Source organism: Pseudidiomarina gelatinasegens (assembly GCF_004025325.1).
GTDB lineage: Bacteria > Pseudomonadota > Gammaproteobacteria > Enterobacterales > Alteromonadaceae > Pseudidiomarina > Pseudidiomarina gelatinasegens.
The window spans coordinates 1-57506 of the sequence record NZ_RSFE01000008.1 but is presented as its reverse complement, the minus strand read 5'-3'; the positions used below and the strand labels follow the sequence as shown (position 1 = coordinate 57506).

Genomic DNA, 57506 nt, shown 5'->3' with positions numbered 1-57506 from the left:
ATCGGACATAGTAATTACTGATGACATAACTGTGCCTCATTAATGAATTTCATTTTACTGCGCCAACATCACTTGGGCAGTGTCTAACATTCGGTTTGCAAAGCCCCATTCGTTATCGCACCAACACAGCACTTTAATTAAGCGCTTGTCAGCAACACGGGTTTGCGTGCCATCGACAATGCTTGAACGCGGATCATGATTAAAATCAATCGACACCAGCGGTTCATCGACAAAGCCGAGAATTTTTGCCAAAGGCCCTCGAGCTGCATCGGACAATACTTCATTAACGCGGGTCACGTTCACGGCAGTATTGACCGTTACGCTTAAGTCCATAGCCGTTACATTGGTGGTTGGAACGCGCACTTGAATGGCCTCAAAGCGACCTGCAAACTTAGGCAGGATTCGCTCAATGCCTCGCGCTAAACGCGTATCGACTGGGATAATTGAACGCCCCGCTGCACGCGCCAAGCGCAAATCGGTATGGTACGCATCAATAACTTGCTGATCATGCATCGCTGCATGAATCGTCGTTATCGCGCCACTATCAATACCGAATGCTTCGTCTAAAACTTTAATGACCGGGATAATACAATTGGTTGTGCACGAGCCATTCGATACCCACCGATGCTGCGGTGTCATATCGTCACTGTTCACGCCATAAATGGCGGTGAAATCCAAATCGGCGCTGCCCGGTTGCGAAAACAAGACCTGTTTAATGCCAATTTTGTCGTAGGCTGCGCCATGCTCTCGTGTTCCATGCACACCGGTGCAATCGAGCACCAAATCGACGCCTAGTTCGTGCCAATTTAGGTTTTCAATTTCACTATTTGCGGAAACAGCGATTGAATCACCAGCTACCTGTAACTGCTGTTCATTCAATACCACCACAGGACTTTGAAAGCGCCCGTGGCTGGTGTCGTATTTGAGCAAGTGCGCCATGGACTCAACTGGTGCCAATTCGTTAATTGCTACCACTTCTATATGATGTCGGTAGCCACGCTCGTAGAGCGCCCGCAAAACACTGCGACCGATACGGCCAAATCCATTTATCGCGATGCGTGCGGGCTTGGTGCTCATGCGTTTAATAATTCCTTTGCGGTTGTCACAACATTTTCTACGGTAAATCCAAAGTGTTTAAACAGTTCACCGGCAGGGGCTGACTCGCCGAAACTTGTCATGCCGATAATACGCCCTTGCAAACCAACATATTTAAACCAGTAATCTGCAATACCCGCTTCAATCGCGATACGATTCGTTTGGGTACTTGGTAATACCTGCTCGCGGTAGGCGCTATCTTGCTGATCAAATACATCGGTTGCCGGCATCGACACAACACGTACCTGATGGCCTTCAGCCTGTAAGGTTTTTGCTGCGCTTACTGCCAAGGCAACTTCAGAGCCTGTCGCAATCAGGATTAAATCTGGGGTACCGTTGCTATCAAGCAGCACATAACCACCGCGCTCAATATTAGCAACTTGGTCATGGCTACGTTCTTGCTGTGCTAGATTTTGACGGCTAAAAATCAACGAGGTTGGTCCGTCTTTGCGCAACAATGCGTACTTCCATGCCACGGCTGATTCAACCTGATCACATGGGCGCCACGTGCTCATATTTGGCGTCATCCGCAAGCTCGCGATTTGCTCTACCGGCTGGTGCGTTGGGCCATCTTCGCCCAAACCAATCGAGTCATGTGTGTATACAAAAATGCTTTGTTGCTTCATGAGTGCAGCCATACGAACCGCGTTGCGTGCATATTCCATGAACATTAAAAAGGTTGCGCCGTACGGTGTAAAACCACCATGCAACGCAATGCCGTTCATGATTGCTGACATCGCAAACTCGCGCACGCCGTAAAAGATGTAGTTACCGCTGGCGTCAGTTTTAGTAATACCTTTCGAGCCACTCCAGATGGTGAGGTTGGAACCCGCCAAATCGGCAGAACCACCCAATAACTCCGGCAATAACGGGCCATAAGTATTTAACGCATTTTGTGACGCTTTACGGCTGGCAATATCGGCTGGCTCCGACTGCAACTTAGCAATATACGCATCGGCTTGTGCAGCAAAATCTGCTGGTAAATCGCCATCTAATCGACGTTTGAGCTCCGCAGCAAGTTCTGGGTAAGCTTGCGCGTAATCATTAAAGCGCTTATTCCATGCTGCTTCAGCTTGCGCACCTTGCTGCTTGGCTGACCATGCTGCATAAACGTCCGTTGGAATTTCAAACGGCCCATGCTCCCAGCCCAGCTGTGCACGTGCTGCAACAATTTCATCGGCACCCAATGGTGCGCCGTGGCAACTTTCAGAGCCTTGTTTGTTCGGTGCGCCAAAACCGATAATGGTTTTACAAATAATCAGCGTTGGTTTGTCTGACCGCGCACGCGCAGCTTCAACAGCCGCTTTAATCGCTTCAGCGTCATGACCGTCAACATCGGCAATCACGTGCCAGTTATAGGCTTCAAAACGCTTTTGCGTATCGTCAGTAAACCAGCCTTCAACTTCACCATCAATCGAAATGCCGTTGTCGTCATAAAATGCGATCAGTTTGCCCAACCCTAGCGTACCGGCCAGTGAGCAGGCTTCATGCGAAATACCTTCCATTAAACAACCATCGCCTAAAAACGTGTAGGTGTAATGGTCAATAATGTCATGCGCGGGTTGGTTAAATTGTGCTGCGAGTACTTTCTCGGCAAGTGCCATGCCCACCGCGTTGGTTACGCCTTGTCCAAGCGGACCTGTGGTTGTTTCGATACCTGGCGCATAACCGTACTCTGGGTGACCTGGGGTTTTTGAATGAAGCTGTCGGAAATTCTTTATTTCATTAATATCGAGGTCATAACCGGTAAGGTGCAACAGTGAATAAATCAGCATTGAACCGTGTCCGTTTGATAAAACAAAACGATCGCGGTTCGCCCAGTCAGGGTTTGCAGGGTTGTGATTAAGGTAGTCACGCCACAGAACTTCGGCAATATCAGCCATGCCCATTGGCGCTCCTGGATGGCCAGAGTTAGCCTGTTGAACCGCATCCATGCTGAGTGCACGAATGGCATTGGCGAGATATTTTCGCTCCGATACTGCTGCTGTCATAACAAACCCCGAAATTTAGCGTGTGGAAAAATGCACAAATGGTGCGCGTATTCTCCACATTTCGGGGCTTTGACGCAAATTAGATATCAGCGCGAAGTGCTTCTACCTTGTCTGTTTTTTCCCATGGGAACTCATTACGCCCGAAGTGGCCATAAGCTGCTGTGGCTTGATAAATCGGCTGCTCAAGGTCAAGCATTTGAATTAAGCCATAAGGGCGCAAGTCAAAATGCTTGCGTACCAGTGCAATCAATTTTTCTTCGCTATGCGGGCTGGTTCCGAACGTTTCGATGCTAATCGAGGTTGGTTCGGCAACACCAATCGCATAAGAAATTTGCAGCTCAACACGGTCCGCTAAGCCTGCTGCAACCAAATTTTTCGCGACATAACGCGCAGCATATGCTGCACTGCGGTCAACCTTGGAAGGGTCTTTACCCGAGAATGCACCACCACCGTGACGCGCCATACCACCGTATGTGTCGACAATGATTTTGCGACCGGTTAAACCACAGTCACCCATTGGCCCACCAATCACGAACTTACCGGTTGGGTTAATAAAAATGCGTTCTTGATTTTTCGGGAACCATGCCTCCGGCAGAACCGGTTTAATGATGGTCTCAATAACCGCTTCACGGAGGTCTTTTTGGCTAATATCTTGATGATGCTGCGTTGACAAAACCACCGCATCAATACCTACCGGCCGGCCATCTTCATAAATAAAAGTTAATTGTGACTTCGCGTCAGGACGCAACCACGGCAAGGTACCGTTTTTACGTACTTCAGCCTGACGTTGCACCAAACGATGCGCATAAGTGATTGGCGCAGGCATCAGCACATCAGTTTCGTTTGACGCATAGCCAAACATAAGGCCTTGGTCACCGGCGCCCTGTTCTTCTGGGCTTGCACGATCAACACCTTGATTAATATCTGGTGATTGCTTGCCAATGGCATTGAGTACAGCACATGAATCAGCATCAAAACCCATATCGGAATGAACATAACCAATATTACGTACGGTATTGCGCGTGATTTCTTCAATATCAACCCATGCATTGGTGTTTATTTCACCACCAACGAGCACCATGCCCGTTTTTACATAGGTTTCACAGGCAACCCGTGCACGCGGATCTTGCTTAAGAATTGCGTCGAGTACCGCGTCCGAAATTTGGTCGGCGATTTTGTCTGGATGCCCTTCTGATACTGACTCAGAAGTAAATAAATGCTGTGCCATGCTTTGCGATCTCTAGTCAAAGTTAGGAATAAAAAAGTGGGCGTAGTTTAACTGAACCATGCCCACTTTTCTACATTTAGACGTCTAAAAGTCTTTATTTCTGTTTTAGTGTTGCCATATCAATCACAAAGCGATATTTCACGTCGCTTTTCAGCATACGTTCATAGGCTTCGTTGATTTCGTCCATGGCAATCATCTCGATATCTGAGGTGATACCGTGCTCGGCACAGAAATCGAGCATTTCTTGTGTTTCGGCAATACCGCCAATTAACGAGCCAGCCAAGCTGCGGCGTTTCGCGATTAAATTAAATACTGCCGGTGACGGGTGCGACTCAGCCGGAACACCGACTAAGGTCATGGTGCCATCAAGACGCAGCAAGGTTAAGTAAGCATCCAAGTCATGCGGTGCAGCAACCGTGTTTAAAATAAAATCAAGGCTATTGCGCCATGCCTTCATTTGCTCTTCGTCTTTAGAGATCACCACGTGATCAGCACCTAAGCGCTTCGCATCGTCGACTTTGTTCGGCGAGGTGGTAAATAGTACCACTTCGGCACCCATCGCTTTTGCGATTTTGACCGCCATGTGGCCTAAACCACCGAGACCAACCACCCCAACTTTATGCCCTTTGGTAACGCCCCAGTGGCGCAGTGGCGAATAAGTGGTGATGCCAGCGCACAGCAAGGGTGCAACACCGGCCAGGTCCAATTTGTCAGAAACTTTCAATACGAAGTCTTGAGCAACCGTGATGCGGTTTGAGTAGCCACCAAAGGTAACGCCACCCATGTGCTTGTCTTCGCCATTGTAAGTACCAACAAACCCGTTATCACAATACTGTTCATAACCGTCTTCGCAATTTGCACAGGTACGGCATGAGTCCACCATGCAACCGACGCCAACGGTGTCACCAACTTTATATTTACTGACTTTGCTACCTACGCGGGTCACTTTACCTACAATTTCGTGGCCAGGTACGCACGGGAAAACGGTGCCGCCCCATTCATTACGGGCTTGGTGCAAATCTGAGTGGCACACACCACAGTATTCGATTTCAATCTCAACGTCGTCAGCGGTTGGATCGCGACGCTCAAACTCAAAATATTCGAGCGCTTGGTCGGCTGCTTGGGCAGCAAATCCGATTGCCTTTGGCATGTTTTACTCCTTAGTTTTTGTCGTACAACAAAGCCTCGTTGACCGTTTGAGTAAGCGGGTGATATCCCGGTTTTGCCTGCTCGTAAACTTCTCGAGCCCATTTCAGGTTATCGGGTGTCTTCGCTAACTCTCGGTACAGCGGGCTTACCAACTTATTGCGACCAATAGTTAGCAAGTAACTACGTAAACGCTCGCGCGCTGGTTCATATTTTTTCACAATAGATAACTTCAGCCAGGCGTGCGCAATTTCACTATTTTGAATCTCGGTAAGATTAAACACCCGATCCAAACGCGCCATGTTTTCGGCCGAAATATCGAGTGGCAGATTATTAATGAAGTGCAACCATTCGTGCGTTGTCCACTTTTCAATTTGTAACTGACCACCTTTAAGCCAGCGCTGCATCTGCTTTTCGACATTTGCAAAAGCATCCGATGTAGGTTTTGGAGCGTCGGCAGGTAGGCCCGGTTCGTGCAACCATTCATTTACTTTACTGGTGCTTACCGCGTCCGGGTTTTTAGCCAAGAGCTCACGCTGCAAATAGGTTTTAAATTGCGCGGTTGAAATACTTTGGAAAGCAAAATCATCAAAATATTTACGCAAAAATTTATCAAAGGTTTCACGACCAAACTTTTCTTCTAAGTACACTAAAAATAATTGGCCTTTCACGTAAGGTACTTGCGAGAAAACATCGTCTGGATGGCGTGTTCCCAAGTCAATGTTTAACACCGTGTCTTTTGGCTCCAGACGTTCGATATTCGCTAAGAGGTCCTGATAACCGAGTGCGAGTTCCATTTGTGCGCGTCGTTTGCCAAACAACGATTCCATGATGCGGTTTTCAACGTAACTGGTGAAGCCTTCATTAATCCATAGATCGCGCCAGCTTGCGTTGGTTACCAAATTGCCTGACCAAGAATGAGCCAATTCATGGGCGATTAAGTTGATTAAGCTACGATCGCCTGACACCACGGTTGGCGTGATAAACGACAACCGTGGGTTTTCCATGCCACCGAAAGGAAAGCTTGGTGGTAAAATCAATAAATCATAGCGGTCCCAACGATAAGGACCATACATTGCCTCGGTCGCTTCAATCATTGCCGGCGTATCTGCAAATTCCCACGCAGCGTCATCGAGAATGTACTGCTCAGCAAATACTGCAACGTTGTCGCTGATAGACTTCACTGCTAAATCGCCAGCAGCAATTGCAATCAGGTATGGTGGTATCGGCTGTGGCATGGTGAAGTGATATTCGCCCCCACGCTCTTCACTCAGGCTATTGTCGGCACTCATAACTGCGAGTAGCCCTTCTGGTGTCGTTACCGTTGCGTTGTACGTTAATCGCAATGCCGGTGAGTCTTGAATTGGTATCCAACTGCGCGCATGGATTGGCTGCGACTGACTAAACATAAATGGGTGCTTTTTACCGGCAGTTTGTGCGGGCGTCAGCCATTGCAAGCCGCTTGCGCTAGGAATGGTTTCATAATGAATACGAACCTTGTCCGCAATACCACCAATATCAACAATCAGCTCTTGCCCTAAGCTAGGATGAATGTCGCCTAAGGTAAATTTAGTTGGCAGCCATTGATCATTCACGCGTATTTCGGTGCGCTTAATCACGAGTTCACTGCTGTCTAAATAAATCTGATTGGTGTCATCATGCCGTTGTAAGGTATAAGTGGCATGCCCTTTTAACTTGCGTGCTTCAAAGTCAACGGTTAAAACTAAATCCAGATGCGGCGTCGACACTTGGTCCAAACGCGCATAACTGTGCACATCCTCAGCCTTCACCACGCTGCTGGAAAGTACCGCAGCCAAACTAAAACACCAAATAACTAAAGCTCGCGAGAGATGCATTTATTTTTCTCCTTAATGATCACGCTGCAGCCATGATCGGTCGGATATCTGACAAAATCAAATCTTTTCAAGCTGCCAAAGATTTCCACGCGGTGTTAAGATGTTCGCATATGCATTATTGATGAAAGGTTTAACACGGCATGCGCATTCCTCGCATTTATGAGCCAAGCTCATGCATTTGGGCTGTGGGTAGCACGGTGACACTCTCTGAAGATGCAGCCAACCACGTTGGTCGTGTATTACGGATGTCAGCTGGCCAATCCCTTGAGCTATTTAATGGTGATGGCAACAATTATCAGGCAACGATTACTGAGGTTCACAAGCGCTCTGTTACGGTCTCTCTGACGGCAGTCGCACCGAACACCTCAGAATCGTTTGTACATGTGCACCTCGCACAGGGTATATCGCGCGGTGATAGAATGGACTTCGTACTGCAAAAGTCTGTTGAACTTGGAGTAACCGAAATTACACCTTTGTTCACCGAACGCTGTGGCGTTAAGTTAACCGGCGAACGCTTGGCAAAGAAACAACAACAATGGCAAAAAATAGTTATTGCCGCTTGTGAACAAAGTGGCCGCAGTTACGTACCTAAAGTACATGCGCCAATAACGTTTCAGCAGTGGTTAACGCAATTGCCCGAAGGCATGCGACTAACCTTAGACCCCTATGCCGCAAAACCATTGCGAGAACTTGCGGTCGAACCTAAACAGCTTACGTTATTAATTGGCCCTGAAGGTGGGCTAACCGACCTTGAGGTGCAAAGCGCCAGCGACCATGAATTTTTGCCGGTTCGTCTCGGCCCTCGAATTTTGCGCACTGAAACCGCCGCGTTAACGGCGCTGAGCGTAATACAATATCAATTTGGCGATCTTGCCTAAGGACATTTGATGAAACTTGCGATGATCATGGACCCAATTGAGTCGGTCAAAACATACAAAGACACCAGTTTTCGTCTATTGCTTGAAGCTCAAGCGCGAAATTACGAACTCTATTATTTGACCATGGATGACCTTTCTATTGCAGCGAGTGAACCAATGGGTCGAGCGCGCAGCGTTACAGTGGTGGATCAGCCAACCGATTTTTACACTTTGGGTGAGCCTACTGAAATGAACCTGGGCAGCTTTGACGTGATTTTAATGCGTAAAGATCCGCCGTTTGATACCGAGTTCGTGTACGCCACGTATATATTAGAATTAGCTGAACGCCGCGGTGCGCTTGTAGTAAACCGCCCGCAAAGCCTTCGTGATTGCAACGAAAAGCTGTTTACTGCATGGTTCCCCGAGCTGACGCCGCCCACTATCGTGACACGTCGTGCTGAGCAAATACGCGCATTTCATAAAGAGCACCGCGACATCATATTGAAACCTCTCGATGGTATGGGTGGTGCATCAATTTTCCGCGTTCGTGAAGATGGCACAAACTTAGGTGTCATCATCGAAACGCTCACCAATCACGGGCATCAATTTGCAATGATTCAGCGCTATCTACCAGAAATTAGTGACGGGGATAAGCGCATTTTAATCATTGATGGTGAGCCTATGCCTTATGCGCTAGCGCGGGTTCCTTCTGCCGGAGAAACACGTGGTAACTTAGCTGCAGGTGGCAGTGGACGCCCCCAACCACTGAGCGATAGCGATTGGGAATTAGCACGAAAAGTTGGGCCTGAATTAAAACGTCGTGGGCTAACTATTGTGGGCCTCGACGTAATTGGTGACCGCGTGACTGAAATAAATGTCACCAGCCCCACTTGCATGCGCGAAATTGAATCCGCATATGATATCAATATCGCCGCGAAAGTATTTGAAGCTATCGAGCGGCAGTTGGGTTTGTGCTAACGGGGTAAAAACCGGCGTTTTCTCATTGGAGTTGTAACAGTCATGGAAACATTAAATAGCCTACAGAATCATTTCTTGATTGCCATGCCCAGCATGGACGATCCGTATTTTGCACGCACGGTAACATATATTTGTGAGCACAATGCGGAAGGGGCTATGGGGTTAATTATCAATCAACCGGTGGAATTAAGCGTCGAAGATCTACTCGAGAAACTGGAAATTATAGTACCCGATAATTCCGTTGGCCTTGACGGCCCTGTGTACTCGGGCGGCCCCTTGGCACGCGATCGCGGCTTTGTTTTACATTCTACCGACCATAGCTGGCGCAGCTCTGTACAGCTTAGCGATGATATTGTCATCACCACGTCAAAAGATATTTTGGAAGCCATGGGCAAAGGAAACTTGCCGGATGACTACCTGCTGACTCTTGGTTATGCAGGCTGGGAAGCAGGTCAACTTGAACGTGAGCTGGCAGAAAATAGTTGGTTAACCATTCCAGCGGATAGTGACATTTTATTTCATACCCCAAGCAAAGAGCGTTGGCAGCGTGCTGTTAAAAAGCTCGGCATTCAAACTTGGCAGCTTGGTCCAGACGTAGGACACGCATGAGCCAGGTTATCGGGTTTGATTTTGGTACACATAGCATTGGCGTCGCAGTCGGCCAAACCGTTACTGGCACCGCTTCGCCGCTAACCGCACTTAAAGCAAAAGATGGTCAACCCAATTGGGATGCAGTTGCAAAGTTACTCTCTGATTGGCAGCCGGAACTGCTGGTGGTTGGCTTGCCGCTGAATATGGATGGCACGGAGCAACCGCTGACTGATCTTGCCCGCAAATTCGCAAATCGGCTGCATGGCCGATTTGGGATTAAAGTGGCATTGCAAGATGAGCGCTTAACAACCGTTGCGGCAAAAGAAGATTTGTTTGGCCGCGGCGGCTACAAACAATTGCAAAAAGGCAAAGTTGATAGTGCCGCGGCGCAATTAATACTCGAAGACTTTTTGAGTCAAAACTCTTAGTTAAAGGTTCTCTTCTGCGTACTGCGCCAATGAACTGCGCACCACCCCATTTAAGTTAACTGTTGCACTGCCTGGATAATCTTTAAAGCGCTCCACAATATAGGTTAACCCAGAAGTCACTGCCGTCAGGTAGTAACTATCGATTTGCGCCAAGTTACCCGAACAAATAATTTTAGTTCCGGTACCACAGCGGGTAATGATTGTTTTCAATTGCGATGCAGTTAAGTTTTGCGATTCGTCCAAAATTACAATCGCATTTTGGATGCTGCGCCCGCGCATGAAATTGAGTGATTTAAACTGGATATTCGCCTTTTTCATAATGTAGTTCAGGCTTGATTCCATACTCTCATCTTGTTTGTGCAGCACTTCCAACGAATCGGTAATGGCCGCTAACCACGGCGCCATCTTTTCTTCTTCGGTGCCCGGTAAATAACCAATGGACTCGGCAATTTCAGGCGTATTGCGCGTTACAATGATTTTTTCATAAATGCCCTGCTCAATAACGAGCTCCAGTGCTGAGGCAAGCGCCAGCAAAGTTTTACCGCTGCCCGCAGGCCCAGTGAGAATTACCAAATCGATACTCGGATCCAATAAGGCGTTCATTGCCATAGCTTGGTAGATGTTTTTAGGGTGAATTCCCCAGGCTCGGTAACTCATCATGCGTTCGAAACCAATGTCATGCAGCCGAATATTTTCTTTGTCGTAACCAACAACTTTTGCGGCAAAATGCTCGGTATCATCAATAATGTATTGGTTGCGGAATACTGTCGGCAGCACATCGCGCGCAACCTCATGAAAAGTTTCCCGGCCCTCTTGGGCGCTGGTAACGTCACCAACATGGGCCCAAAAATCACCTTCAACTTCAACAAAGCCTTTGGACAAAAAGCGAATATCGTCGATAAGCTGATCGGTTCGATAGTCTTCAACGCACTTAACCCCAGCCCCCTTTGCCTTCAAGCGCATGTTGATGTCTTTGGTCACCAACACCACTTTCGTAGATTTATGTTTGCGCTGCAGTTCCAATGCTGTTTGAATTATCCGGTGATCATTTTCAGACAAATTTAGCGCTGCATCCTGTTGTTTTAGTTGATAATCAGGATAAATCGCTAAAGTACCTTCTGCATGATGCGCACCTTCCATATTGCTCAGCGGTACGCCTTCAAGAATTTCTTCGGGGGTTGCGTCCTTCAACGCATTTTCGAGTGACCGAATCGCCACTCGAGCCTCACGGCTTACGTCTTTATGGCGATCTTTGATGTTGTCCAACTCCTCTAGGACAACCATTGGTATCACAACATTGTGTTCATCGAAGTTTAAAAAAGCGAGGGGTTCGTGCAGCAGGATATTAGTATCAAGTAGATAAAACTTTGGAACGGTTTCGGACATGTTGTACCTCAAGCTACGTTGGTATTTTAATGATTTTGATAACGTGCCATTCATTTCTAAGACTAGCCTAACTTTCGTGAAAATGGTGTGAATATTGAAATAAATTTCGCTACCATGTGCGCCCTTATTATCGACTATGCTGTTAAAGGTCTTATTTGAATGGTAGCGAACACAACGTCAATGCGATTTATTCCGGGTCAACGATGGCTCAGTGAAACTGAGATGGAACAGGGACTTGGTATAGTTAGCCAACTGCAAGGACGAATGGTTACTGTACTATTCCCAGTTACTGGTGAATTTCGACAGTATGCGATAGCTGACGCTCCGCTAGCGCGCTACCAGTTGTTAGTTGATGAACAGGGCCAACATGGTGATGGTTGGCACTTCCGCGTCAATCAAGTCGACGAACACAACGGCGTACTGACTTATCATGGGGTTCGTGAAGACTCCGATGAATCTGTGACCGTTCCTGAGGCGCAGCTAGCCGCACAAGTTGCTACCAACCATCCGTTAACACGTATTCTGGCCGGCAAAGTTGATCGCTTAGACATGTATCAACTGCGCTTACAGGCTCACCATCATTTAAGTGCATGGCAAACAAGCCCCGCTGCAGGCTTGATTGGCGCGCGCGCAGAATTACTGCCACATCAACTCTATATCGCTGCGACTGTAGCCGATCGCCACCATCCACGTGTGCTACTGGCTGATGAAGTGGGTTTGGGTAAAACCATCGAAGCCGGCTTAATTATGCAGCGCAGACTACTGACCGGACGCAGCGAGCGCGTTCTTATTGTGGTTCCTGACAGTTTGGCGCATCAATGGTTGGTTGAGTTGCTGCGTCGGTTCAACCTTCGCTTTAGTCTGTTTGATACTGAACGCTGCGAACAAGCTGCACTTGACGGTGGCGCTGTATTTGCCAGTGAGCAACTTGTCGTTATCCCGCAGTCGTTGTTGTCGCATCCAATGTGGTCCGCGGAATTACTCGAAGTGGACTGGGACTTGTTAATCATTGATGAGGCCCATCAAATTGCGCCTCAAGATCAACGTTTTGCCTTGGTGCAACAATTATGTGAGCAGATATCGAGCGTGTTACTGCTTACTGCAACACCTGAACAAGCAGGTTTAGAAGCGCACTTTGCACGGCTTCAACTGCTTGATCCCGACCGCTTTGATAGCTTTGAAAAATTCAAATCGGATCAAGCCAATTACAAAGCCTTGGCGCCACAAGCTGAAGCGCTTGCAAGTTCCGGCGACAATTCCACGCTGGATGAGCTATTAGACAGTTATGGCACCGGCCGGGTTATGTTTCGCAATAGCCGTGCTCATATTGGTGGATTCCCTGAACGGCGCGTGCAAATGACAGCGCTCGAGGCGGGTGATGCATTAACGCGCCGTTTTGCTTGGTTGGTAAACCTGCTGAAAGAAAACAAACAGAACAAGTTTGTTTTAATCTGCCGCAGCGCTGAAATGGTGCTCGCATTGCATGAAATGTTACGCATACAACACGGTATTCACGCAGCCGTTTTCCATGAAGGTTTAAGTCTGATTGAGCGGGACCGTGCCGCGGCATTTTTCGCCAGCCCAGAAGACGGTTGCCCATTGTTACTGTGTTCCGAGATTGGCAGTGAGGGGCGCAATTTTCAGTTCGCCCAACATTTGATTTTATTTGATTTGCCGCGCCACCCGGATTTACTTGAACAGCGCATTGGGCGTCTCGACCGAATTGGTCAGCAAGACGAAATCACGATTCATGTGCCGGTTGTTGAAGGCACACCTGAGCAGGTCTTATTTGCTTGGTACAACGCGATGAACGCATTTACACAAACCAACGGTATCGGTGCGAATTTGCATCAACAATTTGCCGAGCAGGTTAATGTGCTTATCGACGAGCTCGATACCGGTGATTTTGATTTGGACCAGCTTGAAGATCTTGTCGAAGACACGCAGGAAGCCAGCCAAGTTTTACGGGCTGAAGTTGATGCCGGCCGAGATCGCCTGCAAGAACTGAATGCTTTTCGCCCGCATCAGATTGCACAACTGCTAGAAACCATTACCGAAATTGAACAAGCGAGCGAGCTTGAATCCTTTATGGTGTCGTTTTGGGCGCGTTTCGGAATTGAATTCGACCGCCTCAACGAAGATAGCGGTTGGCTACGCCCGTCAGAGCAAATGCGCGTGCCGATGGAAGGCTTACCCGACGAAGGCATCACCGTCACTTTTTCACGGGAGTATGCACTGACTCACGAAGACGTTGCTTATTTGAGTTGGGATCACCCGCTGGTGCAGCAAGCGTTAGAGTTATTGACCAACGACACTTATGGCAGCACCGCTGTTGGACTCATGCAAAATCGCGCCCTGCCTGCCGGAGCTTGGTTTATTGAGCTGCACTTCAGTAGTTTTGCCATGGCACCGAAACAACTGGTGATGAGCGAGTTTTACCCGCGCCATAGCTTTCGCGTATTGCTCGATAGCAACGGCCGCGACTTAACCGATAAAGTTGCAGCCGGTGTGCTGGATAAGCAACTGCAGTTCATTGATAAAAAGCAAGCGCGGCAACTGCTCAAACAGCTACGCAGTGCCTGTCAAAAAGCCATTCAAACCGCTTGGAAACCCGCGGAGCTAGGCCAGCAACAACAGCTTGAGCAGGCTCGACACCACGTGAAAGAAGCGATGTCGTCACAACAACAACGCTTGATCAATTTACGGGAACGCAACCCACTGGTACGTGACAGCGAAATCGAAGCGGTAGCGTTGCGCCAGCAAGGGCTGCTGGAAGCCCTTGAACAACCTGTTCTGCAGCTTGATTCAGTGCGCGTGATAGTGAACATGTCTGCATGACGCTGCTTCACTACGCACCCCCCATGCATCCGTTTGTGACAATTGTTTACAGCGATGCTGACCTGGTGGTGGTCAATAAGCAAAGCGGCTTGTTAAGCGTGCCTGGTAAAGCACCAGAACACCGCGACTCGGTGTGGACACGGTTAGAACGCGTGATGCCTAATCTACGCGTAGTACACCGCTTGGACATGGCAACGTCGGGCTTGATGGTGTTTGCTCGCGACAAGGTAACGCAGGCTGGACTACAGCGGCAATTTGAGCGGCGCACGGTGACAAAACGCTATCGTGCTCATGTGTGGGGGCACTTACCTGCAAATCGCGGTTTAATTGAATTGGCAGTGCGCTGCGACTGGCCAAATCGGCCACGGCAAATGGTCGATTTGCGTCTGGGCAAACCTGCCGCGACGCTTTACCGAGTTATTGCCGAACATGCTGCCGGTGATGTGGTTGAGTTGACGCCATACACCGGCCGCTCACATCAACTGCGGGTGCATATGCAAGCCCTCGGAACTCCGATTCTCGGCGATAAGTTTTACGCCGGAACCGAAGCCTATGCGGCTGCAAACCGGCTGTTACTGCACGCTGAAAAACTCGCTTTTACGCACCCAAAAACTGGCGTTGAGCTTACCTTTAATTGTCCTGCCGACTTTTAATAAGCTCGTACGCTGCCTGAATTTGCTGTGCTTTTGCCTGAGCAGACTCACGCATTTCAGGCGGTAAACCCTGTGCTGCTAGCTTATCTGGATGATGTTTATTCATCAGCTTGCGGTACGCTTTTTTCACGTCAGAGAAACTTGCTGAGCGGGCAACCCCGAGCACGGCGTATGCATCATCAATTTGACTCGCTGAGGCCTGCGCATTTTGCTGACTTGAGCGCCCACCACCGCCAAACCGTTGCCCGGCTTGCGCCATTTGCAGCAAGATATCCAGTTGTGCGCGACGAAAACCAAGTGCTTCGGTCACTTTCACCAAAACATCGTATTCGGCTTGATCAAGCTGGCCATCGTGCAAGGCGACTGTGAGCAACTGCTCCAGGAAAAACTGCAATAAATCACGTCGCCACGCAAGCTGTGCACGTAACTGTTGCACCCGTTGCGTTAACGGAAAATCAGCTTCTTTACCCTCACGAAAACTTTCTTGCGCTTGCGCGCGCGCGTCTTCAGAGAGTTGCAAATGGGTCATGAGTTGTGTGACGTAATCAATGTCTTGTGTGGTGACACGGCCCTTTGATTTCGCCAAGTGCCCGAGCACACCAAATAACGTGCTCACAAATTGCTGAGGCTGTTGTGCTGCGCCCTGTTGCATGGCGCGCGTCAACGACTTATCAAACCAATGCCCAATTAAAACACCGAGTAATAGGCCAATAAATCGCGCAAATAGAAAACCAAAAAAACCACCAAGAATCTTACCCCAAATCATGGGTACTCCTGTAATTCTGCTAAACGTTCGGGCGTGCCAACATCTGTCCATGCGGCGTCGATGATTGTTGCTGCTAACTGTTGTTGCTGTGCGCCTTTATCTAAGAATGGGCGTAACCGAACAAACTGCTCACTGCCAGGATTATACATGGAGAACATTTCTGGTGAATACAAGCCCATGCCCGTGTATGTGTAACTGGTTTCACCTTCTTCCGCACACTTTAATAGACCATTTTTTACCGTAAAGTCGCCCTGCCGATTATGGGGGGGATTCTTCGTCAACAACAGGTGGGCTAAATGTCCGGTTGATAGCTGTTGCGGCAGCTGAGCAAAATCAAAGTCTGTGAATATATCGCCATTGATGACCCAAAAGGGTTCAGTACCCAAATAAGGTAACGCGCGGATAATCCCCCCGGCTGTTTCCAGGCCACCAGACGGTTCTGCCGAATAGACAATGCTCAAACCAAAGCGGCGGCCGTCTCCTAACTGTGTTTCGATTTTTTCACCCAGCCACGCATGATTAATTACTACACACTCGACACCTTGCTTGGCAAGTTGATCAAGGTGATATTCAATCAGCGCTTTGCCGTTTACTTCCAGCAAAGGTTTTGGGGTGGTGTCGGTCAGCGGGCGCATACGTTCGCCTCGGCCCGCTGCTAATATCATGGCGCGCATCAGATTAGTTCCTGCAGCGCGGGTTGCACCCGCTCGGCCAACCAATGGCGGTAGTCGTTAAACTCCGGATAAAACCCAGCGATGTCGTACAGATAGTCCACTGTGCGCGGTATGTCTTGTAAGTAGCCTGTTTTGCCATCGCGATGATAAAGCCGCGCAAAAATTCCAGCCGCTTTGGTGTGACGCTGCAGGCCCATCAAGTCAAACCAGCGTTGCCATTGCTCAACGGAAACCGCAACGGGAAGTAATTGTTGATGCTGCAATTGATTATACAAATCATGGCTAAGCTGTTGTACCAAATCATGGGGCCAACGCACGTAACAGTCGCGCAGTAAGCTCACCGCGTCATAGGTTATCGGCCCACGCACCGCGTCCTGAAAGTCGATATAAGCTAATTTCTGGTGTGCTTGCACCATAATATTGCGGGCATGGTAATCGCGATGAACGCCAACTTGCGGCTGCTCAAGTGCATTAGCGGTTAGCGTGTCGCAAAAATTCGCCCACATCGCTTTTTCTTCATGAGACAGGCTCAGCCCAAGATGGGTGCCGACCAACCAATCATGAAACAAGTCTAATTCGCGCCGCAACAAAGCCTCGTCATAGTTGGGTAATGAGCCCAGTTCGGTGTTTTGCACACGCATTATCGCGGTTAAATCAGCTAATGCTTGCCGATACCAACCGCTCATTGACGCTTCCGTCAGCTCGCTGAGTAACAACGTTGACCCTAGATCTGACAACAACATGAAGCCTTGCTTCTCGTCTGCAGCAATAACTTCGGGGACATTTACGCCCTGCTCTGCGTAGGCTTGAGCAATCGCAATAAATGGTTGTAACGATTCCTGCGGTGGCGGCGCATCAACAGCAATCAAACTGCGGTGCCCGTCAGAGGTGCGAAAATAACGACGAAAACTCGCGTCGCCTGACACGGGCTGTAATCGCTGTTGACGGTAACCGGTGACAGCCTCACACCAGGCTTGTAATTGTATTTCTCGTTGTTCGTTCACATGGCCCTCGTGGCGATTATTTATTCATCAAATCATGCTGCCGCTGACAGATAAGTGAAAAACCCAGTGTAGCAAATGGCAGCAGAATAAAAATTGCTTTATCATAGCCTGCACATTGTGAAGGAAAACTTGGGTATTTGGCTACATGCATAAAAATTTTCGGACCTCGTTATGGACGGTAGCACTTGCGATCAGCAGCTATTCTGTTCATGCGCAGCAACCAGCGAACGCGCAACTGTCCGAAGTATGCCCGCTTCCTGCTCCGTTATTTGATGCCCCAACCCACCCAATCACGGGCCTACCCACTGGCGCCATTGGCGTGCGAGCTAACCGCGCAGATATCGACTCAACCACACAGGTTGCATCTTTTTACGGCAATGTTGAAGTGCAGCTTGATGCGCAGCAACTGCGTACCCAACAAGCACAGATAAACCAGCAAACCGGAAATATTAACGCCAGCGGTGCAACACGTTTCACTAATGGGTATGTGCAGGTCGCGTCTGAGAATTTCCGCTTAAACTCAGGTGAAAATCGTGCCTTTTTGAGCGGCGCTCGGTATCAACTCACAGCAACTGGCGCGCATGGCAAAGCCGATGTGTTGTCGTTGTCACCCCAACGCGTCATTCTAGAGGGTTCAACATTTACCACATGCCCGGGTGACAACCCTGCATGGCAGATGAGCGCGCAAGAGATTTCTTTAAGTGAAGACGAAGAATGGGGTGAAGCTTGGCATGCCAAGTTTGAACTGTTTGGGCTGCCGGTTCTTTATATTCCATATATCAATTTTCCTGTGACTGACGCGCGAAAATCTGGATTTTTGTTCCCAACGTTCCGTTCATCACAGAAGAACGGGTTCGAGGTTGAAGCACCTTATTACATCAACATCGCACCTAATATGGATGCAACTATTGCGCCACGATACATGGCCGAACGTGGCCTACAGATGCAAGGCGAGTTTCGTTTCTTAAGTGAAACCAGCGAAGGCCAATACAATCTCGCTTATTTGGAAAACGATGACAGCACAGTTGATAACAGTGCACGCTACTTATGGCGTATTGAACAATCACACATTTGGGGCGACCATTGGCGCGGTTACATTAACGGCACCTTTATTAGTGACGATGACTATCTGAATGATTTGGGCAGTGATTTTGCGGGGCGTGCCGATGCGCAGTTGTATCGGCATGCGCAGCTCGATTATTTAACCGATGACTGGCAAGTTACTTTGCGTGCGGAAGACTTTGAACTGCTCGGCAATTACCGTTCGCCTTATCGAACCATGCCGCAAATAACCAGTCACTATAGCCATAGCTCACCGCTCGATTTAGATTTCACCTTATTTAGTGAGCTCTCGCATTTTCGTAATCAGGATGACAGCACCGACACGGCCACGCGTGTGCATTTAGAGCCACAGTTACGCTACCACCTTGAGCACCCCGGCTTTGATTGGTTGGCAGAGCTCAGTTATGCCTACACTTACTACGATCAAGAGCAAAATTTAGCTACCGGTTTAACCGCGAATCCAACTCGGAGCTTGCCAACGTTCCGCTGGCGTGGCCGTGTTAATTTAGAGCGCTCGGTGGAAATTGGTGATGAAGCCTACCTGCATACTTTGCAACCGCAGATTCAATACTTGTATACCCCCTACCGTGATCAGTCAGGCATTGGCATCTACGACTCAACGTTGATGCAGGACGATTACCAAGGCTTATTTCGTGCCCGGCGTTTTTCCGGTTTAGACCGAATTGCCGACGCCAATCAGGCAACGGTTGGGGTATCAACAAGCTTGTTCGATAATCAAGCACGCGAACTTGCCCGCGTCAGCTTTGGCCAGATTTATTATTTTGAGAATAGCCAAACACAATTGCTAGAATCCGCAGACGAAAACCTCGCCAGTCGCTCTGATTTAGCTCTGGAAACGCGTTTTCGCATCAACAACAACATGTACTTCAATAGCTCAATTCAATATAACTTGGAGCTACATCGCACCCGTAAGAGCCAAACGACGATTGAATACCGAAAAGACGAATTTAATTTGATTCAATTCAGTCACCGAACGGTTACCAACTTACTTGAAGAAGATGTGGAACAAGTTGGCATGATCGGTGTCGTAGAACTCAGCCCGCGCTGGCAAATGGCGTCAAATTGGTATTACGACCTTGCAAACAGTCGTACCAACGACGCGCTCATTGCGTTACAGTACAGTGATTGTTGTTGGGCAATGCGAATTAGTGGGTATCGACGCATTAATCGCAATTTAGAATTTAATACTGGACTGCCACAAGTCGGCGCTCCAGAGTTCGACAACGGTGTAAGCATTCAATTTATAATAAAAGGCTTGGGAAGCGATAACCGCAGCTTGCTTGATCTACTAGAGCAGAGCTTGTTTGGCTACCGTCACCCATTCCATTTAAGCAACTAGGTAGTATTCATGGGTAAAATTGTAAAAGTTCTCGCGGCAACCGCATTGCTCTCGCTAAGTGTTACAGCATGGAGCCAACAGGTGCTCGACCGCATCGCAGTGGTTGTTAACGAAGGTGTTGTTTTAGAAAGTGAAGTTGAGCAACTTGTTCAACAAGTGAAACGTAATTCAGCACAAAGCGATACTGCCTTGCCTTCTGACAAAGTATTACGCATTCAAGCAATGGATCGGTTGGTACTGTCGGAATTACAAATGCAGATGGCCGAGCGCATGGGTATAACCATCTCTGATGCCCAACTGCAACAGACGTTAGTGTCAATTGCACAGGACCAAGGTATCACTGTCGACGAACTGCGCGCACAAAACGAAGCCTCAGGTGTTAACTGGGAAAACTTTCGCGAATCAGTTCGTAAGGAAATGATCATTGGTGAAGTTCAGCGAGCCGCTGTGCGTCGTCGCGTTGCTGTCTCACCACAAGAAATTCAAAACCTGGTAAACGCGATGAACCAGGCCACAGAGCAAGAAGTTGAATATCGCTTAGGCCATATTCTTCTTGGCTTCCGTGATGGTGCTTCTGCCGATGAAGTGCAAGCAACCCGAGCGCGCGCTGAGCAACTTATCGAGCGTTTAGCTGAAGGTGCCGACTTTTCGCAAGCGGCTATCACATCATCGTCCGGCCCACGCGCCCTAGAGGGCGGTGACTTGGGTTGGATGAACATTAATGCAATGCCGACCCTATTTGCTGATGCGGTACGTAACAAGTCAAAAGGTGAATTGGTTGGCCCACTGCGCAGCGGCGTTGGCTTCCATATTCTGCAAGTCTCTGATGTACGTGGTATAGAACAAGTAGAAATTGACGAAGTAAAAGCACGTCATATTCTTATTAAACCATCGATTATATTGTCGGAACGACGTGCACAAGAAAAGCTCGCCGAGCTACGTGCAGAAATTATGGCCGGTGAATTAAGCTTTGAAGATGCCGCGCGCGAGCATTCAGCAGACCCAGGTTCAGCAGCCAATGGCGGCGACTTAGGTTGGTCTGAACCGAGCGCATATGCAGAAGAGTTTAAGCGTAAAGTTGAGCGTTCACCCATTGGTGAAATTACCGAGCCCTTCCAAACTCAATTCGGCTGGCACATTCTTGAAGTGCTCGAACGTCGCAAGCTTGATGCAACCAAACGCAGCAAAGAGAATCGTGCATACCAACTTCTGTTTAGCCGCAAGTATCAAGAAGAGTTAGAGAACTGGCAGCAAGAAATGCGCGACCAAGCCTATATCGAAACGCTGATTGAGTAATAACTATGACTGCAGTGCGAATTGCATTTACACCGGGTGAGCCAGCTGGTATTGGCCCTGACCTTGCGGTGCATCTCGCGCAACAGGATTGGCCGGTTGAGTTAGTTGTTGTTGCTGATCCTGAGTTACTTCAGCAGCGCGCCGAATTACTTGGTTTACCGCTGCACATTATTCCCTACAGTCAACAGAATCCAGCCCGCAGACACACTGCGGGTTCGTTGACTGTTTGCTCCGTGCCCTTGGCAAAGCCAGCTATTCCACAACAACTCGATGATGCCAACTCCAGCTACGTAATCGCCACGCTCAAACGTGCCGGTGAGGGCTGCATGCATGGTGAATTCGATGCATTGGTTACAGGCCCGGTACATAAAGGCATTATTAATCAAGCCGGTATTTCATTTAGCGGGCATACAGAATTCTTTGCCGAATTAAGTAATACGCCGCGTGTTGTGATGATGCTTGCCACAGAAGGTTTACGTGTCGCCTTAGTGACCACTCACCTACCGTTAAGCCAAGTACCTGCGGCAATCACGCGTGAGCGCGTAGAAGAAACCCTCGAAATTATTGCGCACGATATGAATGCTAAGTGGGGCATTGAGCAACCGCGCATTTTTGTTTGCGGGCTTAATCCACATGCGGGCGAACAGGGACATCTTGGGCTAGAAGAAATTGAACACATTAGCCCAGCACTTGAGAATTTAAGAAATAAGGGCCTGCAAGTTTCCGGCCCCTATCCGGCAGACACCATATTTCAACCTCATTATTTAGCCAATGCCGATGTTATCGTTGCGATGTATCACGACCAAGGCCTGCCTGTGTTAAAATACAAAGGATTCGGCAACGCAATTAATATCACCTTGGGTCTGCCCTTTATTCGTACTTCGGTCGATCATGGCACCGCTCTCGATCGCGCCGGCACTCATAACATAGATGACAGCAGTGCGTTGCTCGCTTTACGTACTGCAATCGACATGGTAAATCGATGACAAAAACACATTTGGGCCATCGCGCTCGCAAACGTTTTGGACAAAACTTTCTTCATGATCAGTTCGTAATCAACGATATTGTCGATGCTATAAATCCACAACCCGAAGAGAATCTGGTCGAGATAGGTCCCGGCTTAGCTGCTCTGACTGAGCCAGTTGTTGAGCGTGCCGGAAAACTAACGGTTGTTGAGCTTGATCGCGATCTTGCGGAGCGGTTAGAACGGCACCCGTTTCTACAAAGCAAATTAACAGTATTTCGCGGTGACGCATTAAAAACCGACTTCCGCCAATTTGCGGTAGAAAAGCCGATACGGGTGTTTGGTAATTTGCCTTACAACATCTCAACTCCGTTAATTTTTCATTTGCTTGAGCACCTTGAAGTCATTCAAGACATGCACTTTATGTTGCAAAAAGAAGTCGTTGAACGCTTAGCGGCCGAGCCCAACAGTAAAACTTACGGGCGCATTAGTGTCTCTATACAGCAAGCGTGTCAGGTTGAATTAGTTCTCATGGTTCCGCCAGGCGCCTTCACGCCGCCGCCAAAGGTTGAATCTGCCGTTGTGCGACTGATACCTTATAAAGAGTCGCCGTACCCGGTAAAAGATCGGGTAGCACTGCATAAAATCTGCTTGATTGCATTTAACCAACGTCGTAAAACCATACGTAACAACCTCAAGCAAATAATGAACGACGATCAGCTCGAGGCTCTTGGCATTGATCCTAATGCCCGTCCAGAAACATTGTCAGTAGCGGATTATTGCCGCTTAGCAGACTGGTACAGCGAACAGCAAGGTGACCATGCGTAATATCGATATTGAGGTTAAAACTCATTTCATTGCATCCCATTCCGATGAGACCGTCGGCGAGTATGCTTTTGCCTATTCAATTACCATTACAAATCAGTCGGATGTTTCGGTTCAGTTACTCAAGCGGGCTTGGAAAATAACCGATGCCGATCATAAAATCACACGGGTCGCTGGCGATGGTGTGGTTGGCGAACAACCGCATATAGCGCCTGGCGAAAGTTATAGCTACACCAGCGGCACAGTAATCGCCACGCCGATAGGAACTATGGAAGGCTTCTACACCATGGTAGATACTACGGGTGACCGGTTTGATGTCGAGATACCGTCGTTTCGCCTCGCCATTCCAAACATAATTCACTAAACAGGCCATTTATTATGGCGCGTTATCTGGTTGGTGATATTCAAGGCTGTGCAGAGCAGGTCTCAAAAGTTCTTGAACAGGCAAGTTTCAACCCGAAATTTGACGAACTCTGGTGTGTTGGTGATTTAGTTGGCCGCGGACCTGCTTCACTACGAAGTTTAGAGATAGTTCGTGAACTTGGGGCCTCAGCCCACATCGTACTTGGCAATCACGACTTAAACTTACTGGCTGTTTTGTGCGGCGTACGCGAGGCTGATCCAAAAGATAAGTTAGGTGCGATTCTCGCTTTAACCGATGCAGAAAAGCGTGACTGGATAGGCTGGTTAGTTCAACAACCGCTGCTATTGCGCAGCAATGATAACTTGGTCATGACCCATGCCGGAATTTATCCCTGGTGGACCATCGACCAAGCTGAAAATTACGCCAATGAAGTATCTACAGCGCTGCAGACTGCGTGGACAAATGACCAGTTACCCGGATTTTTGCAAAGCATGTATGGCAATGAGCCAAGCCAATGGACTGATGATTTGCAGGGTGATGAGCGTATTCGATTTATAATCAACGCCTTCACACGGATGCGCTTTTGCGATACCGGCGGGCACTTAAACTTTTCCGTTAAAACTGCGCCAAATGACCCCAATGTGCCTGAGCATCTGGTGCCATGGTTCGAGTTGTGGGATGTCAGTGATACAACCCTTGTGTTTGGTCACTGGGCTGCTTTGATGGGAAATACTCAACGTGATGATGTGATTGCGCTTGATACCGGATGTGTTTGGGGTGAGCACCTCACGCTGATGCAATGGCCTAATGGCCAATGCATCAGAGCGCCAGGTGTTTAGCTTAAAGTAATGCGCGCGAACTTGCGTTTGCCCACCTGATAAACCGCTGTTGATCCTGATACAACAACCATTTTCGTATCAGTTACCTTATCGCCATCTACTTTAACCGCGCCCTGCTTAATCATGCGCAAGGCTTCTGAAGTGGATGCTACGAGCTCAGCTTCACGCAGCAGATTCCCAATAGCCAACTCACCGTTTTCACTGGCAACCGTTAGTTCCGGCATATCGTCCGGGATAGCATTCTTACTGAACCGTTGAATAAAGTCTTGCTCAGCTGCATCGGCAGCGGCTGCATCATGAAAGCGTGCAATAATTTCCTTAGCCAACAGAACTTTGTAATCACGTGGATTAGCGCCATCTTTCACGGCCTGCTTGAACGCTGTTACTTCATCCAATGGGCGGAAGCTTAATAGCTCATAGTAACGCCACATTAAGTCGTCAGAAACCGACATGACTTTGCCGAACATCTCGTTGGCCGGTTCAGTAATCCCAATATAGTTGCCTAACGATTTAGACATTTTCTGAACGCCATCAAGGCCTTCAAGCAACGGCATCATCACCACGGTTTGTGGCTTCTGGCCTTCATCTTTTTGCAGTTCTCGGCCCATTAATAAGTTAAAGCGCTGGTCGGTTCCGCCCAGTTCAACGTCGGCCTTCAATGCTACTGAGTCCCACCCTTGCACGAGTGGGTACAGAAATTCGTGAATTGCTATCGGTTGTCCGGTGCTATAACGCTTCTTAAAGTCGTCCCGCTCAAGCATCCGCGCCACTGTTTGACGTGCTGCAAGCTTTATCATGCCCGCCGCACCAAGGTCGTTCATCCACTCCGAATTGAACCGGATTTTAGTCTTAGCTGGGTCGAGTATCTTAAAAACCTGCTCTTTGTAAGTTTGAGCATTCGCCAATACGTCGTCGCGGGAAAGCGGCTTACGTGTTACATTTTTGCCGGTTGGATCACCAATCATGCCGGTGAAATCACCAATCAAAAAAACAATTTCATGGCCTAAATCTTGAAAAGCGCGCATTTTATTAATCAAAACCGTGTGACCAAGATGCAAATCAGGAGCGGTAGGGTCAAAACCAGCTTTAATTACCAGCGGCTTGCCACTAGCAAGCTTTTCTTTAAGCTCTTCTGCTAAAAGAATTTCTTCGGTACCACGCGCAATCTCTGCAAACGCATCCGCAGCTGATAATTTCATAGTTGACTTTCTCCTGATATCGTTCAATTTGGCCACGAACCCCGCATTGTATGCTATTTCTCCAGCCGGTTTAAGCGTAATTAAACGTAAATTGACTGGAAAATCGCCATACTTCGTATTATTCTGCAATCAGATCTAACGATACTCTAACAACTAAAGAGCGCTAACACGTCGGAAGGTTATGAAGTCGATTCCAAAATATATGGCAAGATTTATCGCTGCGTTACCGCGGCGTCACCAAGTGCTGCTCAGCTCCGTCTGTGCGGCAACGTTGCTGGTTGTGTTGCTGCCATCTGAGTCAGCAACAGCATCTCGTCATGTCAGTGAGCCACAATTAGGGCAATCTGAACTTATTCTAGGCCAACGCTACCAATTAGAGATTAGCGTTGAAGCGCAGCAAGGTGCTGCGAACAATAATGCTGAAACAAGCGTACGCTGGAGTGGCTATGAAGTGCGTTCTGGTGATTCGTTAGCCCGTATATTCGATAAAATGGGTCTTTCTCCACAACAACTTTATCGCGTCACTCAAGATAGCCAGGCCGACAAGTATCTGCGCAAGATTCACCCTGGTGATACATTGCGTATTGCACGTGACGAAAACGACGAACTTATCCAGATTGCTTATCAGCTAAACCCAACGGATACCTTGGTGATTACCAAGACAGAACAAGGTTTTGTCAGCGAAATTGAAGCAAAGAGTGTTGAGGTTCGCACAGAAACCGCTCACGCACGCATCCAATCAAGTTTCTGGAACGCCGGTATTGATGCCGGTCTGACAGAAGGTCAGATTATGAGTATTGCTGATATTTTCGGCTGGGACATCGATTTCGCGCTAGATTTACGCGAAGGTGATGAATTCAGTGTTATGTTTGAGAAGCAATACGCGGACGGCGAGTTTGTCGGGTACGGCCGTGTGTTAGCCGCCGAATTTGTTAATCGTGGCGAGCATTACCAGGCTTTCCTGCATGACAATGGTGACTTCTACAACGCTGAAGGTCGTGCGATGCGTAAGTCGTTTTTGCGCTCGCCGGTCAAGTTTACTTATATCAGTTCGAGCTTTAATCCGCGCCGACTGCATCCGGTGACTGGCCAAGTACGCCCGCATAACGGTATTGATTACGCAGCCAAAACCGGAACACCTATTATGTCGTCGGGTGCTGGCCGCGTTATCGCAAGTGCCTACAACAATTTGAATGGCCATTATGTTTTCATCCAGCATGGTGAACGCTATGTGACCAAGTACCTGCACCTGAGTAAACGGCTTGTCAAAAAAGGTCAGCGCGTTAAGCAGGGTGAACTCATTGGTCGAGTTGGTGCCACCGGTCGTGTCACTGGCGCGCACTTGCACTATGAATTCCTTGTTGATGGTGTGCATCGCAACCCTCGCACGGTTAAGTTCCCGCAAGCTGAATCATTGATTGCAGCGGAATTACCGGTGTTCAAAGAGACCGCCCAGCAGCGGCTCGCAGTTCTGAACGACAGCAAACGGTTATACTTGGCGATGCGCTGATGTCGCAACGTGAACTCTACTTAGGCCTCATGTCTGGCACCAGTATGGATGGGCTGGATGTGGTGTTAGTTGAGTTTGATGGTGAGCAGCCTGAATTACTGAGCCACCAACACTTTCCGCTTCCGGATAATTTACAACAACAACTGCATCAATTGTGTCAGCCAGGAGCCGACGAACTCGATCTTTGGGGTTCGGCTGACCGATTGTTTGGCATGTTTAGCGCCCAGTGCGTCACTGAATTCCTGCGCCATATTAATGTGTCGCCCAACGCGATTAAAGCGATTGGAAGTCATGGGCAGACAGTACGCCATCAGCCTGATGCAAAGCCCCATTACACCCTTCAACTTGGTGATCCAAACACCATTGCAGCGTTAACTGGTATTCCGGTTGTCGCCGACTTTCGGCGTAAGGATATTGCCCTGGGTGGACAGGGAGCGCCTTTGGTACCAGCGTTCCATCAAGCCATTTTTAGCAGTTTTGATGAATCACGGGTTATTCTTAATCTCGGCGGCATTGCGAATATCACATGGCTTCCGGGCACACCCGCGGGAGTGACTGGTTTTGATACCGGCCCGGCGAATACCTTAATGGACCGCTGGTTTAAAGCATGCCACCCTGAACATTCTGACGAATTTGATCGACACGGTGCATTCGCAGCCAAAGGCGCCGTGCTTGATGATGTGCTTGAAAAGTTAGTTGCGGATAGTTACTTCAGCCGACCGCCGCCCAAAAGCACAGGCCGCGACGACTTCAACTTGGAGTGGTTGCGAAGTCACGTGAAGAACCTAGATAGTTATCAACCTGAAGACATTCAAGCAACCTTAGTAGCTCTAACGGCGCACACAGTTGCGGATGCTATATCACAATGGCTTCCAGAGCCGCCCGAAACTATTTTCGTCGCTGGCGGCGGTGCCTATAACCCAATTCTTATGAGCGCTTTGAAATCAGCACTTCCACATCGAGGCTGGCATGCCACATCAGTGCTTGGCGTGTCGCCGCAGCATGTTGAAGCTATGGCGTTTGCTTGGCTGGCACGCTGCTATATGCAGCGTACCCCTGGCAATTTACCCGCAGTAACCGGCGCCAGCCGGCCTACGGTACTTGGTGGTCTTTATTTGCCGTGAGTAATTAAACTCCCAAAGCGGCAAAGGCGTCACGCGTTAGATTTTCATTACGGCCGTTTTCACCAACCACAATGCTATCTTCGATACGCACCCCACCATATGGGCGCAACTCATCAATGCGTTGCCAATTAAAATCACTATTGCCTTGATGCGCTTCCAGTAACTGGTCGACAACATATAAGCCCGGTTCAATGGTGAACGCCTGCCCCACCTCAACATCACGCAGCAGTCGCAAGAATGGATGGCGCGAGTCACGGGCAATCGTGTCACCACGGTCATTGGCTAAGAAACCGCCAACATCATGAACTTGAAGCCCAATAAAATGGCCCAGCCCATGCGGGAAAAATGCGCTGCTATAGCCCTGCTCGTAAATACTTTCCGCCGAACCTTTTACAAATCCAAATTCACTAAGAATCTTAGCAATTTTTAAATGTTGGCTAACGTGCAGTTCATAATAGTTAATGCCAGGTTTAATCTCAGTCAGCAGTTCTTGCTGTGCAACGTCCATCGCTGCAATCAAATCTGCAAAGAAACCAGGTTTCCGTGCATATGTGCGCGTTATATCGGCACAGTAACCTCGGTATAAAGCACCTGCATCAATTAAAAATGAGCGTGACTCAGCTGGGGCTTGGGTTTCGTATACATCGTAATGCAGCACCGCGCCATGTTCATTCAAGGCAACAATACTGTTATAAGGAACTTGGCATTCACGAAAGTTTATTGCGGCAAGGTACGCGTGGTGAATTTCTAATTCGCTAGCACCGCTCATGAACGCATCACGTGCAGCAATATGTGCTTTAGCGGCTAATTTATTCGCCTCACGCAGATTCCCGACTTCCCACTCAGTTTTAATCGCACGGTGGAAGTGCAGGTGGTCAATCAAATTTGCCGGGTTGCGTGCCTTAACTGGCCAACTGGCAACAGGTTCAGCGAAGTCTTCACCAATAAATGCGGCTGACTTTAACTTATCGCCAAGCCAAGCTGTCATTTTATCTTGCTCGTCAATCACAACCAGCTCAACATGTTCCTGCCATTCTTCAACAGGGATTTTGACTTCAGCGTGCCAAAAATCGCGTGGCTTAAACAGAAAAACCACCGGTTTATTACCTGGTTCGTAGAAGATTGCACTTTTGGGGCTTTCAATAACCGGAACCCAATATTTAAACAAAGGGTTTACTTTATAAGGGGCTGGGTTGTCGTCTAGAAATGCAACGCGCGGTTGGCCCGCGTAAATAAGAACTGAGTCGTAACCCGTCGCGGAAAGTGCCGCGTCAAAACGGGCACGGACCGTGGCGATATGATCTGCGTATGCGCTCATAAAAACCTCGCTTAGAATGTGTGGGAATATTCTAACCGAAAGCGCGAGTTAACTCATCCTCAGATCGCGAAGCTAGACCCACAACCACAGGTAGTGGTCGCATTTGGGTTATCAACGAAGAATCGGGCGCCTTGCAAACCTTCTTCATAGTTTACAGTTCCGCCGACCAGATATTGCAAGCTCATTGGATCAACCACCAAGGTGACACCATTTTTTTCTATTTCCATATCCCCAGGGTTGGCTTTCTCATCAAAAGTAAAACCATACTGGAAGCCAGAACACCCACCACCTGTTACGTACACACGCAGTTTTAACGCCGGATTTTCTTCTTCGGCGATAAGTTTCTTTACTTTGTTTGCCGCAGATTCAGTAAACTGAATAGGCATCGCTTGTGCTGCGTCGGTCATGATGTTTTGGTACCTCTTGAAAATTCAGCTGCTATTTTCGCTTACCTGACTAAAAGGGTCAAGTATTGACCCTACTATAACACGTAATTATTCCACGCCCTGCTTTGCGCGTTCCTGCAACAATTGACTCCAGAAAAAACTACGAGTCAGGGGTTGCTTCGAGCCATTGATATTTACTTCAACATCAATGCGCTCGGGCAGGAAATCATCCGGTAACACAAAGTCGCCTGCCTGAACGGTGAAATAGCGCATACTGAATTGACGATCTTTAGCCTCAATGTTCGCTAAAGCCAGTAAATCAAAGCTGGCTGACTTACCCTCCTTCCGGCCATGCAATCGTATATTTAACGACCCCTTGGTGAGGTTTCGTAGTCGCTCCATTTGCACAATAGCCAGCCTGAAGTGGAAGTGATTCGCCGCGATATTCTTTTGTAGCTCCAGCGAGTCGATAACGACCCCGCTCGCCTCAAGTTCTGGCGCCATAATTTTTTGATAAAAAGTCAGTTCGCGCCGCAGGGCAAAGTTCTCGTCTTGTGCCATGAGCAACTCTTGTTGCAGGCTTTTACTTGCGGCACGCTCTATGCCAAGCTCGACAGTCGCAATATGTTGCTGATAGTCGAAGGTTTCTGAGCGTTCGTAAAGCTGTTCAATGAGCAGTTCTTTGCGCTCAATTTCATCCTGGAGCGCCAGCACATGCCAGTTGCCACCCCAGTATCCGGCCAAAGCGCCACAGGCTATTGCCAGAGCAAGCACACCCCAGCCACCAAAACGGTGAACCAAAGCGCTGATTATGATATTTTTCTTCTCTTTCATCGATTCACTTCTTATCATGAGTTAGCGCCATGCTACGCAGGCGGTTATCATCACGCAACTAAAAATAGTCGGGTACAGGCGGTCATATGATTCTTTGGCTTAAAGCGTTTCACGTAATATTTATGGTGGCTTGGTTTGCCGGTATTTTCTATTTGCCACGGCTATTTGTCTACCACGCCCAGAACGACAACGAAAACGTTAGCGAACAACTCAAAGTGATGGAACGTCGGTTACTGTATTTTGTAACGCCATTTGCGATTCTCACCTTGGTTTTTGGTTTAGCTCTAATGTGGATATATGGGGCTGCTTGGCTTAAAGCAAGCGCTTGGTTGCACGTTAAGTTAGTGCTGGTTACTTTGCTTTATGTCTATCATGGCTACTGCTTTAAGCTTTTGTCGGACTTTAAACACAATCGTAATACCCGCAGCCACAAATTTTATCGAGTGTTTAACGAAGTGCCCGTGTTAGCTTTATTTGCGATCATTATTTTAGCTGTGGTCAAGCCGTTTTAATGGCTTGACCATTCTTTTTAGGCACACTTTCTGATAAAGTATTCGTCCAGTGTTTTCCATCACTGCAGGGCCTCTAATCATGAATTTTACCGGTGCCAACATCCTTTCTGTTGACCAATTCGATATTGATAGCATTCAAACTATTTTTGCGACTGCGGACCGCATGCAGCCCTACGCGAGGCGTCAAAAGCGCACAAAAGTTCTTGATGGTGCAATTCTTGGCAACTTGTTCTTCGAGTCGTCAACGCGAACTCGGGTAAGTTTCGGTACCGCATTCAATTTACTTGGCGGTGAAGTGCGTGAAACTACCGGAATGGAGAGTTCAGCACTGGCAAAAGGTGAGTCCCTTTATGACACCGCACGTGTACTGAGCAGCTACAGTGACGTCATTGCAATGCGCCACCCAAAATCTGGCTCAGTGGCAGAGTTTGCCGAAGGTAGTCGTGTTCCGGTTATCAATGGCGGCGACGGTGCCAACGAACACCCAACCCAAGCATTACTCGACTTGTACACCATTAAGCAAGAGTTGGCCTACCATGGTCACACGGTAGATGGCATGCATATATGCATGATGGGCGACTTAAAATTCGGCCGTACCGTGCATTCCTTGTCGCGACTACTGGCCATGTATAAAAATATTCGCTTCACCTTAATTTCACCACGCGAATTAGCCATGCCGGACAGCGTGTTAGAGGTTCTAGCACAAGCTGGTCATCAGGTGGTGATTACTGACCAAGTGAGCGGTATCTCCGATGCTGATATTGTTTACCAAACACGTATTCAGCAAGAGCGTTTTACAACACCGCAAGAAGCAGATTTATACCGGGGTAAATTTAGGCTTAACAGCGAAATTTATACCAAGCACTACAAGCCGAACACAGTAATTATGCACCCGTTACCACGTGATTCGCGCGCAGAAGCCAACGAATTAGATAATGATCTGAACCAAAATCCTAATTTGGCCATATTTCGTCAAGCCGATAACGGCGTTTTAATTCGAATGGCCCTATTCGCTTTAACATTAGGTGTGGCGGACCAGGTTGATAAATATGAATGCGATGTGAACTGGTACAGCGAAAAACGCACCGGTTATTAGTCCATCTACAATGAATATGAGGAAACGAATGTCACGTTCTGACGAATTATTTGCCCAAGCACAACATAGCATTCCTGGCGGCGTAAACTCTCCCGTTCGCGCATTTAATGGGGTTGGCGGCTCGCCAATTTTCATCGAACGCGCCGATGGTGCTTACATGTTTGATGCCGACGGCCAGCGTTACATCGATTATGTCGGTTCTTGGGGCCCAATGATTTTGGGACACAACAATGCCGCTATTCGCGAAGCAACGCACCAAGCAGTTGACCGCGGACTGAGTTTCGGCACGCCAACAGCCAATGAAATCACAATGGCTGAAAAGATAAAATTTTTAGTACCGTCCATTGAGAAAGTGCGGATGGTGAATTCAGGCACCGAAGCAACCATGACAGCCATTCGTTTGGCACGTGGCTTTACCGGGCGTGACAAAATTCTCAAGTTTGAAGGCTGTTATCACGGACATGCTGATGCGTTGCTGGTAAAAGCAGGCTCAGGCGCGTTAACTCTGGGCGTACCCAGCTCACCAGGTATTCCTGAAGACTTTGCCAAACACACACTTACCGTCACCTTTAATGATTTAGAGTCGGTACGCCAAATATTCGCCGAGTGCGGCAATGACATTGCAACGATCATCGTTGAGCCTGTTGCAGGTAACATGAACTGCATACCGCCGGCCCCAGGATTCTTAGAAGGCTTGCGTGAAATTTGTGACGAGTATGGCAGTGTGCTTATTTTTGACGAAGTTATGTCAGGATTTCGTGTTGCCCGTGGCGGCGCACAAGAACGCTATAAAGTACTTCCAGATTTAACCACCCTTGGCAAAGTAATCGGTGGCGGTATGCCAGTAGGCGCTTTTGGTGGTAAACGTGAAATCATGGATTACATTGCGCCGGTCGGCCCTGTTTACCAAGCGGGCACATTGTCGGGGAACCCAGTCGCTATGGCTGCTGGTTTGGCTGCATTAACCCAACTTGAAGACGAAGCCTTGTATCCAGGTCTGTATGCCAAGGTCGATCGTCTTCTGGATGGCTTGCAAGCTTTAGCTGATGAAGCCGGTATACCATTTACAACAAACCGGGCAGGTTCTATGTTTGGTTTCTTCTTTAGTGGTGATGGCCCAATTACCAGCTTCAAACAAGCAACCGAGTGCAACATGGCGCATTTCCGTTCGTTCTATCACAGTATGCTAAAGCAAGGCGTGTATTTAGCGCCATCAGCTTTTGAAGCTGGTTTTATGTCTGCTGCGCATTCTGATGCGGATATTGATGCGACCTTGGCGGCAGCAAAAGTGGCATTCGCAGCGCTAAAATAAGCGCTGCCACCACGACTTTTCCTCAATTTCGCCGGAGCAACCAAGATCTTCCGGCAACTGTTTTTTGCGCGCCGGTAATAGGCGCGCATGATTACACTCAACCGGAATACGAACACCCAGCGTTGGATGGAATGCAGCGGCCTGCACGTCGGTTGGGGTTTGCAATTCCAGCGGCGTTATTAGCAATTGGCTCAACACCCCCTGCACCACGCGCAACGCACCACTACTACCGGTTAACTGCACCGGCTGATTGTCATCACGCCCCAACCACGCCGCAATCACGTGTTTATTGTCGTAGGCCACAAACCAACTGTCGCGATAGTCATTGGTGGTACCGCTTTTGCCGGCCAGTTTATTGACCCCAAATGCGTCTGCTAATTTACTTCCTGTGCCTTCATTAATCACGCCACGTAAACCGTAATTCACGAGGTAACCTGCGGTAGCAGAAAACACTTGCTTCGCATCCGTTTGCTGGCGTTCAAAGAGTGTTAGGCCTTGATGGTTGGTCACTGCACGAATGCTTTGCAGCGGCCGGTGAGCCCCCTGCTGCGCCAGCATGCTATATATTTCAGTTACCGCCAGCGGCGACAATGGTACGGCTCCCAATGTTAGCGAGGGTACATTCGGTATCGGCGTATCTACCCCGCTGGCTTGCAACAAATCAACAATTCGGTCAATGCCGATTGATAAGCCAAGCCGCACTGCTGGAACATTACGAGACTGCGCCAATGCGTCATAAGCTAGCATGGCGCCCACATGCTTTTTATCGAAGTTTTGCGGTGACCACGAAGGCTGCCCCTGCTGTTCGTACAACAACGGTTCATCAAACAACAAAGAACCAAGTTCAAAGTCAGATAAACTGGAAAAGGCTTCAGCATAAATCAACGGTTTGATCAGCGAGCCGACAGGGCGCATCGCCGCTACAGCACGATTAAAGCCAACGCGACGCGGATTACGATCACCAACAACTGCGGTAATGCCTGCTTGCTCGTGATTCGCTATCACCACGGCGCCTTGCAACTCGGAGTCTTCACTCACTTTTGGTAACTCACGCGTCAGGGCTTGTTCTGCGGCCTCTTGCGCCAGAGGATCAAGATAGGTGAACACGCGCAAGCCGTCTTGCTGCCAGTTTTCTGGCAAGCGCATTCGCCCTAATTCAAATTGGACTAACTCCATATAATGGGGAATATTTTCGCTCACCAAACGCCCGCTGCCGTGCGGAATAACTGGTTGATTAACGCTTGCCACGTATTGCGACTGACTGATCAAATTTTCTGCGAACATCAACTGCAAAATAAGGTCGCGCCGTTCTTGCGCGCGCTCTGGGTAGCGACGCGGATCGTAATAGGAAGGGCCTTTGATAACCCCCACTAATAGTGCAACATCAGCGGGATCGAGTTCTTCAACTTGCTTGCCAAAATAGAGCCTGCTGGCAAGCCCTATACCATGAATCGCTGAGCCTCTATCCTGACCAAAGTAAACTTCGTTCAAGTACGTTTCTAGAATTTCATTCTTACTAAATCGGTAGTCCAGAACAATCGCCATGAGCGCTTCATTGGCTTTGCGCCATAAGGTACGGTCACGCGTTAGATACAGGTTTTTCACCAACTGCTGAGTCAGCGTGCTGCCGCCCTGTACGGTTCGCATTGCTGCAAGGTTAGCTAACGCCGCACGCCCAATTGAGGTCAATGAAATGCCTGAATGGTGGTAGAAATCACGATCTTCAATGAGCAACAGGGTTTCAATTAGCAAGCTTGGCACACGTTCCAGCCCGACTAATAAACGATCTTCCTTATTGCCACCCGATAAACGGCCCAAGTAAGGCGGCTCAAGTTCAACTCGGTTGAGTCTTCTACCGTTGGGCAGACTCATCACGGCCTGAACCCGATCGCCAGCAAAGTTGACTTGAACACGCTGAGCCATTTGTGGGCCTTGTGCAAAGTCGAACGGCCGACGGTAGAAATCAATGCCATACTCGGTGACGCTATACTGGCCCGTATCTGCAACCTTCGTGACACGTTGATAATTTAATCGATCAAGCTCTGCAACCACCATCTCACGCGAAATGGGCGCAGCTGGCTCCAAGGTTAAGCTACGCCCATAAATAAGCGCAGGAGCTTGATAACGATTGCTGCTAAAGCGTTCTGTTAGGCTTGCGTCGAGGTAAATTACATACCCGATTAATAGCACGACACCAATTAGCGCCAGCTTGAGCCCAAGCACAAGTAATCGACGTAATACAGATGGTTTCTTGACCTTCTTGGTCTTTGTCATTTCAACTGTCTCTTGGTTTTATGCGTTGCTTGCGCTTGGCGTGGGTCATCTGGCCACGGATGTTTTGGATAGCGACCTTTCATTTCTTTTTTAACGTGTTGATAGGCATTACTCCAAAAGCTAGCTAAATCGCCTGTGCGTTGCAATAATCTTCCGGCTGGCGAGAGTAAATCTATGGTAATAGTTGTTTGACCATGACATACCGTGGGAGAAATTGGCTCACCAAACATTTCTTGTAGCTTCACAGCAACCACTGGTTGCTGTGCGCAATAATCAATTTTTACCTGCCGTCCACTTGGAACCTCAAGGTTTATTGGGCAGGCCTGATTCAGCTCATTATGTTGTGTATAGGTCAAACGGGCTTGCAATGCGGTGCAGGGATTCCACGCCTTTATTTTCTGTAGACTATCGATGTGCTGCCAATATGGTGTGGCCCAACGTTCAAGCTCATTAACTAAAGTGGCTATATCAAAATTGGGCCAATGCTCTGGCTTAAGCTTTGCTTGGTAGAGGTTAACACGCGCCAACCACTGTCGGGCTTCATCGTTCAGCGTAAAGTACTCGAGCCCGTGTAAAGCGACCTGATTGCTCACAAAGCGTGTCAACGCAGCTAAACGATCAGCCGATGAAATAGCCGTTGGTGCGAGCTTTTCCGATAATACGATAGCCCCGATAGCTTCAACCTGAACGGCTTGTAACCGTTGTTGTGGTCCTTGCCAGCGCACCTCAGTGCGATGCTCTTTGTGAACTGCTGGGTGGTTCAAGTCACTTTCATTTAAAGCAATAGCAGCACCTATAATGGCATCGGTTTGCTGCTCGCTAAGCATCATATCAATAACCAGCAACCACGCTGAGCGCGAGCGCGTGTCTTCATGGTGGAAAACGGCACCGCCGCCGTAACTCAAAAGATAGCCATCTCCGCTGCGTCGTTGCTGTGCAATGCGGTCGCTATAACCCCACAGCAACAACTCAGCCACCCATGTTGCATCAGGCTGTGCAGGCTCGACCTGAAGGCGTCTGCACCAATATTGAAAGCGTTGACGGGCCGCGGGCACGAGGCGGCTTACGTCAGCTGGGAAGGCCTCTGCTGGGCCCGGTTGCTCAATTTGAGCTACCAGCCAAGCTGCTGTCACGCGCACTCCTGACGACTGTTCAGACGCATACGCCAAGATACGCGCAACTCGGGGTTCGGCACCGAATTCAGCAATTTTTGCCCCCATCGCAGTTAATCCACCATGGTCGTGGCTAATACCAAGCTGATTCAATAACTTGTCTGCTGCAGCTAAATTCGCGTTATTCGGTTGACTGAAAAATTTCAGCTGCGCAGGCGCTGCGCCCCAACGACGGCACTCTAATAGCAGCGAAGTTAAATCGGCCGTTTCCAAATCGGGTGCCTGAAACTCACGCATACCATGCTCTTCATTTTTTGCCCACAAACGCATACAGCATCCTGGCCCTAAGCGCCCAGCTCGACCAGCACGTTGCATGGCTGAAGCTTTACTAATACGTCGGGTGAGCAACCGTGTAATGCCATGCTGTGGGTAGAATTGAGCCTGCCGCTCACGACCACTATCGACCACAACGTCAATGTTTGGAATAGTAAGACTGGTTTCGGCAATATTGGTCGCAATAACCAGCCGACGCCGCGCTGGATTTGGTGAGAAAATTCGTTTTTGTTCCGTCAAAGGCACTTGTCGGTGCAGCGGCAAGACGTCCCAATTCGGCGTGTGCTCAAACTGCGCACACAACTTCTTGATTTCGCGCTGCCCCGGCACGAAAACTAACACGCCCAGCTGCGCCATATGCATCGCTTTTTCAATCACACTGGGTAGTTGTTGCAGCCATTGTTGACCGGAGGTTACTGGGTGATAGCTAATGTCGACCGGATATTGGCGCCCTTCACTTGTTAGTACCTGCGCATCCCCCAACCAATCTGCAATTGCCTGCGCCGGTAGTGTGGCAGACATGATGAGTAAACTTAAATCATTGCGAAGGTTGGCACTTTCTAACGCCATGGCAAGACCAAGATCGCTGGTTAAATTACGTTCATGGAACTCATCAAATATTACCAAGCCAACGCCTGTCAGCTCTGGGTCGTTTTGAATGTACTGGGTAAACATACCCTCGGTAACAATCAATAGCCGTGTGTCGTTACTGAATTTAGCTTCGCCGCGAATATGGTAGCCAATGGACTGACCAACGGCTTCACCGCGCTGACTCGCCAAAAAATTTGCGATTGATATTGCTGCTAAGCGGCGTGGTTGTAAAAGAAGAATACGTTGATTAGCCAGCACTTCGGCATCAAGCAGAGCTAAAGGCAAAACAGTTGATTTGCCAGCACCAGGCGGTGCTTCGAGCACCACACGTGCGCCAGGTAACAAGGCAATTACATCATCTATGAGCGCTGTTACCGGCAGCACCTGTGGTCGCGTCATGGCGTTACTTCAACAAGGTAGCCGCAATAGTACGGAAACCTAAGGCTGTTGCACCTGTTGGCCACAAGCCATTGGCACTGCCGTGATAAGCGCCAGCAATGTCAAAGTGCAGCCAACCTGCACCATTATTTGGCGCAAACCGCAATAAAAATCCAGCTGCATTGCTCGCACCACCTGACCCGCCACCTTTTTGTGGCCGGCTATTTGCGGTGTCCGCGAACGCTGACGGGCAGTTATCTTTATGCCACTGATTCAACGGCAGACGCCACAACAATTCGCGTTGCTGCTCCGCTATTGTTAACGTTTCCTGCGCCAGCTTATCATCAACACTAAAGAGTGCGTTGTAGTCAGTACCAACTGCCACTTGAGCAGCGCCCGTCAAGGTTGCCGCATCGATGATAAGCTTCGCATTTACTTCACCCGCATAGAGCAGCCCATCGGCAAGAACTAACCGCCCTTCAGCATCAGTATTTACGATTTCAACGGTTTGTTGGTCTTTATAGGTGATGATATCGCCAAGTTTATACGCACTACCGTCAATCAAGTTTTCAGCGCAGCACAGCACCAACTGTACGCGTTTATTGAGCCCTTGATGAATAGCATGAACCAAAGCCCCTGCCACGGTGGCAGCACCACCCATATCACATTTCATGGCCAGCATGCCTTCACTGGATTTGATGCTGTAGCCACCACTATCAAAGGTAATGCCCTTACCAATCAGAACGGCCTCGACCTCGGCGTCTTTATTTTTGCTAGGGTTATAGTCAACCACTAACATCAATGGTGGGCGTTCACTTGCGCGCCCCACCGTGTGAATTCCCATGCGCCCGTCTTGAATCAACTCATCCCCGACAATTGATCGGACTGTTATAGCATCGGGGGCAACGGCAGTTAACTTCTCGCTGACCATTTGGGCCAGCGATTCTGGATAGATTTCATTCGGCGGTAAGTTAATTAATTTACGCACCCAAGCAGCCGTATCACGCATCTGCCGAAGGGTTTCGGCATCACTCGCCCACTCAATTTGGTTCTTGGTTAAAGTATCTGTAAAACCGTTCGAAAACGCCCATTGACGCTCGATATCCCAGTCGTCACCCATTAATTTGACGGCGTTGATGCCTAAATTGTCGAGTTGTCGGCCAGCTTTTTGGATTTTACGGAGATTATCAGCTTCATTGTCACCAATGAAAATTGTCGCGCCTTGCTCACCCATAACCGCCGGCGTACTTGCTTTCCACGCCGATTGCTCGGTTTTCTTCGTCGAGACAAATACAGATACAGTGCTAGACATGCGAATATGCTCCCAGTATGTTTTCAGCTTTATATTTCTCTATCGTATCCGAGCTAGATGGGGCTTACAATGAAGTTTCTCAACCCTTTGCGACAAGCAGTGCTATTAAAACGCTACAAACGATTTTTAGCTGATGTTCAATTAGTTAACGGTGAGGTCATCACCATTCATTGCCCAAATACAGGAGCCATGACGGGATGTGCTGAGTCGGGTATGAAAATATGGATGAGCGACTCAAGTAATCCAAAGCGCAAATACCGTTACACATGGGAGTTAGCGCAAACCAATAACGGCGATATGATTTGCGTGAATACCCATCGTGCCAACCAACTGGCTGGCGAGGCGCTTGACAGTAACATCGTTCCTGCCCTGAGCGATCTTGCTAATTTGGTGGCAGAACGCAAGTATGGTTACGATAACCGCCGCATAGACTGGTGTGCCGAAGATGCTGTTGGACAAACGGTATTTATAGAAGTTAAAAGCGTAACGCTGGCCGAAGGTGCGCAAGGATTTTTCCCTGATACGGTAAGCAAACGTGCGGTCGATCATTTGCGTAGCCTGCAAGATATGAAATCTGACGGTCACCGCGCCGTTGTGCTTTATGTTGTCATGCATGAAGGTATAAAGAATGTGCAGGCAGCGCATCATTTAGATGCAAAATATGCGGCAATGGCTGCCCAGGCCGAAGCATTTGGAGTTGAGTTTTATGCGCTAAGCTGCGACATTTCAGAGCATGGAATTACACCAACTGGGTTGCTTCCGATGAATAAATAATTTGAGTGGGTCAACACGCACTGTTATTTCACAAATAAAATTGCGCACCCCATCGCTTTCTGGTATATGTACCGACCTTTTTAATAACAACGTCTCATACAGGAGATCCATAATGCCTCAAGGAACGCCGAAAAAAGCCCATGGCATTCTGGCGCAAGCTGGCTTGGAGCCTTACGAGCAAGGCCCTAGCGAAGAATACATGAATGAGGCGCAGCGTGCGCATTTTCGTAAAATTCTCGAAGTTTGGCGTGCTCAGTTGCGTGAAGAAGTTGACCGCACCGTACACCACATGAAAGACGAAGCAGCAAACTTTCCAGATCCAGTTGATCGCGCAGCTCAAGAAGAAGAGTTCAGCCTTGAATTGCGCACCCGCGATCGGGAACGTAAGCTAATCAAGAAGATTGAGAAAACACTGCAAAAAATTGAAGCCGACGATTTCGGTTTCTGTGATCAGTGTGGCATTGAAATTGGCATCCGCCGACTTGAAGCGCGTCCAACGGCTGACTTATGTGTTGATTGTAAAACACTGGCGGAAATCAAAGAGAAACAAATGACTGGCGCCTAACATGGTAGCCACCGCTGATTATTGTGGTCGTTTTGCCCCGACTCCGTCGGGGCCACTTCATTTTGGCTCTCTACTTGCAGCACTTGCAAGCTACTTAGATGCCCGCGCCCTTGGTGGTCGCTGGTTAGTTCGCATTGAAGATATTGACGAGCCTCGCGCAGTGTCTGGTGCTGATAAAGTCATTCTTGAACAACTTAAACAGCATGAACTGCATTGGGACGGTGACGTTTGGTACCAAAGTAGACGCACCAACGTTTATCAAGCCGCCTTACAGCGCCTCACTGACCAGCAATTAACTTACCACTGCGAATGTTCGCGCAAACAAATTAAAGCGCTTGGCCCGTTTTACACCGGGGTATGCCGCGATAAAAATTTGCGTGCAAAAAACACCGCCGTGCGGTTTAGAAATGATCACCCAATACGTTCCTTTGAAGACGGATTACTCGGTCATATTGACATTGAGCGCGAGTTTGCGGCTGAAGACTTTGTTCTATTTCGCCGCGATGGCCTGTTTACCTACCAACTCGCGGTCGTGATTGATGACATCGAACAAGGCATTACTGATATTGTTCGCGGCGAAGATTTACTTACCGCCAGTAGCTGGCAACTCAATCTCTGGCGTTACTTTACTGACAGAACCCCAAAGTTTAAGCATGTGCCTCTCGCTCTTGACGAGCATGGCAACAAACTGAGTAAACAAAACCACGCCCCAGCGCTCGATAAAGATTATGTGACCGCACAACTGTGTGCAGCCATGCAATTTCTCGGGTTACGGCCAGATGCAAACTTAGCGCCAGCTGATTTGGTCGCTTCAGCGGTGACGCAATGGCGAGCGATATACTTCCCTGAAAGGGCCTAGCAGGATACAATATAACCGTTTGCGAAATTAGCCGGAGAACCCCTTATTATTAAACGCATCAAAGCCTTGGCCGAACGCGCACTAAAGCGCACTGCGGACACGTCGAATTTACCGCAGAATATTCTTGCCAAACCACGAATTATTTCACGTGATCAACACCCTATATCGCGTAAAGACATTTCAGAAGCAGCACTGAAGGTTCTTTATCGACTCCATAACTCAGGTTATCAAGCCTACCTTGTTGGTGGTTGCGTGCGTGATCTCTTATTGGGGCTGCACCCGAAAGACTTTGATGTATCGACCAATGCGACTCCGGAGCAGGTGCGGAAGCTATTTCGCAACTGTCGCCTTGTAGGTCGCCGATTCCGATTAGCGCATGTTGTGTTTGGCCGGGAAATTATTGAAGTGGCAACTTTCCGTGGGCATCACGACACCAGCGACGATGAATCCACCGATAAAGTAGGTAAGCAAGACGCTGAAGGCATGTTAGTGCGTGATAACGTGTACGGAAGTATTGAAGAAGACGCACAGCGTCGCGACTTCACGGCCAACGCGCTTTACTACAATATCGCTGACTTCAGCATTATCGACTTTGCCGACGGCGTGAAAGATATTGAAGCGGGTTTGCTACGTATGATTGGCGACCCAGCAACGCGTTATCGCGAAGACCCTGTGCGGATGCTTCGCGCGGTGCGTTTTGCCACCAAACTGAACATGCGACTTGATAGCAGTGTGGCAACCCCCATTATTGAACACGCACCGCTGCTGCAAAACATTCCGGCCGCGCGACTATTCGAAGAAGTGCTGAAGTTATTCACTGCCGGCAAGGCGTTAGCGAACTTTGAAATGATGGTTGAGTATCATTTATTTCAGCAACTGTTCCCGTTGTTAAAGAATTACCTAAAAGCGCCAAACGAGGCGCCGTACCAGTTGATTCGACAAACGTTTTTGGATACTGACACCCGCATTCGTAACGACCAGCACATTACCCCGGCATATCTTTTTGCTGCGTTACTATGGTGGCCACTCCAGGCTCGCATGGAACAGTTAAGCGTAGAGAGCGGTTTACCGCCGGTGGATGCACTTAATATTGCTGCCGCCGATGTGATTGGCCGCCAAGTACAAACTATTGCCATCCCGAAGCGTTTCAGTTTGCCGGCGCGTGAAATCTGGCAATTGCAGCAGCGTATGGAACGCGCCAAAGGTAAACGCGTGCATAGCCTGTTGTCGCACCCTAAGTTTCGGGCTGCTTATGACTTTTTGTTGCTCAGAGCGAAAACCGCTGCACCAATTGAACAAAAGGTATTGGAGCAACGTGCACACTTCTGGACCAAGCTGCAAGAAAATAGCGACGTTACCCCAGCTCCTGTGCATAGCCCAGATGGAAAACCGGCCGCCAAACGACGGGGTCGGCGCGGTGGCCGTAGACGCCGCACCAAGCCGCCTAAACAGGCTGATTAATGGCAACGGTCTATATTGGTCTTGGCGCCAACCTAGGTAACCCCGAACAAACGCTCAAAGAGGCTATTTTTGAGCTTAGTGGCTTGAGTCAATTTGCGCGACTTCGTGCCAGCTCATTATATGCCAGTAAACCCATGGGCCCTGCTGAACAACCGGATTATGTAAATGCTGTGGTGTGCGCTGAAACTGACTTAGCCCCCTTAGCTGTACTCGATTTACTTCAGGCTATCGAACACCAGTTCGGTCGCCAAAGAAGTCTTCGCTGGGGGCCACGTACACTTGATCTTGATCTGCTGTTGTACGGCAATGAAACCATTAGTCTACCGCGTCTGACAATACCGCACCCGGGCCTCACCCAGCGTGATTTCGTTGTGGTTCCGCTAGCCGAACTTAATTCTGAGCTTGTTTTGCCGGATGGTCGCAGTCTGTTGTCTGTACAGGCCACAATGGCACATCATGACCTGCAAAAAATTACCTGATACAATCCAGAGCTATCTGATTGCCACAAGGAGTTCGCCATGGCGGGCATGACTATTTCTAAATTAACCAAAATGAAGGCCGCGGGCGATAAAATCGTCTCAGTGACAGCCTATGATGCTTCGTTCGCGAAACTATTCGCACAGGCAGGCGTGGACTTTATGCTGGTTGGTGACTCTCTTGGTAACGTTGTCCAAGGCCAAGCAACGACTTTACCGGTTACGGTTGAGCACATTGCTTATCATACCGAGGCCGTGCGCCGCGGTGCTCCCGACGCCTTTGTGATGGCTGACATGCCCTTTATGTCTTACGCAACGCCACATGACGCGTGCCTTGAAGCGGCCAAATTAATGCGTGCTGGCGCAAACATGGTGAAACTTGAGGGCGGTGACTGGTTACTTGAAACCATCCGCTGTTTAGTTGAACGCAGTGTTCCAGTGTGTGCACATTTGGGATTGTTGCCCCAGTCGGTTCATGTTCTTGGCGGTTATAAAGTACAAGGGCGCGAACAAAGTGCAGCTGAAAATACAGTGCGCCAAGCCATGGCATTGGAGCAAGCTGGAGCACAAATGTTAGTGCTGGAATGTGTTCCAACTGAGCTTGGTAAGCTGATCAGCGAAAAGCTAAGCATTCCTGTAATTGGTATTGGTGCTGGCGGACAAACTGACGGTCAGATTTTGGTTATGCATGACATGTTCGGCCTTAACAGCGACTATCTACCCAAGTTTGTGAAGAACTTTCTGGCCGAAGCAGGCGATCTTGAAAGCGCCGTCAAACTCTACATTGATCAAGTAAAAGAAGGCTCGTTCCCCGGGCCTGAGCATTCGTTCGAGTAGTCGCCCATGCAGCAATTAAAAAGTCTGGAAGAATTGCGTGCCTGGCGCAACCAAGTTAAGGGTACCGTTGCCTTAGTTCCAACCATGGGTAATTTGCATGAAGGCCACCTTAAGCTCGTTGATGTTGCTAAGCAGCATGCACAACATGTGGTGGTCAGTATTTTTGTTAACCCTATGCAGTTCGGAGCGAATGAGGACTTAGATAGCTACCCGCGTACATTTGAAGCGGACTGTTTAGCCTTAGCTGAGCGCGGAACAGCAGCTGTATTTGCACCCACAGTTGCTGACGTTTACCCGCGTGGGCTGCAACAGCAAACCTTTATCGAAGTACCGGGAGTGTCAGACATCCTGTGTGGCGCCAGCCGACCAGGCCACTTCCGTGGCGTAGCTACAATCGTCGCAAAGCTGTTTAACATGGTTCAACCCGACTGCGCTATTTTTGGCGAAAAGGATTATCAGCAGTTGCAAGTAATTCGACTGATGACGTGCGATCTTAGCTTGCCGGTTGAAGTTATTGGCATGGCAACGGAGCGTGCACCCGATGGCCTAGCTTTAAGTTCACGAAATGGCTACCTGAGTGCGCAGCAGCGGCAGGTGGCTCCAGTTATTTATCAGGCACTGCAGCAGCTTTCGCAGGCAGTAAAATCGGGCTCGGCTGACAGCATGGCACTAAGTAAAGCCAAAAATAATATTGAAGCGGCAGGGCTGAAGCTTGATTATTTAGAATTGCGCCGGCGCAGTGACCTCGCTAATGCCACTGCGCAAGACAACGAACTGGTTATTCTGGTCGCCGCATTTTTAGGCAAAACCCGGTTGATCGACAATTTACAGTTCAACCGTTAATTGCCATTTAAGTCGCGCACTAACCCTAATTCTCTAAGTTCTGTATACAAAGCTCCACGCAAGCTCATTGCCTGCGCAGCAATCTCACGCTGCTCCTGCAGCACTTCCTCGAGCATTTCTAGCGTAGTCAATGGATTCGCTAACACCACACGAAAAACGACAGTAGGCTCTCGATGGTACTGTGCTGGGGTTAGTTTTGTCCGCGAGACAAATGATCTTCCGGTTTCACGCTGCCGTTTTTGAATAAATCGCGTCAACGCATTGAGGTGCGGCATAATGCGACGAATCTGCTCTGCATTAGCTTGCTTCAACAAAGGCTTCACTTTCGCAGGAACAAAGCGATAGGTTAGTAAACACAATTGCGGTTCAGTAATCAGTTCAAAGTCATCTTGCTTTGCAATTAAGTCGGCAAACTTATGCGCGTTATCGATACTTTGATCGATTAACAGTTCATAGCCTCGGCGCCCCATAACATGCATGGCTGAATACACCATCATCGCCATACCTGGGCGTGAGCCTTCCATGGTATGCGCGCCTAAATCCTTTGAGCCATGACGGATAACATATTCCGCGTGATGCTCAATGGCGCGAACCATGCTTGGATCACGAAACAGCACCATACCTGCCCCCATAGGCACATACATCTGTTTGTGCGCATCAATGGTGACGCTATCTGCACGTTCAATCCCGTCTAACAGGCTGCGATACCGATTTGATAATAAGGTAGCGCCGCCCCATGCTGCGTCAACATGAAAGTGTGCGCCCACTTCTTCCGCCACATCGGCAAGTTCGTTAAGTGGGTCGATATGTCCAGTTTCCGTGGTACCGGCCACGCCCACAATTGCGAGAACCTTACCGCCGTCGGCAGTCACTTGACTGCACACTTCACGCAATTTATCGATGCGAATGCGGTTGTTATCGTCGGTTGGAATAGCAACTAAGTTACGCCGACCAATACCCAGCACATCAGCTGCTTTGCTGAGTGAATAGTGGCCGCGCTCAGAAACCATGATGGTTAAACGTTGGTAGTTATAGTGTGCCAAACCTGCTGCTAAACCTTCTGCGGCGATACCGGCAAAGTTACCTTCTGGCTTCAAAGCTAAATTACGCGCTACCCACAGCGCAGTGATATTGGCGATAGTACCACCAGAACACATAGCCCCGAGCGAATGCTGCGCACTGTGCATCCAACGCCGATAAAACCCTGCGTCTTGTTGGTAAACTAAATGATGCAGCATTCCTAAAACATTACGCTCGAGTGGCGTAAACGCCTTGGATGTTTCTATTTTTACCAGGTTCTGATTCAAACCCACCATCAATTTCGCTAACGGCAATAGAAAGTACGGCAGTGCCGAAGTCATGTGACCAATGAAGCGTGGTGAGGATGTATGAACCGAATGCGCAACCAGGTTATTGAGCAAAAATTCGGTATGATCAGAAACATACTGCGGGTCTTCAGGAATTTCGCTAACACTGAAATTTTGCTCAATTTCATGCAGCGGTTTTTCGCGTGCAACAATATGCTCGCCAAGAAAACCCATAAGGTTTTCTGACAAATGCTTTTCGATTTTTCCAAGCGTCGAGTCAGGCGCTTCTGGGATAGTAAATATCTTCAATAGCGCTTCTTGACTGACTTCCGCAAATATTTTGTCGCTCAAGCAGGATTCCTTATTAGGGTTGAACGGCGAATTTGTTTATTCTGCCTCGATTGCCGAAAAATATCGACCATCTTCGGGCAGCTCCGCGCGCAATTCCCATAATTGCTGTGCACTGCGCTGGTATTTTCGTTCGAACGGCGTGATGGCTTCGTGACGCGCCAGCAATGGCGCAATGTTAGCGCTGCAATTCACCAGAGCCAAACTACTAGCAACTTCGGTCAGGTATGTCACCCAATTCGACCGCATGACCAACTGACCACCCAAGCCTAACACATAAGGCCACACGGGGCTGCCGTGCCAACGTCGCCCGAGGTGCGCAGCTTTCGGCCAAGGGTTTGGGTATAAAATATAATGCTCATGCAATTGCCAGTGCGCCTCCACTGCAAGACGCCAAAAATCATGAAGGTCAGCACGCACCAAAATATAGCGCTGTCCCGCTGCTGCATTTTGATAGTGCGCATGCCGCCCGAGTCGGTGTGCTGACTTATCTACGCCAATAACGAGCGCCGATGGATTTTGTTCAGCTATCCACGCGGTGCTTTCGCCAACGCCACAACATGAGTCTAAGATTACTGGCCCTTGCCAATCGGCAACCAGTTTTTGTACTTGCTCAAAGGCTTCACGATTATGCGCTTGAATTGGCTTGCGAAACGGTGAACGTAAATGGCGCATCACAACCGATACAAGATCATCATGGTTGCCGTGCTGATTCGTAGTTACAGATTTTGATTCATGATTCACGAACGAATACCCACACCACGATTCAATAATGTATATGCAGTGATAAACAACACCAGGTTAAACCCAATAATCACCGCAAGTGCCACCGCAATGTTCACATCAGACACACCCAAGAAACCGTAACGGAATGCGTTAACCATGTATAACACCGGATTAGCCTGCGCAATGTGCTGCCAAATTCCTGGCAGCAACTGAATACTGAAAAACACACCACCCAAGTAAGTCAGTGGCGTTAACACAAAGGTTGGTACGATAGATATGTCGTCAAAAGTTTTGGCGTGAATCGCGTTGATCAAGCCGCCCAACGAGAACAACGTTGAGGTGAGAATGACTGTCGCAACCAAAATCGCAAAGTTGTGAATCGCGACATTTTGCACGAACAAGAACGACACGCAAGTCACGATAACCGCAACAATGAGAGCGCGCGCGAGACCACCACCAACATAACCACCAATAATAACCGCTGGCGACACTGGCGCTACCAGCATTTCTTCGATGTTACGCTGGAACTTGGCGCTAAAAAACGAAGACGCTACGTTGGAATAGGAATTGGTAATAACCGACATCATGATCAAGCCAGGAACAATGAATTCCATATAGGGCCGACCGCCCATATCACCGATACGCTCACCAACTATGCTACCGAAGATGACAAAGTATAGAGTCATAGTAATAGCTGGTGGCACAAGCGTTTGCACCCAAATGCGCAAAAAACGCGTGCACTCTTTTATCCAAATTGTTTGTAGTGCAATAAAGCTTATTGATGACTGCATATTAAGCCCCCGCCGCAGCTGGTTTACGGCCTTTCTCAACCAGATTGACAAAAAGTTCTTCTAAACGATTCGCTTTATTCCGCATTGATAACACCGTTATTTGTTGCGCGCTAAGTTGTTCAAAAACCCGATTCAAACCTTGGCTTTTTTCAACATCCACTTCTATGGTATGGCCGTCCATTGCTCGCCACTTAAAGCCTTCCAGCGTCATCGTTTCAGCGACCGGAGCGTCATTTTCGACTGACAAATCAAGCACGAAAGTTTCCATGTTCAACGTGGTGAGTAGACGCTTAATGGACGTGTTTTCGATAATGGTACCTTGATCGATAATGGCGATATTTCGGCACAACGACTCAGCTTCTTCTAAATAGTGTGTCGTCAAAATAATGGTAATTCCTTGCTTGTTAATGTCTTCAAGGTAATCCCACATGCTGCGACGTAACTCAATGTCAACGCCTGCCGTTGGCTCATCCAAAATCAATAGTTTCGGCTCATGTAACAACGCGCGCGCAATCATTAAGCGACGCTTCATACCGCCCGAAAGCATCCGCGCTGGGTTATTACGTTTATCCCACAAACTTAATTGCTTTAAGTATTTTTCTGACCGTTCTTTGGCAACTTCGCGCGGCACGCCGTAGTAACCAGCTTGATTAATCACAATTTGTTGAACGGTTTCAAACTGATTAAAATTAAACTCTTGCGGCACTAAGCCAATCTGTCGCTTCAAATCAACCAATTGGGTGTCGAGGTCGTAACCAAACACGCTGACTTTGCCTTCGGTTTTGTTCACCAACGACGAAATAATACCTATGGTGGTTGATTTACCCGCGCCGTTTGGCCCAAGTAGCGCGAAGAAGTCGCCTTCTTCAACGTCTAAATCAATACCTTTTAAGGCAACATGACCGCCTTTGTATGTTTTCTTTAATCCACGAATAGACAATGCTTTCATGTGTTATTTGTTCTCCTCGCCATAACCCCAGCGTGGTTGAAGTGTTTGCTCTAGTCCCAGATGGTCAAGTATTCGGGCCACCACAAAGTCGACTAAGTCATTAATACTTTTGGGCTGATGATAAAACCCGGGCGCGGCGGGCATAATTGTCACGCCCAGCTGGGCAAGTTTGTACATATTTTCCAGATGAATCGCTGACAGTGGCATTTCCCGCGGCAGCAAAATTAACTGCCCACGTTCTTTCATAACCACATCTGCAGCGCGCTCAATTAAGTTATCACTTGCGCCGTGAGCAATCGCTGACAGGGTTCCCGTGGAACATGGGCAAACCACCATTTTCGTCGGCGCTGCGGAGCCTGATGCCACGGGCGAAAACCACTCTTCTTTACCATATACGTGCAATTGCTCGGCACTCACACCAAAACGTTCTTGCATGGCTTTTGCCATTGCTTTTGGCGCTGCCGGCAGTTGCCAATCAATTTCAGTGGCGAAAACCACACGCGCAGCACTGGACATTAGCAAATGCACTTGCTGATTTTGCGCGAGCAAACATTCTAACAAACGGACCGCATAAGGTGCGCCGGATGCGCCGGTTATTGCTAAAGTCACGCTAGATTGCGCCATGCCTTGCTCCTTGATTACGCAAGCTGAAATAATTAAGACCCGCGTTGCTGCAATATTTCGAGAAAACGATGATGGATGTTACCAAAACCACCATTACTCATAATGACGACGTGGTCACCTGCTTGTGTATGCTGTTGTAACTGTGACAATAAGTCATCGGTGGTATCGCCGACATGCGCCCGCGGCACCTTATCGGAAACCAACCATTGTACCGTTTCTGGTTGCAGCATGAAAACCTCATCCGCTGCGCTCAGTGCATCAGCCAATGCGTCAGCCATGGTGCCCAACTTCATGGTATTCGAACGCGGCTCCAACACCGCAATGATACGTGCATTGCCAACCTTTGCGCGCATGCCCTGCAAGGTGGTGGCAATAGCCGTTGGGTGATGTGCAAAGTCATCGTATACAGATATACCTGCTACGTGCCCCAGTAATTCAAGTCGGCGCTTCGTATTTTGGTAGTGCGTGAAAGCCTCGCAGCTGACGTCGACTGGCACACCCACATGATGCGCAGCTGCAATAGCCATCAGAGCGTTGTATACGTTGTGATTGCCAATTAAAGACCACTCGACTGTTCCTGCCAGCTCGCCATGATGGTAAACATCAAACACACTGCCATCGGCTTGCTGCAGCTTTGCAAACCATTCCTGGCCTTCTCCAACTTGAACCTGCTCACTCCAGCAGCCTTGTTCAAGCACTTGCGCTAAATTGTGCTCATGGCTCGGAAAGAAAATACGGCCATACGACGGAACCACGCGCACCAGGTGATGAAACTGGCGCTGAATCGCCGCTAAATCAGTGAAGATATCGGCGTGGTCAAACTCAAGGTTATTGAGGACTAACGTGCTCGGACAATAGTGAACAAACTTGGAACGTTTATCGAAGAAAGCTGTGTCATATTCATCGGCTTCAATGACAAAAAAATCGCTCTCGCCTAAGCGTGCCGACTGTTGAAAATTAGCCAATACACCGCCCACTAAAAAACCAGGTTTGAGGCCTGCAAATTCAAGCAGCCATGCCAACATACTCGAGGTTGTTGTTTTCCCGTGCGTGCCCGCTACCGCAAGGACCCATTTATGCTGCAATAATGCATCATGCAACCATTGCGGCCCTGATATATAGGGGATGCGCTGGTTGAGTACAGCCTCAACCGCGGGGTTTCCGCGACTTAGCGCATTGCCAATGATAACGAGATCAGGCCGAGGGTTAAGCTGTTCCGGCTGATACCCCTCAACAAGCTCAATTCCCAACTGGCGTAATTGATCACTCATTGGTGGGTATACCTGCGCATCGCTGCCAGTTACGTGGTGCCCCAGCTCTTTTGCGAGCGCTGCAATACCGCCCATAAAGGTGCCGCAAATGCCCAAAATGTGAATGTGCATGATTTTACTCGACGAATCAGGGTTTTCGATAGTGTATCACGGGCTTTTGGCACAGCGACAATCTGGGCAGGCAATTTGCTTAAATTTGCGGTAAACTTAGCCGCGTTTAAAACAAGGTTTTCGAACAACCAGCAACTTCACGAGGGTTCCATGCAACGCCTAATTCCGACCTTACGTAACGACCAGGTCGACGAAGCTCTAATTTCCGTCATCAACACATTGCAAATATGCGCTAAAGAGATTTCATTTCGCGTTGGCCAAGGCGAACTTGCCGGCGTTTTGGGATCAACACTTTCTGAGAATATTCAGGGCGAAACGCAAAAGAAATTAGATATTTTGTCGAATCAGCTACTCAAAGAAATCTTGCTGGAATGCCAGCACGTGAGAGCGGTTGCGTCCGAAGAAGAAGAAGGTATTGTGCTTGGTAACGACAACGGCAAATACCTCGTTGCATTCGACCCACTCGATGGCAGTTCAAATATCGATATCAATAGCATGGTTGGTACCATATTTTCGATTCTGCCCGTACCAGAAAATAATTCTGGTGATGTCGATATGTTTTTACAGCCAGGCCGCAACCAAGTCGCGGCGGGTTATATTTTGTATGGTCCTTCCATTATGATGGCCTTTACCACCGGTAAAGGGCTGCGCATGTTCACGCTGGACCAAACCGTTGGTGAATTCTTACTCACGAAGAAAGACATCACCATTGAACCGGAAACGTCAGAGTTTGCCATCAACATGTCGAACTTCCGCCATTGGCAAGAAGGTATGCAACTTTACGTTGATGACTTACTGGCTGGCACCAGCGGCCCACGCACTAAAAACTTTAATATGCGCTGGGTTGCCGCAATGGTCGCCGATGTTCACCGTATTCTGTGCCGCGGCGGATTATTTGCATACCCATGGGATGCCCGCTCAGAGAACAAACCCTACAAACTGCGTTTGATGTACGAAGGCAATCCGATGGCTTGGTTAATTGAGCAAGCTGGTGGTGCTGCGCATAGTGGCGAAGAACGTATTTTGGATATTCAGCCAACTGATATTCATCAGCGAGTCGGCATAATTCTTGGCGCTAAACATGAAGTTGAAACATGTTTAGGCTATCTCAAGGGTTCGCAATCGGATAGCAAGCCCGTATAATACGAAAATCTCTTTTATATTTTGTCATACAGGAATACACATGAGCTTAAGTCACGTTAGCGCAGGTAAAAACTTGCCAGAAGAAGTCAACGTAATCATTGAGATACCTGCCAACGCAGATCCAATTAAATACGAAGTGGATAAAGACACCGGTACCTTATGGGTTGACCGTTTCATGTCTACCCCTATGTTTTATCCATGTAACTACGGCTTCGTAAACGAAACGTTATCACTTGATGGCGACCCAGTTGATGTGTTGGTACCAACACCGTACCCACTGCAAGCGGGTTCTGTCATCAAATGCCGCCCAGTTGGCGTGCTTAAGATGACTGACGAATCAGGCGAAGATGCTAAAGTTATCGCTGTGCCAGTAAGCAAGCTAACCAAAGAATATGATCATATTCAAAACGTGAATGACTTACCGGAGCTACTCAAGGCGCAAATCACACACTTTTTTGAGCGCTATAAAGAACTTGAAAAAGGTAAGTGGGTTAAGGTTGAAGGCTGGGGCGACATTGATGCTGCCAAAGCCGAGCTCGTCTCTTCATTTGAACGCGCGAAGCAGAAATAAAACTGATGCCTGGCACCTGTATTGAACTCAAACAGCTTGAGTTTCAGTGGCCAGGTGCCACGCAACCTCTGTTGCGTATTCCCGAACTACAGATTTCCCGCGGTGAGCGCGTTTTACTGCGGGGTGCCAGTGGCTCGGGAAAATCGACACTGCTTAGTCTTATTGCTGGCATTCATAAAGCTAAAGCACAGCAAGTGTTCGTACTTGACCACGATCTTGGCGACATGTCACAGCGCCAACGCGATAAGCTTCGAGCCAATGAAATTGGCTATATATTTCAGCAGTTTAACTTGTTACCTTATCTTAGCGCCTACCAGAATGTGCTGCTTGCGCAGCAGTTTTCACCAGCACGACGTCAGCGCTTAAATGCTCAGCAGTCATCACATAAACAGCAAGCGCAAAATCTTCTGCTCCAGCTTGGCCTCACTGAAAGCGACACTGAACGACCTGCGCATCAGTTAAGTGTGGGGCAGCAACAACGTGTTGCGGCTGCGCGCGCTTTGTTTGGCAGCCCAGCATTGATCATCGCTGATGAGCCAACGTCAGCCCTCGATGCGGACCATAGAGACAACTTCATCCAGATATTATTTGAAGCCTGTCGCGCAAACAACACAACACTATTATTTGTAACGCACGATGCCAGCTTAGCGCCCCATTTTGATCGTGCTATTGAACTTGCCGATATTAATACAGGCAGTGGTGGTTGGTCATGATTCGCCTTGCGTTCGCCAGTTTAGCCAACCGCAAATCAAGTGCTTGGCTCACGATTTTAGCTATTGCAGTCAGTGCTTTGCTATTAATCGGTGTAGAACGAGTGCGCACCCAAACTCAAGACAACTTTGCTAACACAATATCAGGTACTGACCTGATTGTTGGCGCACGCACAGGGTCAACACAACTTTTATTGAGCAGTGTTTTCCATATCGGTGCCTTGAATAATAGTATGACGTGGCAAAGCTATACGCATATTAAGGAGCTACCTGGCGTTGCCTGGAACATTCCTATGGCGCTGGGCGATAGCTTCTCTGGTTACCCCGTGGTAGGCACCAACGAGGACTTTTTCAAGCACTTCAAGTATGCCTCAGAGGCTGCTCTGGAATTTGCTGCCGGCCGTGTATTTAATGCCGACGAACACGCCGTATTGGGTGCAGAGGTTGCTCAGCGGATGCAGCTGAACGTTGGTGATGAATTCACCATTGCGCACGGCAGTGGCGGTATAAGCTTTTCAGACCATGATGCACATCCGTTTCAAGTAACTGGTATTCTGCAAAGAACTGGAACACCTGTAGATCAAGCTATTTATATTCCGCTGGCCGGCTTGGGACTTGTGCATGGTGAACTCATACAAGACGATAATGATGATTCACATGACCACGAACACGAACACGCGGACACCGAGCAACAGCCGGTATATACGCTTAGTGCAGTTCTGCTTGGTCTCGATAACCGTGCGCTGGCCTTACGCATGCAACGACAGATAAATACCTACCGCGAAGAACCACTTAGCGCAATTATGCCAGGCTTAGCCTTAACCGACTTATGGCGCACCTTGAGCCTATTCGAGAAAGCCTTGTTTACCGTTTCAATTTTAGTTGTTGCTACAGGTCTGTTGGGGATGTTAACAGCCTTACTTGCCAGCTTGCGGGAACGCCGACGGGAAATGGCGGTCTTACGCTCTATTGGCGCCGGACCTTTTACCATATTTGGCCTGTTGGTCAGTGAAGCCTTTATGCTTGCCTTAGCAGGCGTTAGCATAGGTGTTCTCATGTTATTTGCGGTGCTGCACTTTGGAGCCGATTGGCTACTGCTGCATACCGGTTTGTTATTACGTGCAACACCACTAACGATCACTGAATGGAGTCTCGTGGGCGCCATACTTGTAGCCGCAATACTCTTGAGTTTCATTCCTGCGTGGCGAGCCTATCGCAACGCATTAGCCGATGGATTAACAATACGCTTATGATGAAGTTTTTAACCGCATTGCTAGTAGTATCTATTAGCCTCTTTACGCCTGTTCATGCTGAAGACTACGTGACCACTCATTGGAAAGAACTGGTGCCTGAAGGATACAAGCCACCACCTGTGCGCAGTCAGGCGTTCTATGATGCGAATCCTGAGTTAGCTAACCAGCCAGAACTTGATGCACCCATGGTTGAGTCTTTAGACGGGAAGAAAATTAAAATACCTGGGTATGTGGTGCAACTCGAAGGCGACGCCGATAAGGTCACGCAATTTTTATTAGTACCCTATTTCGGTGCGTGCGTGCACGTGCCACCGCCACCGCCGAATCAAATTGTATTAGTAGATTTTGCTGAAGGTGTGAAATATGAAGATACGTTTGACGCTGTATGGGTTGAAGGTACCATTCACGTTGAGCGGGTTGAAGGCGATGTTGCCGTGGTCGGCTATCGTCTGACAGCCGCCACGGTTACGCCATATTATTAAAGCTATTATTGCGCTTAGAAATGGATTTCTAAGCCTAAATAAGGCCCTTTGAACTGTAAATCTGAATCAATGCTATCCAAATCATCCAGCTCTATGGTTACATCTCGGTAGCCCAGTTGCAGATTCAGATCGATCGCTAAATTTTCTACAAGACGATACTCAATACCGGCTTCCACATCACGGATGCTGCTGTCATCAATGCTGACTGCGTTCGCAATGCCGTACACAGTTAACGGAGTAGTCGGAATACCCACCCGAAGTTGCGCATAACCTGTTGGTATCCACCCATCACTTTCTAAGCGGTTCTCGCTTTGTGCGTCACGCACGGCCAATAACCCATCGACTTTTTTACCGGTGATACCGAAGTCAAACGACAGCAAATCGTTGTCGAACAACTCATAGTACAACGTAATATCGGTATGGCTTAAATCAATGGTGCTACCGAGCGTAGTACCTGCTGTATAGCCTTCGCCATTGTAGGTAAAGTCTTGTGACAGCAGAACCGAGCCTTGTGTAACGAGCTCATTTTCACGAATCTTGATGTTAGGCACCAGTGGAATTGGGTGCTCAAGTGCGACATAAAAGCTGTTTTGCTTTTCGTCAGCGAATGCAAACGACTGGTTACCTGAACCAGAGCCAAAGTTACCCGTATTTTCGGTGTCCCAAACTTGCCCACCAGCATAAATACCTAACAAAGTATCTGCTTGTGCAGCTCCAGTTAGCATTAGCGTTGGTGCAATCAATGCAATGGCGATCTTTTTCATTTCCGGATGTCCTTACTAACGTATTGTTTTTACTTCGGCGTCGAAGCTTACACTATCACCATCACTGAAATGAAGTTCAAATTCAACTTGATCACCCGGCTTAAACGCATTTTTTACACCAAACAGCATAAGGTGGTATCCACCTGGCTGAAACACGATGGTTTGCCCGGCTTCAATATTCAACTCCGGTACACGTCGCATCCGCATCATACCGTCCCGCAAGACATGCTGGTGCACTTCAACTGCGCGCGAGGCGCCCGTGTTGGCACCTACGACGGTGATCGCTTTAGTACCTGTATTACTTATCGTAAAGTAACCTGCGCCGTTCTCTGAACCAGGAATTGACTCTTTTAACCAAGCATTTGAGATTTCGACCTCAGCTGCAGTTGCAAGCAATGGTATAAAAGCCAAAATTAACGTAGACGTTTTGACCCAATACATAATCGTCTCCTCAATAAATGAAGATATTATTTTACACAGGTTTAGGACGTTTACGCAGTAGTAAATAGATCACCAGTCCAACTAATAAATAAGGCCACAACCAACTAAAGAGAACGAATGCTAACGTTAACATGGCCACAGCTATCGCGAACCCTACACTGCAACCGACGAAAATGGCAACAGCGAAGGCAACAGCGGCCATTGCAACAATGACCAATCCGGTAAAACCAACACTAAAGATCAGTCCAAGCACAGCACCAAGTACTGCGAATATTTCATCGGCAAACAATAAAAAGGCCACGACACCGATGAGTATCCATAACCAATTGCGATCGCTTTTCATACACTAACCTCGTCATAAAATTATACTTGATATAGTTAATGCAATGATCGTGCCTATTTTGTAGGTTACTGTTTTTATTCGCTATTATTAAATAAGAAAGTTTGTACTAATGCGTAAAGTGGTGGGAATCACGAAAAATTCGTTAATCGTTATTCGTTAATCGTTATTCGAAGTGGTCTTTTCTTTTTTCGAGTAACCAATAACGAATAACCAATAACGCTTTTGTTTTTCAGACATAAAAAAACCCCGAGCATTAGCTCGGGGTCTCGTCGTATTTAAAGCCTGGCGGTGTCCTACTCTCACATGGGGAAGCCCCACACTACCATCGGCGCTGAAGCGTTTCACTACTGAGTTCGGAATGGATC

General features: G+C 48.5%; 55 protein-coding genes and 1 rRNA gene (1 of these 56 running past the window's edge). 29 read left to right on the top strand and 27 right to left on the bottom strand.

Features of this window, described 5'->3' with window-relative positions; all coding sequences use genetic code 11:
* From EGC76_RS10175 to EGC76_RS10150, 6 genes are all read right to left on the bottom strand, one after another.
* Positions 1-27, bottom strand: partial view of a phosphoglycerate kinase gene (locus EGC76_RS10175; RefSeq protein WP_128352894.1) — the 5' portion only. 1158 nt of this gene lie to the left of the window's left edge; the window shows 27 of its 1185 coding nt (coding positions 1-27); the start codon lies at positions 25-27; its stop codon lies off the left edge, out of view.
* Between the two features lie 27 nt (positions 28-54).
* The gene (gene epd / locus EGC76_RS10170) at positions 55-1077 is read right to left on the bottom strand and encodes an erythrose-4-phosphate dehydrogenase (RefSeq protein ID WP_128352893.1); all 1023 of its coding nucleotides are present in this window, start codon (positions 1075-1077) and stop codon (positions 55-57) included.
* Positions 1074-3086 carry a transketolase gene (gene tkt / locus EGC76_RS10165; protein WP_128352892.1) on the bottom strand — a complete coding sequence of 671 codons (2013 nt, stop codon included), beginning with the start codon at positions 3084-3086 and terminating at the stop codon, positions 1074-1076. Before tkt ends, epd begins: the two co-directional genes overlap by 4 nt.
* Before the next feature lie 79 nt (positions 3087-3165).
* Positions 3166-4314 (bottom strand): methionine adenosyltransferase, encoded by a 1149-nt coding sequence (gene metK, locus EGC76_RS10160; RefSeq protein WP_128352891.1) that lies wholly within the window; start codon positions 4312-4314, stop codon positions 3166-3168.
* 94 nt (positions 4315-4408) lie between these two features.
* Positions 4409-5464, bottom strand: coding sequence for an NAD(P)-dependent alcohol dehydrogenase (locus tag EGC76_RS10155; RefSeq protein WP_128352890.1), 1056 nt, complete (start codon positions 5462-5464; stop codon positions 4409-4411).
* A gap of 10 nt (positions 5465-5474) precedes the next feature.
* Positions 5475-7316 carry a M1 family metallopeptidase gene (locus EGC76_RS10150; RefSeq protein ID WP_128352889.1) on the bottom strand — a complete coding sequence of 614 codons (1842 nt, stop codon included), beginning with the start codon at positions 7314-7316 and terminating at the stop codon, positions 5475-5477.
* A 140-nt stretch (positions 7317-7456) separates the two neighbouring features.
* On the opposite strand from EGC76_RS10150, the gene EGC76_RS10145 reads away from it, so the two are divergent.
* From EGC76_RS10145 to ruvX, 4 genes are read left to right on the top strand one after another with little or no spacing between them, the layout of a single operon-like run.
* Positions 7457-8194 carry a 16S rRNA (uracil(1498)-N(3))-methyltransferase gene (locus EGC76_RS10145; protein WP_128352888.1) on the top strand — a complete coding sequence of 246 codons (738 nt, stop codon included), beginning with the start codon at positions 7457-7459 and terminating at the stop codon, positions 8192-8194.
* Between the two features lie 6 nt (positions 8195-8200).
* Positions 8201-9151 carry a glutathione synthase gene (gshB, locus tag EGC76_RS10140; RefSeq protein WP_128352887.1) on the top strand — a complete coding sequence of 317 codons (951 nt, stop codon included), beginning with the start codon at positions 8201-8203 and terminating at the stop codon, positions 9149-9151.
* 42 nt (positions 9152-9193) lie between these two features.
* Positions 9194-9760: a YqgE/AlgH family protein gene (locus EGC76_RS10135; protein ID WP_128352886.1), complete on the top strand. Its 567-nt coding sequence runs from the start codon at positions 9194-9196 to the stop codon at positions 9758-9760.
* Positions 9757-10170, top strand: a complete 414-nt coding sequence (gene ruvX, locus EGC76_RS10130) for a Holliday junction resolvase RuvX (protein WP_128352885.1) — start codon at positions 9757-9759, stop codon at positions 10168-10170. The genes EGC76_RS10135 and ruvX overlap by 4 nt, the downstream gene beginning before the upstream one ends.
* On the opposite strand, the gene EGC76_RS10125 is transcribed toward ruvX, so the two are convergent.
* Positions 10171-11556: a PhoH family protein gene (locus EGC76_RS10125; RefSeq protein ID WP_128352884.1), complete on the bottom strand. Its 1386-nt coding sequence runs from the start codon at positions 11554-11556 to the stop codon at positions 10171-10173.
* A gap of 159 nt (positions 11557-11715) precedes the next feature.
* Here EGC76_RS10125 and EGC76_RS10120 point away from each other — a divergent pair, with 159 nt between their 5' ends.
* Entirely contained in the window at positions 11716-14394 is a 2679-nt protein-coding gene (locus tag EGC76_RS10120; protein ID WP_246013960.1) for an SNF2-related protein, read from the top strand.
* The gene (locus EGC76_RS10115; RefSeq protein WP_128352883.1) at positions 14391-15047 is read left to right on the top strand and encodes a pseudouridine synthase; all 657 of its coding nucleotides are present in this window, start codon (positions 14391-14393) and stop codon (positions 15045-15047) included. Before EGC76_RS10120 ends, EGC76_RS10115 begins: the two co-directional genes overlap by 4 nt.
* On the opposite strand, the gene djlA is transcribed toward EGC76_RS10115, so the two are convergent.
* The 3 genes from djlA to EGC76_RS10100 are packed head-to-tail and all read right to left on the bottom strand — an operon-like array spanning position 15025 to position 17491.
* On the bottom strand, positions 15025-15813 hold the full coding sequence (gene djlA, locus EGC76_RS10110) for a co-chaperone DjlA (protein ID WP_128352882.1): 789 nt from the start codon (positions 15811-15813) through the stop codon (positions 15025-15027). The two genes, EGC76_RS10115 and djlA, sit on opposite strands and share 23 nt — an antisense overlap.
* Positions 15810-16487 carry an N-acetylmuramate alpha-1-phosphate uridylyltransferase MurU gene (gene murU, locus EGC76_RS10105; RefSeq protein WP_128352881.1) on the bottom strand — a complete coding sequence of 226 codons (678 nt, stop codon included), beginning with the start codon at positions 16485-16487 and terminating at the stop codon, positions 15810-15812. Before murU ends, djlA begins: the two co-directional genes overlap by 4 nt.
* On the bottom strand, positions 16487-17491 hold the full coding sequence (locus tag EGC76_RS10100) for an aminoglycoside phosphotransferase family protein (RefSeq protein WP_128352880.1): 1005 nt from the start codon (positions 17489-17491) through the stop codon (positions 16487-16489). The genes murU and EGC76_RS10100 overlap by 1 nt, the downstream gene beginning before the upstream one ends.
* A gap of 145 nt (positions 17492-17636) precedes the next feature.
* Between EGC76_RS10100 and EGC76_RS10095 the strand changes: the two genes are divergently transcribed.
* From EGC76_RS10095 to EGC76_RS10070, 6 genes are read left to right on the top strand one after another with little or no spacing between them, the layout of a single operon-like run.
* A complete protein-coding gene (locus EGC76_RS10095; protein ID WP_128352879.1) occupies positions 17637-19913 on the top strand; it encodes an LPS-assembly protein LptD in 2277 nt (758 codons plus the stop codon).
* Positions 19914-19922: 9 nt separating this feature from the next.
* Positions 19923-21209 carry a peptidylprolyl isomerase SurA gene (surA, locus tag EGC76_RS10090; protein WP_128352878.1) on the top strand — a complete coding sequence of 429 codons (1287 nt, stop codon included), beginning with the start codon at positions 19923-19925 and terminating at the stop codon, positions 21207-21209.
* Positions 21210-21214: 5 nt separating this feature from the next.
* The gene (pdxA, locus tag EGC76_RS10085; RefSeq protein WP_128352877.1) at positions 21215-22195 is read left to right on the top strand and encodes a 4-hydroxythreonine-4-phosphate dehydrogenase PdxA; all 981 of its coding nucleotides are present in this window, start codon (positions 21215-21217) and stop codon (positions 22193-22195) included.
* On the top strand, positions 22192-23001 hold the full coding sequence (gene rsmA / locus EGC76_RS10080) for a 16S rRNA (adenine(1518)-N(6)/adenine(1519)-N(6))-dimethyltransferase RsmA (protein ID WP_128352876.1): 810 nt from the start codon (positions 22192-22194) through the stop codon (positions 22999-23001). Before pdxA ends, rsmA begins: the two co-directional genes overlap by 4 nt.
* Positions 22994-23362, top strand: coding sequence for a Co2+/Mg2+ efflux protein ApaG (gene apaG / locus EGC76_RS10075; RefSeq protein ID WP_339879562.1), 369 nt, complete (start codon positions 22994-22996; stop codon positions 23360-23362). The genes rsmA and apaG overlap by 8 nt, the downstream gene beginning before the upstream one ends.
* Before the next feature lie 14 nt (positions 23363-23376).
* Positions 23377-24201: a symmetrical bis(5'-nucleosyl)-tetraphosphatase gene (locus EGC76_RS10070; protein ID WP_128352874.1), complete on the top strand. Its 825-nt coding sequence runs from the start codon at positions 23377-23379 to the stop codon at positions 24199-24201.
* Here the strand turns inward: EGC76_RS10070 and tyrS are convergent.
* Positions 24198-25400: a tyrosine--tRNA ligase gene (gene tyrS / locus EGC76_RS10065; RefSeq protein ID WP_128352873.1), complete on the bottom strand. Its 1203-nt coding sequence runs from the start codon at positions 25398-25400 to the stop codon at positions 24198-24200. The genes EGC76_RS10070 and tyrS overlap by 4 nt on opposite strands.
* Before the next feature lie 202 nt (positions 25401-25602).
* On the opposite strand from tyrS, the gene EGC76_RS10060 reads away from it, so the two are divergent.
* Positions 25603-26910 carry a peptidoglycan DD-metalloendopeptidase family protein gene (locus tag EGC76_RS10060; protein ID WP_423811313.1) on the top strand — a complete coding sequence of 436 codons (1308 nt, stop codon included), beginning with the start codon at positions 25603-25605 and terminating at the stop codon, positions 26908-26910.
* Positions 26910-28034 carry an anhydro-N-acetylmuramic acid kinase gene (locus EGC76_RS10055; RefSeq protein ID WP_128352871.1) on the top strand — a complete coding sequence of 375 codons (1125 nt, stop codon included), beginning with the start codon at positions 26910-26912 and terminating at the stop codon, positions 28032-28034. The genes EGC76_RS10060 and EGC76_RS10055 overlap by 1 nt, the downstream gene beginning before the upstream one ends.
* 4 nt (positions 28035-28038) lie before the next feature.
* Here the strand turns inward: EGC76_RS10055 and pepQ are convergent, their stop codons facing one another.
* The 3 genes from pepQ to EGC76_RS10040 all read right to left on the bottom strand — a co-directional run bounded on the left by pepQ (position 28039) and on the right by EGC76_RS10040 (position 30572).
* Complete coding sequence (pepQ, locus tag EGC76_RS10050; protein ID WP_128352870.1) at positions 28039-29352, bottom strand: Xaa-Pro dipeptidase; 1314 nt, start codon at positions 29350-29352, stop codon at positions 28039-28041.
* 59 nt (positions 29353-29411) lie between these two features.
* Positions 29412-29759 (bottom strand): iron-sulfur cluster insertion protein ErpA, encoded by a 348-nt coding sequence (erpA, locus tag EGC76_RS10045; protein ID WP_128352869.1) that lies wholly within the window; start codon positions 29757-29759, stop codon positions 29412-29414.
* 87 nt (positions 29760-29846) lie between these two features.
* Positions 29847-30572, bottom strand: a complete 726-nt coding sequence (locus EGC76_RS10040; RefSeq protein ID WP_128352868.1) for a DUF6776 family protein — start codon at positions 30570-30572, stop codon at positions 29847-29849.
* A gap of 86 nt (positions 30573-30658) precedes the next feature.
* Here EGC76_RS10040 and hemJ point away from each other — a divergent pair, with 86 nt between their 5' ends.
* The 3 genes from hemJ (at position 30659) to hemL (ending at position 33492) form a co-directional block, all read left to right on the top strand.
* Positions 30659-31084: a protoporphyrinogen oxidase HemJ gene (gene hemJ, locus EGC76_RS10035; RefSeq protein ID WP_128352867.1), complete on the top strand. Its 426-nt coding sequence runs from the start codon at positions 30659-30661 to the stop codon at positions 31082-31084.
* Positions 31085-31163: 79 nt separating this feature from the next.
* On the top strand, positions 31164-32180 hold the full coding sequence (locus EGC76_RS10030; protein ID WP_128352866.1) for an aspartate carbamoyltransferase: 1017 nt from the start codon (positions 31164-31166) through the stop codon (positions 32178-32180).
* Positions 32181-32208: 28 nt separating this feature from the next.
* Positions 32209-33492, top strand: coding sequence for a glutamate-1-semialdehyde 2,1-aminomutase (gene hemL, locus EGC76_RS10025; protein ID WP_128352865.1), 1284 nt, complete (start codon positions 32209-32211; stop codon positions 33490-33492).
* Here the strand turns inward: hemL and mrcB are convergent.
* The 3 genes from mrcB to pepB are packed head-to-tail and all read right to left on the bottom strand — an operon-like array spanning position 33484 to position 39492.
* Positions 33484-35766: a penicillin-binding protein 1B gene (gene mrcB / locus EGC76_RS10020; RefSeq protein ID WP_128352864.1), complete on the bottom strand. Its 2283-nt coding sequence runs from the start codon at positions 35764-35766 to the stop codon at positions 33484-33486. The two genes, hemL and mrcB, sit on opposite strands and share 9 nt — an antisense overlap.
* Entirely contained in the window at positions 35763-38201 is a 2439-nt protein-coding gene (hrpB, locus tag EGC76_RS10015) for an ATP-dependent helicase HrpB (protein WP_128352863.1), read from the bottom strand. Before hrpB ends, mrcB begins: the two co-directional genes overlap by 4 nt.
* A gap of 4 nt (positions 38202-38205) precedes the next feature.
* Entirely contained in the window at positions 38206-39492 is a 1287-nt protein-coding gene (gene pepB / locus EGC76_RS10010; protein ID WP_128352862.1) for an aminopeptidase PepB, read from the bottom strand.
* A gap of 69 nt (positions 39493-39561) precedes the next feature.
* Between pepB and sfsA the strand changes: the two genes are divergently transcribed.
* The 7 genes from sfsA to panC all read left to right on the top strand — a co-directional run bounded on the left by sfsA (position 39562) and on the right by panC (position 45307).
* Entirely contained in the window at positions 39562-40266 is a 705-nt protein-coding gene (sfsA, locus tag EGC76_RS10005; RefSeq protein ID WP_128352861.1) for a DNA/RNA nuclease SfsA, read from the top strand.
* A 112-nt stretch (positions 40267-40378) separates the two neighbouring features.
* A complete protein-coding gene (gene dksA / locus EGC76_RS10000; RefSeq protein ID WP_128352860.1) occupies positions 40379-40831 on the top strand; it encodes an RNA polymerase-binding protein DksA in 453 nt (150 codons plus the stop codon).
* A 1-nt stretch (position 40832) separates the two neighbouring features.
* A complete protein-coding gene (gene gluQRS, locus EGC76_RS09995) occupies positions 40833-41690 on the top strand; it encodes a tRNA glutamyl-Q(34) synthetase GluQRS (protein ID WP_128352859.1) in 858 nt (285 codons plus the stop codon).
* Between the two features lie 66 nt (positions 41691-41756).
* On the top strand, positions 41757-43151 hold the full coding sequence (pcnB, locus tag EGC76_RS09990; protein WP_425466321.1) for a polynucleotide adenylyltransferase PcnB: 1395 nt from the start codon (positions 41757-41759) through the stop codon (positions 43149-43151).
* The gene (folK, locus tag EGC76_RS09985) at positions 43151-43630 is read left to right on the top strand and encodes a 2-amino-4-hydroxy-6-hydroxymethyldihydropteridine diphosphokinase (protein WP_128352858.1); all 480 of its coding nucleotides are present in this window, start codon (positions 43151-43153) and stop codon (positions 43628-43630) included. The genes pcnB and folK overlap by 1 nt, the downstream gene beginning before the upstream one ends.
* A gap of 39 nt (positions 43631-43669) precedes the next feature.
* The gene (panB, locus tag EGC76_RS09980; protein ID WP_128352857.1) at positions 43670-44464 is read left to right on the top strand and encodes a 3-methyl-2-oxobutanoate hydroxymethyltransferase; all 795 of its coding nucleotides are present in this window, start codon (positions 43670-43672) and stop codon (positions 44462-44464) included.
* 6 nt (positions 44465-44470) lie between these two features.
* A complete protein-coding gene (panC, locus tag EGC76_RS09975) occupies positions 44471-45307 on the top strand; it encodes a pantoate--beta-alanine ligase (RefSeq protein ID WP_128352856.1) in 837 nt (278 codons plus the stop codon).
* Here the strand turns inward: panC and panP are convergent.
* From panP to mpl, 6 genes are read right to left on the bottom strand one after another with little or no spacing between them, the layout of a single operon-like run.
* The gene (gene panP / locus EGC76_RS09970; protein WP_128352855.1) at positions 45304-46965 is read right to left on the bottom strand and encodes a pyridoxal-dependent aspartate 1-decarboxylase PanP; all 1662 of its coding nucleotides are present in this window, start codon (positions 46963-46965) and stop codon (positions 45304-45306) included. The genes panC and panP overlap by 4 nt on opposite strands.
* A gap of 36 nt (positions 46966-47001) precedes the next feature.
* A complete protein-coding gene (trmB, locus tag EGC76_RS09965) occupies positions 47002-47706 on the bottom strand; it encodes a tRNA (guanine(46)-N(7))-methyltransferase TrmB (RefSeq protein ID WP_246013959.1) in 705 nt (234 codons plus the stop codon).
* Positions 47703-48479 carry an ABC transporter permease gene (locus EGC76_RS09960; protein WP_128352854.1) on the bottom strand — a complete coding sequence of 259 codons (777 nt, stop codon included), beginning with the start codon at positions 48477-48479 and terminating at the stop codon, positions 47703-47705. The genes trmB and EGC76_RS09960 overlap by 4 nt, the downstream gene beginning before the upstream one ends.
* 1 nt (position 48480) lies before the next feature.
* Positions 48481-49428 carry an ABC transporter ATP-binding protein gene (locus EGC76_RS09955; RefSeq protein ID WP_128352853.1) on the bottom strand — a complete coding sequence of 316 codons (948 nt, stop codon included), beginning with the start codon at positions 49426-49428 and terminating at the stop codon, positions 48481-48483.
* A gap of 3 nt (positions 49429-49431) precedes the next feature.
* Positions 49432-50052 (bottom strand): flavin prenyltransferase UbiX, encoded by a 621-nt coding sequence (locus tag EGC76_RS09950; protein ID WP_128352852.1) that lies wholly within the window; start codon positions 50050-50052, stop codon positions 49432-49434.
* Positions 50053-50084: 32 nt separating this feature from the next.
* Entirely contained in the window at positions 50085-51434 is a 1350-nt protein-coding gene (gene mpl / locus EGC76_RS09945; protein ID WP_128352851.1) for a UDP-N-acetylmuramate:L-alanyl-gamma-D-glutamyl-meso-diaminopimelate ligase, read from the bottom strand.
* A 150-nt stretch (positions 51435-51584) separates the two neighbouring features.
* On the opposite strand from mpl, the gene EGC76_RS09940 reads away from it, so the two are divergent.
* The 5 genes from EGC76_RS09940 to EGC76_RS09920 are packed head-to-tail and all read left to right on the top strand — an operon-like array spanning position 51585 to position 55593.
* Positions 51585-52577 carry a class 1 fructose-bisphosphatase gene (locus tag EGC76_RS09940; RefSeq protein ID WP_128352850.1) on the top strand — a complete coding sequence of 331 codons (993 nt, stop codon included), beginning with the start codon at positions 51585-51587 and terminating at the stop codon, positions 52575-52577.
* Positions 52578-52617: 40 nt separating this feature from the next.
* Positions 52618-53148, top strand: coding sequence for an inorganic diphosphatase (ppa, locus tag EGC76_RS09935; protein WP_128352849.1), 531 nt, complete (start codon positions 52618-52620; stop codon positions 53146-53148).
* A gap of 5 nt (positions 53149-53153) precedes the next feature.
* The gene (locus EGC76_RS09930) at positions 53154-53861 is read left to right on the top strand and encodes an ABC transporter ATP-binding protein (protein WP_128352848.1); all 708 of its coding nucleotides are present in this window, start codon (positions 53154-53156) and stop codon (positions 53859-53861) included.
* Positions 53858-55111 carry an ABC transporter permease gene (locus tag EGC76_RS09925; RefSeq protein ID WP_128352847.1) on the top strand — a complete coding sequence of 418 codons (1254 nt, stop codon included), beginning with the start codon at positions 53858-53860 and terminating at the stop codon, positions 55109-55111. The genes EGC76_RS09930 and EGC76_RS09925 overlap by 4 nt, the downstream gene beginning before the upstream one ends.
* On the top strand, positions 55108-55593 hold the full coding sequence (locus EGC76_RS09920) for a DUF3299 domain-containing protein (protein ID WP_246013958.1): 486 nt from the start codon (positions 55108-55110) through the stop codon (positions 55591-55593). The genes EGC76_RS09925 and EGC76_RS09920 overlap by 4 nt, the downstream gene beginning before the upstream one ends.
* 14 nt (positions 55594-55607) lie before the next feature.
* On the opposite strand, the gene EGC76_RS09915 is transcribed toward EGC76_RS09920, so the two are convergent.
* From EGC76_RS09915 to rrf, 4 genes are all read right to left on the bottom strand, one after another.
* Positions 55608-56357, bottom strand: coding sequence for a TIGR04219 family outer membrane beta-barrel protein (locus EGC76_RS09915; protein ID WP_128352846.1), 750 nt, complete (start codon positions 56355-56357; stop codon positions 55608-55610).
* Positions 56358-56372: 15 nt separating this feature from the next.
* The gene (locus EGC76_RS09910) at positions 56373-56798 is read right to left on the bottom strand and encodes a copper chaperone PCu(A)C (RefSeq protein ID WP_128352845.1); all 426 of its coding nucleotides are present in this window, start codon (positions 56796-56798) and stop codon (positions 56373-56375) included.
* Positions 56799-56829: 31 nt separating this feature from the next.
* Positions 56830-57141: a hypothetical protein gene (locus EGC76_RS09905; protein ID WP_128352844.1), complete on the bottom strand. Its 312-nt coding sequence runs from the start codon at positions 57139-57141 to the stop codon at positions 56830-56832.
* A gap of 280 nt (positions 57142-57421) precedes the next feature.
* Positions 57422-57506, bottom strand: a 5S ribosomal RNA gene (gene rrf / locus EGC76_RS12085); the annotation flags it as partial.

What these genes read in the sequence shown, in the direction of transcription:
- epd (WP_128352893.1), bottom strand. Translation starts at nt 1,077, where the DNA reads ATGAGCACCAAGCCCGCACGCATCGCGATAAATGGATTTGGCCGTATC.
- tkt (WP_128352892.1), bottom strand. Translation starts at nt 3,086, where the DNA reads ATGACAGCAGCAGTATCGGAGCGAAAATATCTCGCCAATGCCATTCGT.
- metK (WP_128352891.1), bottom strand. Translation starts at nt 4,314, where the DNA reads ATGGCACAGCATTTATTTACTTCTGAGTCAGTATCAGAAGGGCATCCA.
- EGC76_RS10155 (WP_128352890.1), bottom strand. Translation starts at nt 5,464, where the DNA reads ATGCCAAAGGCAATCGGATTTGCTGCCCAAGCAGCCGACCAAGCGCTC.
- EGC76_RS10150 (WP_128352889.1), bottom strand. Translation starts at nt 7,316, where the DNA reads ATGCATCTCTCGCGAGCTTTAGTTATTTGGTGTTTTAGTTTGGCTGCG.
- EGC76_RS10145 (WP_128352888.1), top strand. Translation starts at nt 7,457, where the DNA reads ATGCGCATTCCTCGCATTTATGAGCCAAGCTCATGCATTTGGGCTGTG.
- EGC76_RS10135 (WP_128352886.1), top strand. Translation starts at nt 9,194, where the DNA reads ATGGAAACATTAAATAGCCTACAGAATCATTTCTTGATTGCCATGCCC.
- ruvX (WP_128352885.1), top strand. Translation starts at nt 9,757, where the DNA reads ATGAGCCAGGTTATCGGGTTTGATTTTGGTACACATAGCATTGGCGTC.
- EGC76_RS10125 (WP_128352884.1), bottom strand. Translation starts at nt 11,556, where the DNA reads ATGTCCGAAACCGTTCCAAAGTTTTATCTACTTGATACTAATATCCTG.
- EGC76_RS10120 (WP_246013960.1), top strand. Translation starts at nt 11,716, where the DNA reads ATGGTAGCGAACACAACGTCAATGCGATTTATTCCGGGTCAACGATGG.
- EGC76_RS10115 (WP_128352883.1), top strand. Translation starts at nt 14,391, where the DNA reads ATGACGCTGCTTCACTACGCACCCCCCATGCATCCGTTTGTGACAATT.
- djlA (WP_128352882.1), bottom strand. Translation starts at nt 15,813, where the DNA reads ATGATTTGGGGTAAGATTCTTGGTGGTTTTTTTGGTTTTCTATTTGCG.
- murU (WP_128352881.1), bottom strand. Translation starts at nt 16,487, where the DNA reads ATGCGCGCCATGATATTAGCAGCGGGCCGAGGCGAACGTATGCGCCCG.
- EGC76_RS10095 (WP_128352879.1), top strand. Translation starts at nt 17,637, where the DNA reads ATGCATAAAAATTTTCGGACCTCGTTATGGACGGTAGCACTTGCGATC.
- surA (WP_128352878.1), top strand. Translation starts at nt 19,923, where the DNA reads ATGGGTAAAATTGTAAAAGTTCTCGCGGCAACCGCATTGCTCTCGCTA.
- pdxA (WP_128352877.1), top strand. Translation starts at nt 21,215, where the DNA reads ATGACTGCAGTGCGAATTGCATTTACACCGGGTGAGCCAGCTGGTATT.
- rsmA (WP_128352876.1), top strand. Translation starts at nt 22,192, where the DNA reads ATGACAAAAACACATTTGGGCCATCGCGCTCGCAAACGTTTTGGACAA.
- apaG (WP_339879562.1), top strand. Translation starts at nt 22,994, where the DNA reads ATGCGTAATATCGATATTGAGGTTAAAACTCATTTCATTGCATCCCAT.
- EGC76_RS10070 (WP_128352874.1), top strand. Translation starts at nt 23,377, where the DNA reads ATGGCGCGTTATCTGGTTGGTGATATTCAAGGCTGTGCAGAGCAGGTC.
- tyrS (WP_128352873.1), bottom strand. Translation starts at nt 25,400, where the DNA reads ATGAAATTATCAGCTGCGGATGCGTTTGCAGAGATTGCGCGTGGTACC.
- EGC76_RS10060 (WP_423811313.1), top strand. Translation starts at nt 25,603, where the DNA reads ATGGCAAGATTTATCGCTGCGTTACCGCGGCGTCACCAAGTGCTGCTC.
- EGC76_RS10055 (WP_128352871.1), top strand. Translation starts at nt 26,910, where the DNA reads ATGTCGCAACGTGAACTCTACTTAGGCCTCATGTCTGGCACCAGTATG.
- pepQ (WP_128352870.1), bottom strand. Translation starts at nt 29,352, where the DNA reads ATGAGCGCATACGCAGATCATATCGCCACGGTCCGTGCCCGTTTTGAC.
- erpA (WP_128352869.1), bottom strand. Translation starts at nt 29,759, where the DNA reads ATGACCGACGCAGCACAAGCGATGCCTATTCAGTTTACTGAATCTGCG.
- EGC76_RS10040 (WP_128352868.1), bottom strand. Translation starts at nt 30,572, where the DNA reads ATGAAAGAGAAGAAAAATATCATAATCAGCGCTTTGGTTCACCGTTTT.
- hemJ (WP_128352867.1), top strand. Translation starts at nt 30,659, where the DNA reads ATGATTCTTTGGCTTAAAGCGTTTCACGTAATATTTATGGTGGCTTGG.
- EGC76_RS10030 (WP_128352866.1), top strand. Translation starts at nt 31,164, where the DNA reads ATGAATTTTACCGGTGCCAACATCCTTTCTGTTGACCAATTCGATATT.
- hemL (WP_128352865.1), top strand. Translation starts at nt 32,209, where the DNA reads ATGTCACGTTCTGACGAATTATTTGCCCAAGCACAACATAGCATTCCT.
- mrcB (WP_128352864.1), bottom strand. Translation starts at nt 35,766, where the DNA reads ATGACAAAGACCAAGAAGGTCAAGAAACCATCTGTATTACGTCGATTA.
- hrpB (WP_128352863.1), bottom strand. Translation starts at nt 38,201, where the DNA reads ATGACGCGACCACAGGTGCTGCCGGTAACAGCGCTCATAGATGATGTA.
- pepB (WP_128352862.1), bottom strand. Translation starts at nt 39,492, where the DNA reads ATGTCTAGCACTGTATCTGTATTTGTCTCGACGAAGAAAACCGAGCAA.
- sfsA (WP_128352861.1), top strand. Translation starts at nt 39,562, where the DNA reads ATGAAGTTTCTCAACCCTTTGCGACAAGCAGTGCTATTAAAACGCTAC.
- dksA (WP_128352860.1), top strand. Translation starts at nt 40,379, where the DNA reads ATGCCTCAAGGAACGCCGAAAAAAGCCCATGGCATTCTGGCGCAAGCT.
- gluQRS (WP_128352859.1), top strand. Translation starts at nt 40,833, where the DNA reads ATGGTAGCCACCGCTGATTATTGTGGTCGTTTTGCCCCGACTCCGTCG.
- folK (WP_128352858.1), top strand. Translation starts at nt 43,151, where the DNA reads ATGGCAACGGTCTATATTGGTCTTGGCGCCAACCTAGGTAACCCCGAA.
- panB (WP_128352857.1), top strand. Translation starts at nt 43,670, where the DNA reads ATGGCGGGCATGACTATTTCTAAATTAACCAAAATGAAGGCCGCGGGC.
- panC (WP_128352856.1), top strand. Translation starts at nt 44,471, where the DNA reads ATGCAGCAATTAAAAAGTCTGGAAGAATTGCGTGCCTGGCGCAACCAA.
- EGC76_RS09960 (WP_128352854.1), bottom strand. Translation starts at nt 48,479, where the DNA reads ATGCAGTCATCAATAAGCTTTATTGCACTACAAACAATTTGGATAAAA.
- EGC76_RS09955 (WP_128352853.1), bottom strand. Translation starts at nt 49,428, where the DNA reads ATGAAAGCATTGTCTATTCGTGGATTAAAGAAAACATACAAAGGCGGT.
- EGC76_RS09950 (WP_128352852.1), bottom strand. Translation starts at nt 50,052, where the DNA reads ATGGCGCAATCTAGCGTGACTTTAGCAATAACCGGCGCATCCGGCGCA.
- mpl (WP_128352851.1), bottom strand. Translation starts at nt 51,434, where the DNA reads ATGCACATTCACATTTTGGGCATTTGCGGCACCTTTATGGGCGGTATT.
- EGC76_RS09940 (WP_128352850.1), top strand. Translation starts at nt 51,585, where the DNA reads ATGCAACGCCTAATTCCGACCTTACGTAACGACCAGGTCGACGAAGCT.
- ppa (WP_128352849.1), top strand. Translation starts at nt 52,618, where the DNA reads ATGAGCTTAAGTCACGTTAGCGCAGGTAAAAACTTGCCAGAAGAAGTC.
- EGC76_RS09930 (WP_128352848.1), top strand. Translation starts at nt 53,154, where the DNA reads ATGCCTGGCACCTGTATTGAACTCAAACAGCTTGAGTTTCAGTGGCCA.
- EGC76_RS09925 (WP_128352847.1), top strand. Translation starts at nt 53,858, where the DNA reads ATGATTCGCCTTGCGTTCGCCAGTTTAGCCAACCGCAAATCAAGTGCT.
- EGC76_RS09920 (WP_246013958.1), top strand. Translation starts at nt 55,108, where the DNA reads ATGATGAAGTTTTTAACCGCATTGCTAGTAGTATCTATTAGCCTCTTT.
- EGC76_RS09915 (WP_128352846.1), bottom strand. Translation starts at nt 56,357, where the DNA reads ATGAAAAAGATCGCCATTGCATTGATTGCACCAACGCTAATGCTAACT.
- EGC76_RS09910 (WP_128352845.1), bottom strand. Translation starts at nt 56,798, where the DNA reads ATGTATTGGGTCAAAACGTCTACGTTAATTTTGGCTTTTATACCATTG.
- EGC76_RS09905 (WP_128352844.1), bottom strand. Translation starts at nt 57,141, where the DNA reads ATGAAAAGCGATCGCAATTGGTTATGGATACTCATCGGTGTCGTGGCC.